At 54.2% G+C, this 44400-nt stretch carries 35 protein-coding genes; 19 read left to right on the forward strand and 16 right to left on the reverse strand.

Annotated features, from left to right (window positions below):
* The first annotated feature begins 196 nt into the window (after positions 1–196).
* The 7 genes from HUU59_12340 (at position 197) to HUU59_12370 (ending at position 8581) form a co-directional block, all read left to right on the forward strand.
* On the forward strand, positions 197–637 hold the full coding sequence (locus HUU59_12340; protein NUO20225.1) for a hypothetical protein: 441 nt from the start codon (positions 197–199) through the stop codon (positions 635–637).
* A gap of 56 nt (positions 638–693) precedes the next feature.
* Complete coding sequence (locus HUU59_12345) at positions 694–1224, forward strand: lysophospholipid acyltransferase family protein (protein ID NUO20226.1); 531 nt, start codon at positions 694–696, stop codon at positions 1222–1224.
* A gap of 147 nt (positions 1225–1371) precedes the next feature.
* Positions 1372–2982 (forward strand): sodium-dependent transporter, encoded by a 1611-nt coding sequence (locus tag HUU59_12350; protein NUO20227.1) that lies wholly within the window; start codon positions 1372–1374, stop codon positions 2980–2982.
* Between the two features lie 114 nt (positions 2983–3096).
* Entirely contained in the window at positions 3097–4572 is a 1476-nt protein-coding gene (locus HUU59_12355) for an amino acid permease (protein NUO20228.1), read from the forward strand.
* An 83-nt stretch (positions 4573–4655) separates the two neighbouring features.
* A complete protein-coding gene (locus HUU59_12360) occupies positions 4656–7046 on the forward strand; it encodes a glycosyltransferase (protein ID NUO20229.1) in 2391 nt (796 codons plus the stop codon).
* 122 nt (positions 7047–7168) lie between these two features.
* Entirely contained in the window at positions 7169–7816 is a 648-nt protein-coding gene (locus HUU59_12365) for a class I SAM-dependent methyltransferase (GenBank protein ID NUO20230.1), read from the forward strand.
* Between the two features lie 282 nt (positions 7817–8098).
* The gene (locus tag HUU59_12370) at positions 8099–8581 is read left to right on the forward strand and encodes a response regulator (GenBank protein ID NUO20231.1); all 483 of its coding nucleotides are present in this window, start codon (positions 8099–8101) and stop codon (positions 8579–8581) included.
* 95 nt (positions 8582–8676) lie between these two features.
* Here HUU59_12370 and sthA read toward each other — a convergent pair whose 3' ends face one another.
* The gene (gene sthA / locus HUU59_12375) at positions 8677–10122 is read right to left on the reverse strand and encodes a Si-specific NAD(P)(+) transhydrogenase (GenBank protein NUO20232.1); all 1446 of its coding nucleotides are present in this window, start codon (positions 10120–10122) and stop codon (positions 8677–8679) included.
* Positions 10123–10354: 232 nt separating this feature from the next.
* On the opposite strand from sthA, the gene HUU59_12380 reads away from it, so the two are divergent.
* Together HUU59_12380 and HUU59_12385 are read left to right on the forward strand one after the other, a co-directional pair.
* Positions 10355–10777 carry a prepilin-type N-terminal cleavage/methylation domain-containing protein gene (locus HUU59_12380; protein NUO20233.1) on the forward strand — a complete coding sequence of 141 codons (423 nt, stop codon included), beginning with the start codon at positions 10355–10357 and terminating at the stop codon, positions 10775–10777.
* Between the two features lie 345 nt (positions 10778–11122).
* Complete coding sequence (locus HUU59_12385) at positions 11123–12214, forward strand: T9SS type A sorting domain-containing protein (GenBank protein NUO20234.1); 1092 nt, start codon at positions 11123–11125, stop codon at positions 12212–12214.
* A gap of 49 nt (positions 12215–12263) precedes the next feature.
* Here HUU59_12385 and HUU59_12390 read toward each other — a convergent pair whose 3' ends face one another.
* Together HUU59_12390 and HUU59_12395 are read right to left on the reverse strand one after the other, a co-directional pair.
* Positions 12264–15473 carry a UvrD-helicase domain-containing protein gene (locus tag HUU59_12390; GenBank protein ID NUO20235.1) on the reverse strand — a complete coding sequence of 1070 codons (3210 nt, stop codon included), beginning with the start codon at positions 15471–15473 and terminating at the stop codon, positions 12264–12266.
* Positions 15436–18558 carry an exodeoxyribonuclease V subunit gamma gene (locus HUU59_12395; protein NUO20236.1) on the reverse strand — a complete coding sequence of 1041 codons (3123 nt, stop codon included), beginning with the start codon at positions 18556–18558 and terminating at the stop codon, positions 15436–15438. The genes HUU59_12390 and HUU59_12395 overlap by 38 nt, the downstream gene beginning before the upstream one ends.
* A 117-nt stretch (positions 18559–18675) precedes the next feature.
* Here HUU59_12395 and motA point away from each other — a divergent pair, with 117 nt between their 5' ends.
* The 5 genes from motA to HUU59_12420 are packed head-to-tail and all read left to right on the forward strand — an operon-like array spanning position 18676 to position 23104.
* Positions 18676–19545 carry a flagellar motor stator protein MotA gene (gene motA / locus HUU59_12400; protein ID NUO20237.1) on the forward strand — a complete coding sequence of 290 codons (870 nt, stop codon included), beginning with the start codon at positions 18676–18678 and terminating at the stop codon, positions 19543–19545.
* 3 nt (positions 19546–19548) lie between these two features.
* Positions 19549–20457 (forward strand): OmpA family protein, encoded by a 909-nt coding sequence (locus HUU59_12405; GenBank protein ID NUO20238.1) that lies wholly within the window; start codon positions 19549–19551, stop codon positions 20455–20457.
* Positions 20457–21599 carry a hypothetical protein gene (locus tag HUU59_12410; GenBank protein NUO20239.1) on the forward strand — a complete coding sequence of 381 codons (1143 nt, stop codon included), beginning with the start codon at positions 20457–20459 and terminating at the stop codon, positions 21597–21599. Before HUU59_12405 ends, HUU59_12410 begins: the two co-directional genes overlap by 1 nt.
* A 10-nt stretch (positions 21600–21609) precedes the next feature.
* Complete coding sequence (locus HUU59_12415; protein NUO20240.1) at positions 21610–21900, forward strand: hypothetical protein; 291 nt, start codon at positions 21610–21612, stop codon at positions 21898–21900.
* A 55-nt stretch (positions 21901–21955) separates the two neighbouring features.
* On the forward strand, positions 21956–23104 hold the full coding sequence (locus tag HUU59_12420; GenBank protein ID NUO20241.1) for a hypothetical protein: 1149 nt from the start codon (positions 21956–21958) through the stop codon (positions 23102–23104).
* 74 nt (positions 23105–23178) lie between these two features.
* Here the strand turns inward: HUU59_12420 and HUU59_12425 are convergent, their stop codons facing one another.
* From HUU59_12425 to HUU59_12485, 13 genes are all read right to left on the reverse strand, one after another.
* The gene (locus tag HUU59_12425; protein NUO20242.1) at positions 23179–24171 is read right to left on the reverse strand and encodes a T9SS type A sorting domain-containing protein; all 993 of its coding nucleotides are present in this window, start codon (positions 24169–24171) and stop codon (positions 23179–23181) included.
* A 59-nt stretch (positions 24172–24230) separates the two neighbouring features.
* Positions 24231–25562 (reverse strand): T9SS type A sorting domain-containing protein, encoded by a 1332-nt coding sequence (locus HUU59_12430; GenBank protein ID NUO20243.1) that lies wholly within the window; start codon positions 25560–25562, stop codon positions 24231–24233.
* A 312-nt stretch (positions 25563–25874) separates the two neighbouring features.
* Positions 25875–26645: a TatD family hydrolase gene (locus HUU59_12435; protein NUO20244.1), complete on the reverse strand. Its 771-nt coding sequence runs from the start codon at positions 26643–26645 to the stop codon at positions 25875–25877.
* Positions 26645–28420 carry a VCBS repeat-containing protein gene (locus HUU59_12440; GenBank protein ID NUO20245.1) on the reverse strand — a complete coding sequence of 592 codons (1776 nt, stop codon included), beginning with the start codon at positions 28418–28420 and terminating at the stop codon, positions 26645–26647. Before HUU59_12440 ends, HUU59_12435 begins: the two co-directional genes overlap by 1 nt.
* Before the next feature lie 119 nt (positions 28421–28539).
* The gene (locus HUU59_12445; GenBank protein ID NUO20246.1) at positions 28540–29781 is read right to left on the reverse strand and encodes a cation:proton antiporter; all 1242 of its coding nucleotides are present in this window, start codon (positions 29779–29781) and stop codon (positions 28540–28542) included.
* A 3-nt stretch (positions 29782–29784) separates the two neighbouring features.
* Entirely contained in the window at positions 29785–31299 is a 1515-nt protein-coding gene (locus HUU59_12450) for a SpoIID/LytB domain-containing protein (protein ID NUO20247.1), read from the reverse strand.
* A gap of 48 nt (positions 31300–31347) precedes the next feature.
* Complete coding sequence (locus HUU59_12455) at positions 31348–32115, reverse strand: RNA methyltransferase (GenBank protein ID NUO20248.1); 768 nt, start codon at positions 32113–32115, stop codon at positions 31348–31350.
* 124 nt (positions 32116–32239) lie between these two features.
* Complete coding sequence (locus HUU59_12460) at positions 32240–33124, reverse strand: peptidoglycan-binding protein (GenBank protein NUO20249.1); 885 nt, start codon at positions 33122–33124, stop codon at positions 32240–32242.
* A 225-nt stretch (positions 33125–33349) separates the two neighbouring features.
* Entirely contained in the window at positions 33350–35086 is a 1737-nt protein-coding gene (locus HUU59_12465) for a Na+:solute symporter (protein ID NUO20250.1), read from the reverse strand.
* A gap of 122 nt (positions 35087–35208) precedes the next feature.
* Positions 35209–35904, reverse strand: a complete 696-nt coding sequence (locus HUU59_12470) for a sulfite exporter TauE/SafE family protein (protein ID NUO20251.1) — start codon at positions 35902–35904, stop codon at positions 35209–35211.
* The gene (locus HUU59_12475; GenBank protein ID NUO20252.1) at positions 35905–36330 is read right to left on the reverse strand and encodes a hypothetical protein; all 426 of its coding nucleotides are present in this window, start codon (positions 36328–36330) and stop codon (positions 35905–35907) included.
* On the reverse strand, positions 36323–36580 hold the full coding sequence (locus tag HUU59_12480; protein ID NUO20253.1) for a TM0996/MTH895 family glutaredoxin-like protein: 258 nt from the start codon (positions 36578–36580) through the stop codon (positions 36323–36325). Before HUU59_12480 ends, HUU59_12475 begins: the two co-directional genes overlap by 8 nt.
* Before the next feature lie 11 nt (positions 36581–36591).
* Entirely contained in the window at positions 36592–37860 is a 1269-nt protein-coding gene (locus tag HUU59_12485; GenBank protein ID NUO20254.1) for a permease, read from the reverse strand.
* Positions 37861–38133: 273 nt separating this feature from the next.
* Here HUU59_12485 and HUU59_12490 point away from each other — a divergent pair, with 273 nt between their 5' ends.
* The 5 genes from HUU59_12490 to HUU59_12510 all read left to right on the forward strand — a co-directional run.
* Positions 38134–39222, forward strand: coding sequence for an alanine--glyoxylate aminotransferase family protein (locus tag HUU59_12490; protein NUO20255.1), 1089 nt, complete (start codon positions 38134–38136; stop codon positions 39220–39222).
* A gap of 65 nt (positions 39223–39287) precedes the next feature.
* A complete protein-coding gene (locus tag HUU59_12495; protein ID NUO20256.1) occupies positions 39288–39818 on the forward strand; it encodes a hypothetical protein in 531 nt (176 codons plus the stop codon).
* A gap of 477 nt (positions 39819–40295) precedes the next feature.
* On the forward strand, positions 40296–41291 hold the full coding sequence (locus tag HUU59_12500; GenBank protein ID NUO20257.1) for a T9SS type A sorting domain-containing protein: 996 nt from the start codon (positions 40296–40298) through the stop codon (positions 41289–41291).
* 114 nt (positions 41292–41405) lie between these two features.
* Positions 41406–42809, forward strand: a complete 1404-nt coding sequence (locus tag HUU59_12505; GenBank protein ID NUO20258.1) for a T9SS type A sorting domain-containing protein — start codon at positions 41406–41408, stop codon at positions 42807–42809.
* 17 nt (positions 42810–42826) lie between these two features.
* Positions 42827–44400, forward strand: a 1574-nt coding sequence (locus tag HUU59_12510) for a TonB-dependent receptor plug domain-containing protein (protein NUO20259.1), incomplete at its 3' end; no start/stop codon positions are given.

The raw sequence follows: 44400 nt of genomic DNA on the forward strand, positions 1-44400 counted from the left end.
TGACCTAGGTTAAATCCCTGCTCGGCGAACGCCACCTCTTATCGTCAGGCCGGAGGCCTGACCTAGGTTAAATCCCTGCTCGGCGAACGCCACCTCTTAGTCCCCCGTGAACGGGGAGAGATATAGAATGTACCTTGAGCGCTTGAGGGAGTGCTCTGTTGGAGTTTGTGGGTGAATTACCAACGGGAGAAATCAGATGCGTTTACTTGGGCTTGCTGCCATCCTTGGAATTCTGATATGTTCGTCAGCGCTGTTCGCGTTCGACCGTCCGGACGATGTTCCGGGCTCTGCGGCGGCACCGAAGCGGCTGACGATTCAATTGTGCACTCCGACTGCTGAAGGCGGAGCCGGCTGTACTGCGGCCGGCCGAGTCGGCAAGAGCACGACGTTTGGAATGAGGCACGGTGTGAATGCCTCCATCGCGACGATTCGCTACGGCATCAGCGAGCTGTCGGAAGCACCGAAGATGATCCGTGAAGCGATCGCGCAGACGGGAGCGCAGATACGCGGAGCGGGTTCAGATTCCGCCTGTGCGACGGACTCGATGCTGGCTGTATTGTATTCTTTGACGACCGCAATCCTACGAACCGCCTCCTCTTTTATCTCGGCTCTCGCTTCGGCCATCTGGCCGTTCTAATCCTTGGCGCCACGTGGCGGCTGCGTGTGACGGGCTTTGAGCAGCCTTTGTCGTATATGCGCGCACGCAAACCGCTGGTGATGGTGACGTGGCACGGCAGACTGCTTGGCTCGACGTATCACTGCCGGAAGCGGAATGTGGTGGCAATGATTTCGCAGCACCGTGACGGCGAGTTGGTGTCGCGGGTGGTTGAAAAGATCGGATATGAGACGGTGCGCGGCAGTTCGACACGGGGCGGGTCGGCGGCGGCACTGGCGATGATAGACCGAGTTCGCAACGGACAGACGGCCGCGATGATCGGTGACGGGCCACGCGGCCCGATATACAAGCTTAAACCCGGCGCCGCATATATTGCCTTGGCGAGCGGCGCCGATGTGATTCCTGTTGTGTTTGCCGCCAATCGTTCTTGGGTGTTTCGCTCGTGGGACCGGTTTACAGTTCCGAAACCGTTCGCGCGAGTTTTTTTATATTACGGCCTACCGATAGCTCATCCGGGCGAGGGCGCGGACTTGCGCGAGTTCACGCGCAAGATTGAGGACGCGCTGGAAGCACTCCGAGAGCTGGCGGACGCTGCCGCCGCGGCCTAGCGTTCACTTCAGATAATCATCCTGCAGCATTTCTCCTGACTCACCATAGTTTCGGCGCTGTCCCTCGGCAGAGAGCCGGAGCGGATTTTCACTCACGATACCGAAAGACCGGACTCAGCACATTGACGGATTGAAAGGAGCATGTGAATGGCGTCACAGCCTGCGAAAAAAAGTTCGCACCCACAGCACGCGCCGCGCATTCGTGACAATTGGGGTTCACGCATCGGCTGTATCATGGCCGTTGCGGGCAGCGCTGTCGGATTAGGGAATTTCCTGCGCTTTCCGGTGCAGGCGGCGGAGAACGGCGGCGGCGCGTTCATGGTGCCGTACATTCTGGCGATGCTGCTGCTGGGCATTCCGCTGGCGTGGGTGGAATGGACGATGGGCAGATACGGCGGGCAGCACGAGCACGGCGGCGGGCCGGGAGTGTTTCACCGTTTGACCGGCGGAAAGCCGTGGGCGAAGTATCTTGGTATCATTACTATTTTCATACCGCTGTGCATCACGTTTTATTATGTTTATATCGAGACGTGGACACTGTCGTTCGCGTTCTTTTCCCTCACCGGTCAGTATCAGGATGCGGTTGCCGCGCACGAAATGGACAAGTTTCTGGCGGGCTTCACCGGTCAGGAGTCGAACAGGTATTTTAACGGGCCGTGGACGGCGCTGTCGATATTCGCGGTGGTGTTCGCTCTGAACTACTGGGTGCTCTACAAGGGGATTTCGGGCGGAATTGAGAAGCTGTCGAAGATCGGGATGCCGATTTTGTTCGTGTGCGGTATAATTCTGGCGGTGCGGGTGCTGACTTTGGGTTCGCCGGTGGCGGAGCATCCGGACTGGAACGTGAACAACGCATTGGGGTTCATGTGGAATCCGGACTGGAGCCGGCTTGACGAGGCGAAGGTTTGGATTGCGGCGGCGGGACAGATATTCTTCACGCTGTCGGTGGGCATGGGGTGCATCATGACCTATGCGAGCTATTTGAAATCGAAGGATGACGTGGCACTGTCAGGCTTGACGGCAACTTCAGCGAACGAATTCGCGGAGGTTGTGCTGGGCGGCAGCATTGCGGTCGTGGCGGCGGCAATTTTCTTTGGAGTGGCCGGAGCTCAGGAGATTGCCAAGCAGGGGTCATTCAATCTGGGGTTCGTGACGATGCCTTATATTTTCGCGCAAATGGGCGGCGAGGGGTTCATCGGATTCATTTGGTTTATTCTGCTGTTTATCGCCGGTGTGACATCGTCGGTATCGCTGATACAGCCGTTGATTACCTTCCTGCGGGATGAGATGAACATGACGCGGGGTAAGGCTATTTTCTGGACAGGGTTCATCAACCTTGTCATCACGGGATTCATCATCGCGACGATTCAGCACGGGACGCTGGACGAGATGGATTTCTGGGCGGGTTCGGTGCTGCCGGTGGTGTCGGGACTTATCATGGTGCTGATATTCAATATCTATCTTGGCATTGACAAGGGCTGGGAGCAGATGCACCACGGCGCGTTGATCAAGATTCCGACGATATACAAGTATATCATCCGTTACGTAACGCCTGCCTACCTGATTCTTCTTTTGCTGTTCTGGGGGATTCAAGAGTGGTGGCCGATAGCGACCATGCAAGGCGTGGAAGCGGACAAGGCGTCCTGGATAAGTATCACGCGACTGGTGATGAGCGCATTCTTCGCGTTGCTGGTGTATTGGGTGTGGCAGGCTGACAAACGGGGCAAGTTCCCCAAACTGCACAAGGAGGCAAAATGACAGCGGCCGGATGGGTGTTGATGCTGCTTTCGTGGGCAACGATTATCAGTCTGTTTGTGTTTTGCCTGACGAAGGTGTTCACGTCCGAGCGCAAGACGGACTGACGCGCACTTCATGAGCGAGGCAAAGGTTTCGGTGCGCGGACAGCTCCGGCTGCTTGACGCGACGATGCTGGTTGTGGGCTCGATGATCGGGTCGGGCATTTTCATTGTTTCGGCAGACATCGCGCGCAATGTGGGTTCTTCCGGCTGGCTGCTTTTGGTGTGGCTCGTGAGCGGAGTAATGACACTGATTCCGGCGGTGAGTTACGGCGAGCTATCGGGAATGTATCCGCAGGCGGGCGGGCAGTATGTTTATCTGAGGAACGCGTATAACCCTCTCATCGGGTTTTTATACGGATGGACGTTCTTCATGGTCATTCAGTGCGGCACGATTGCGGCGGTGGCTGTGGCGTTTGCGAAATTCACGGCGGTGCTGATTCCGTGGTTTTCGGAGCAGCATGTGCTCTTTGAAGTATCGGGTTTGACATTCTCAGCGGCGCAGCTTCTGGCACTATTCAATATCACGGTGCTGACGTATTTGAACATGCAGGGGCTGCGGGAAGGGAAGTTTGTGCAGAATCTGTTCACGTTCAGCAAGATTGCGGTGCTGGTATTGCTGATTGTGCTTGGATTCTCGCTGGGGCTGAATCCGGACGTGGTGAAGCTGAATTTCGCCAACGCGTGGGAGGCGATGCGGGCAACCGTGGGGGAGAACGGTCAAGTGATTCGAGAATCGCTGTCGGGCGCGGATTTACTCAGCGCGTGCGGATTGGGATGTGTGGGAGCAATATTCGCCCTTGATGCATGGAACAGCTCGACGTTTACGGCGGCGGAGACGCACAATCCGCGCAAGACCATCGCGCAGAGTCTGGCGTTGGGAACAGCGCTGGTGACCGGACTTTATGTGCTGACGAACGTGGCCTATTTGTTCATGCTGCCGGTCATTGGCGACCCGAATGGTGCGGATGTGATTGCACGGGGATTTCAGTTTGCGGCGAGTGACCGGATTGCCACGGCGAGTGTGGAGACTTTGCTTGGGGGAGCGGCGGCGATTGTGGTTGCCATTTGTGTGATGATTTCCACGTTCGGCTGCAACAACGGCATCGTTCTGACGGGAGCACGAGTTTACTACGCGATGTCGCAGCACGGATTGTTCTTTAAGGACGCACAGAAAATCAACAAGCACGGCGTGCCGGGAGTGGCGCTGGTGATGCAAGGATTGTGGAGCGGCGTGCTTTGTTTGTCGGGGAAGTATGGAGACTTGCTCGATTATGTTGTGTTCGCGACGGTGCTGTTTTATGTGCTGACGGTGTGGGGCATCATTCGCCTGCGGACGCTGCGGCCTGACGAAGAGCGGCCGTTCCGCGCACCGGGGTATCCGTATTTACAGATTGCGTATTTGATATTCGCGGTGCTGTTTTCCGTCAATCTGCTTATCTACAAGCCGCAATACACCTGGCCGGGATTGTTTATCGTTCTGCTGGGGATTCCGGTGTATTATCTTTGGCGTAAGAATCCTGAACGCCATTCCCCGACCCTTTCCTCCTAGCCGGAGAAAGGTGATGCGTGTTCATGCCACGAGCTGACTTACATATACATACCAAATTTTCGAACCGTCCGACGAATTTCTTTTTGAAGAAACTCAAGGTGTCGGAGTCGACAACGGAGCCGTTGGCGGCATATCATGTTGCCAAGCGGCGCGGGATGGACTATGTCGCGATAACGGACAGCGATTCGCTGGAGGGATACGCGCAGCTTGCGCACTTTGCCGACGTTATACCGGCTTGTGAGACGGCGACATTTTTCCCCGAAGACGGGTGTCCGGTGCGGCTGCTCATCTACGGACTTAACGACGCACAGCTTGGACGGCTGTTGTCGCTGCGCGGGAATCTCTACAGCGTGCGTGACTACCTGCTGGCGGAGAATCTTTTTCATGTGGTGGCGCAGCCGCTGGAACCGCACGACGGAAAATTGTCGCCGGACCATGTTGAACGACTGCTTCTGCTATTTGACCATTTTGAAGCCCGCAGCGGCGGACGGCAGCAGAGGTCGAATGAGTTTACGACTGCGTATTTGGACGCGTTGACGCCGGAATATCTGGATCTGCTGCAGCGGAAGTGGAAGATTACGCCGATTGCGGAGCGGCCGTGGCAGAAGGGGCATATCGGCAGTTCGAACGATTACTGCGGTCAGTATATCGGATTGACGTGGACGGAAGTTCCGCAGGCAAACTCGGCTGATGAGTTTCTTGATCAGCTGCGATTGCGGCGGGGTGTTGCGGGAGGGAATCACGGCTCAACGATTGCTTCGGCGCACTCGATGTACAGAGTGGCGGCGCAGCTTTACGCGAGTAAAGTACTCCGGCGTGAAGGCGAACTGCAGGGGATACTGGAATTGATATTGACGCGCCTGCTGTCCCCGGAAAAGCCGACCAAAAGGCAGGTGGCAGGGTCGCTGTGGCAGGGATTCAAGGGGCTGTTCAAGATTCGCAAGAAGCCGTCGGCGATTGAACGAAAGCTGATTGCGGAAATTATCCGGGCCTATCGTGAGCTTCCGAAAGAGGAGCGACTCGGAGGAATTGAGCGCGATGATCTGCAGACGTTCGACGCGCGCCTGTATAGCATGGCAGACCGGGTGCTCAGCAAGGTGAGCTATCAGCTTCTGAGTGACGCGATGAAGGATTTCGAGCGCGGGCAAATCGGGAGCGGATTGCCGCTGGTGGCCGCACTGCTGCCGATTCAGAGCGTGATGGCTCCGTATCTTTATTCGTTCGACAAACTGAATCGCGACCGCAAGCTCATCAGCGAGTTGAGTGCGCGGGTCGAGGGGACGCTGGAGCTGCCGAGGAAATCCGCGCGCAAGAAGGTGGCGTGGTTTTCAGACACGGTGACGGACGTGAACGGCGTTTCGATGACGCTGCACCGGATGTCGGACGTGGCGGAAAAGCTGGGTGAGGACCTGCAGATAATCTGTTCGGTCGCGGAATCACGCGCACCAACTGGAAGCAAGTTTTTGAATTTTCCTCCGGTGGGAGAGGTGGCCATTCCGGATTACGAGCTGCAAAAGCTGTCCGTGCCGCCGATTCTGCGCATCATTCAATATCTTGAGGCGCAGAACTTCGACGAGTATATCATTTCGACGCCGGGGCCGGTGGGATTGATTGCGATGTTCGCAGCGAAGCTGTTCAAGGTGCCGGTGCGGGCAATTTATCACAGTGACTTTCCACAGCATGTGAGACAGATTACAGGCGACGAGGGGCTTGAGCAGACGACGTGGAAGTTCATGCGTTGGTTTTACGGACTGGCGGACGCGGTGTATTCGCCGAGCGACCATTACCGCAAGCAACTTGTCGAACATGGATTCAATCCGCGGCGGCTGTTTATCTATACACGCGGAACGGATTTGGATTTTTACAATCCGCGTCATCGTGACGAGGAATTCTACAAGCCTTACGGCATAGCGGGGCGAGTCATCTTTGTCTATACCGGCCGCGTGTCGCGGGAGAAAAACCTTGACGTGGTGATAGACGCGTTTGCGGAAGATGAGTTGCTGAAGGAGAAGGCCGCGCTGGCGATTGTGGGGGACGGGCCATATCGCGAGGAGTTGATTGCGCGACAGCTGCCGCCGATGATTGTGTTTCCGGGTTTTGTGAAAGGGAAGCAGCTGGCAAAGGCTTACTCTTCCGGCGACGTATTCGTGTTTCCCTCCACGACGGATACGTACGGCAACTCAGTGCTTGAAGCGCAAGCATCGGGACTGCCGAGCCTGGTGTCCAATGAGGGCGGTCCGAAGGAAATCATCCTGCCGGACGAGAGCGGGTTTGTGCTGCCGGGCTATGACGTTCAGGCGTGGCGCGGGGCGATGCGGTCGCTGGTTGAGTCGGAAGACTTGCGGCACCGGATGGCGGCGGCGGCAAGAGCGCGGGCGGCGACGCGAGACTGGTCCACGGCATTCAAAGAGTTTTGGGATGAAGATCCGTATCCAAAGGCGGATGAAGAGGTGCGCGCCGTCGTGATTTCCTGACCAGCGTGAACGCTGGACTCATTGCGCGTGCGCGACGATTGTATTGTTGTTTAGTTTGAGAGTTTACCCCCCCTTGATCCTCCCGAAGGACCGGGGGAAAGCAGAATAGAGGAGAGTGTCCGTTGCCGGTAATTGAACACGCCCGCAAGGCGAGGCCAGAGGGTTATACATCAGACAACCACCGCAAGTGGGAGTTCAACAATAGTCTGTATCAGAAGCATCTTGAGCTCTATCTCGACCATATGTTCAAGCTGCTCGCATTTACAGGGGCAAAGAACGTTTTAGACGCGGGCTGCGGCGAAGGAATCGTATACAGAGCGATGCAGGAACGCGGGTACACCGGCAGGTGGACGGGATTTGATTTCAGTGACGAGGCCATCAGGTTCGCAAAGATAGCATCGCCGGAAGCGGATTGGCACGTGGGCAGCGCCTATGAAATACCGTTCAAGGACGAGCAGTTCGACGTTGTGTTTTGTTCGCAAGTCCTGGAGCATCTTCCGAATCCGGAGAAGCCGCTGGCGGAGCTCGACCGTGTCGCGGAGCACTGGCTGCTGATTTCGGTGCCGTATGAGCCGATTTTCAGAACGCTGACGTGGTTTTCAATCAAGCTGGGTTTGGGACAGGATCCCGGTCACTGCAATCATTGGAAGCCCGCAGAATTCCGATCCTTTCTGCGCAAAGCGGGAAAACTGCACGCGTGGGAACGGACGACAATCTACCAGATTGGATTGGTGGACGTACGACCGAAGCATCATTCGACTCCGGTGTAACGGCTGAGATTCGTGCGAAATGCGAAGAAAGCGCAATTTGCATTCTGCACGGACGAGATGCTATAGGTTGAATTCGCACAGCGAGTTGTTGGTAACGCGCGACTGTTGCTGAGTTGATTGAGCACAGTTGATCCGCAGGAGTGACACGGGTCAACAAACTAACTATTATTAGTCATAACGAGATCGCCGTTCCGTTGACCCGGAGCGGCGATTCTTTTTTGTTCAGGTCCGGCCTTTGCCAATAGGGAAATCGTGATACGACGATGTGAAAGCGAATTTACGATGAACAGCAATGGGTGGAACGTGTCTGAACAGCGGGTACCGATAGACATACTGCTGATCGAAGATCGGGATGAAGCCATCGAGATGGTGGAAGGCGCGATTGCCGAGACAAGGCTCCGCAATCGCATGGTGGTCGCGAGATCACAATTGGAGGCCTTGCACTACTTGCGGCACACGGTGGCTTTCGGGCCACTGGACGCAGACCATGGCATCACGAAACCGGGTTTGATCCTGCTCGACATTAATATGGACAGCCAGCAAGGGTTCGATGTGCTGCATGAGATTCGCACGGATCCGAAGCTGATGACGATTCCGGTGGTGGTTCTTACGGACAACTTGGCCGAGTCGGACTTAGCGTACACGATTTCGCACGGAGTCACGGGATATTTTCTGAAGCCGATGGACCCGGGGCAACTGAGAAAGGTCGTACGCGACGTGGAAGACCACTGGAACCTGCTGTGGAACGCTCCCTGCGCAAATTGATGATTACCTGACTGGATGCGAAGAGACTCTGTCATACGATGAACAAGAACGCCCGCCGGAATCCGGCGGGCGTTGATGCTTTAACTCGTCACGGTTCAGGCGGGCTGCGGCCTGGGCGGAGATTTTTTTACAGATTGCAGAGCGGCGAGACGATTGTGCGCGTCAAGCGCGGCAGTCTTGTAGCACTCGGCGAGAGTCGGATAGTTGAAAACGGCATTGATGAGATAGTCAATGGTGCCATTGTGCGCGATCACGGCCTGTCCGATGTGAATCAGTTCAGTTGCGCCGGTTCCGATGGCGTGCACGCCCAGCAGTCTGCGTGTCCGCTGGTCAACAATGAGTTTCACGACACCGGTTTCATCGCCGAGAATTTGCCCGCGGGCAATTTCCTTGTAACGCGCGACGCCGATTTCGTAGGGAATGGACTCTTGTGTCAGCAATTCCTCAGTGGCGCCGACCGTGGAGATTTCGGGAATCGTATAGATGCCGTAAGGATAGATGTCGGGGACTTGCTTTTCATCTTCATAACCGAACGCATCCAACGCGGCAAGCCGTCCTTGCTCCATGGAGGTGCTGGCAAGCGCCGGAAAGCCGATAACGTCTCCCACTGCGAAGATGTGCGGCACGTTTGTCCGGTAGCGCGAGTTCACGGCGATTTTGCCGCGCTTGTCCACTTCGAGTCCCGCTTTTGCCGCATCAATCAAATCGGCATTCGCCTGTCTGCCGGCAGAATAGAGAGCGACGTCGGTGACGACGATTTTGCCGGACGCGAGTTTTGTCACGGCGTGAGGTGTGTCGCCGCTCTTGTCCACGGTGACCTGTTCAACTTTTTCGCCAAGGCGAAAGACGACATTGAGTTGACGAAGCTGATAGACGAGCGCGTCAACGATTTCAGTGTCCACAAAGCTCAGCAGCTCTTTGGCCTGGTCTATCACAGTGACACGGACGCCAAGAGCGGCGAAGATGCTGGCATATTCGAGACCGATAACGCCGCCGCCGATGCAGGTCATTGTGCGAGGAATTGTTTTGATATCAAGAATGGAGTCAGCGTTCAAGATGGTCACGCCGTCATGTTCGACACCGGGCGGCATGTAGGGCCGCGTGCCGACAGCGATAACCGCGAAATCCGTTTTGAGTTCGTGTTCGTCGTCACCATGCTCGACGATTATGGTGTGCGGGTCGCTGAACCTACCGGTTCCGACAAAGATGTCGACGTTGTTACGAGTCAATTGTGACCGCACGACTTCCCATTCGCGAGTCATTACTATCTGAGTGCGGATTCGGAGATCTTCGGCAGTGATGTTCTCCTTGTTGCGATAGGTCGCACCATAAAAGGCGCGCTGCTGCAGGCCGGAGAGATGCAGAGCGGCTTCGCGCATCGTTTTTGACGGAATGGTGCCGGTGGCCACGCAGACTCCGCCGAGTTCCCGCATGCGTTCCACGATGGCGACTCTTTTCCCTTTTTTCGCCGCAGAAATCGCAGCCCGGGTACCGCCGGGCCCGCTGCCAATAACGACCAAATCGTACTTTTCTTGGGGCATATGCAGTTGTGCTAAACGAGTTTGAACTATTCCAGACCCGACAATATATGAAGTGAATTGCCAGCTTGCAACTATTACTCCATGCGATGTTGCAATTCGCCGTCATTTGCTTGAAGTTTTGTCGCTGGCAATGTTATCCAACATCATGCAAAACAGCACATTCCAAACATCCGGCCTGTTGGCCTTGAGCTTGCAACCGAGAGACACGAACCTTTTTCCAAGCAGAGTTGACATGAATCAGCGTGGCGTTACTACCCTTGAACTCTTGATGGTCGTAGTCATCATCGGCATTTTGACGATGGTGACGATGACCGAGTTTTTCAAAGTGCATAACAGAGCTTATGTCGGTGCGGCGCTTTCTGATTTGCAAGTCATTCGCAAGGCGATGGCAATGCACGACGCGGAGTGGGGGTATTTTCCGCCGAATGACGCGAACTCAATGCCGGACTTGATTTCTCAACTGCTCGATCCGATGGGGCAGCCCTATCTGACTCCGCCGTCGGGCGACAACTGGAACACGTTCAGCTATGACGCTCCGGATCCTTCGGACCTGCAAGCCGACTATGACTTGACAGTGATTTGCAACGATCACTTCAACACACAGATAACCGTACACTGGGATTCACGAATTGACTTCCTGCGATTAGGTCCGTGAGCCTAAGCAGGGTCAATTATTTTCAGACGACGGCCGACTTTTTCAGAGTCGGCCGTTTTGCATTTTGCGAACTGGAAAGAATGAGAGGAGTTGTCGATAAGTGTGTCGTGTTTTTTTTCGGGCAAGTGTGAAAATCTGTTCGCTCCTCTGCTTTTCCCTTTGAGGGTCTGGAATTTTCCAAATTTTTTTCAGTCAATATTTTACGGACAGGATGAAATCGCAATCGTCATATTATTTGATGCGGCGAGTTGAAATTACACGTGGTCTTGCGCCGTCGTAGTTTCGCAACGTATATTTAGGGTGTTTAAGATAGAGTGCTTATTTGGCAAACTGAGGAGAAGCCTGATGACAAAGATGAAGATTCTGCTTTTTGCCGCAGCAATGATTGTGGTCAGCAGTATTGGCGTAAAGCCTGCGCATGCGTGGTGTGATCCGGGTGAGGTGTTCTGCGGATTTGTGGTTGACACGACCGTGCGCTTCGGTCATGACGATGTGGAGCGCTACAAGGTTTCCAGCACGGGCCCGTACTGCACGCCGGGCGGTTCCGATGACCGTTGGCGCGGGAAGGCGCATGTTTATCGCATCGCGCCGCAAAACGCCGCCGTTCCCGATCCGCTGTGGATTTCTTTGGACTGGAATGACGACCCAACGACTTCGCGCGACGACTTGATTCTGGTCGTACTTGAAGACTGTGACGCGAACAAGTGCCTCGGCGCTGATCCCCACTTCCTGGAGTTTTCCACTCAGAACGGGAATCGTCTGCCGAACAACGACTCGAACGGTTATTGGATTATCGTTGACAGCCGCCGTGACACAACGGTTGCCTACACGCTTAACATTTACTGCGGAGACTTTCCGTTCAGCGTCGAACTTTCGTCGTTTTCAGCAGTTCGCACGCAGGAAGGCGTCGCGGTCAACTGGAGCACCGCCTCTGAGACCGACAACGATCGCTTTGAAGTTTCGCGCCGCGAACTTGGCAGCGATGAATGGATGACGGTCGGAGTGGTCGCCGGCAACGGAACGAGCTCCGCTCAGCATGATTACAGCATCGTTGACCGCTCGGTGAGCAACGCGGGTTACTATTATCAGCTTGCGGGCTTTGACGCGAACGGCAACTCGCAGGTGTTCGGTTCTGTCATCGTCGAGTCCGTAACGGAAGTTGTACCGGCGGTGAATTCGTACGAGCTTACAGGCAACTACCCGAATCCGTTCAACCCGACGACGAACATTCAGTTCTCGGTTGGCGAGACCGCCGAGATTACGCTGAATGTTTACGACGTGCAGGGCCGCATCGTGGCCGAACTTGTGAACGGCGTCGTTGAAGCGGGTGCGCATGAGATCGCTTTCGACGCGACCGGATTAACGTCCGGAGTGTATTTTGCGCAGATGCGCGGCACGTTCGGCAGCGACGTGATGAAGATGGTCCTGATGAAGTAATCAGGTTTTGTATTGAGACGAAAGGCCGGTGTTTCCACACCGGCCTTTTCTATTTCAGGTCAACAAGCACGTCCGGCCTCAGGAAGTAGAGATGTTTGCGAGCGGGCGAACGGCCAAACAGTTTCTCGAACAGCGCAGCGTATGTGTCAATTTGTTCGCGATGATACTCTGTTCTCACGCCGACGGCTTCAGCGGGAATGTCATCCGACTTGTAGTCAAGCAGCACCCACTCGCCCGAAGCGGTTTCAAAGATCAGGTCAACGAATTTCGAGACGGGAGTGCCATCGGCTACGGCGACAATCGGCAGCTCCGTAATAACCGTTTTGGCCTGCGGCAGGTCAACGGTGAAGAGACTGGAAGCGGTGACATTTTCAATAATTCTGTCGGCTTCATCAAGTTCAGATGGATTCAGTTTGGATCCGCGCTGAACGAGTGTCCGTGCATGGTCGAGTTTGCGTCCCTTTGCAATCTGTTCCAGGACGGCATGCACGTAGATACCGATTTTGCGCGCGCGTACCTGCCGCCAATCAACGGCAGTATCCTCTTCTTCCGTCCGGACAAAGGCCGGCCTAAGAGAGTTGACACGGCTTTCCAGCGAGGCTTGCCACTCTGCGTACTCCGCAATTCCCCGGTCTGAGACATCGGCATTCCATTTGAGACGCGAGGCAAGTGGTCGATAGTCCCTTAGGAGCACTGCGTTTGACGATGTCCGTACGGCCAGCGTGTTGTCAACGCACGGCAGATTGTCCTTGTCCAACGGATAGCGCGCCAACAGCGGTTCGGGGATTTTGGGCTTGGATGACTTGTGGCTCGTCCGCTGCCAAGCGAGAGGCAGAATCAGTTTCCTGCGAGCGCGTGTCATTCCGACATAAAGAAGGCGATTCAGCTCCGCAGTGTGCGCAAGCACTTCCTGACCGGAGATTGTCTCCCAATTCAACGTGCAGTACCCGCCGTTATTCGCAGAAATTCCGATTTCATGACCGGTATCATTGATGTTTTTCAGGACAGTCCAATCGCCGTCATTTTGTTTCGATTCGTCGTAGCGGAAGATATAGACATGGTCAAACTCCAGACCTTTGGCCTTGTGCAGCGACATAATCTGAACTGCGCGCCGTTCATCGTCGTGGGCATCCAGTTCCGTATTCTGCACGAGTTTCGTCATGGAGGAGATCCGCTCGACGATTGAGGACAGCGACGGCGTGCCGATTTGCTCAAAGCGCCGTACGTATTCGACCAGCGTCTGGATGTTCTGCACGCGCTGTGTGCCTTCCGACTTCAGGCCGAAGATCAATTCCGTGTGGGTGACCGCAAGCAGCTCTTCGATCAGTGCGCTTGGACTCATGTGCTTGCTTTTCCTGTGCCATGAGAGCAAGCTGTCCAGCGCGGCGCCCACCGGACCGGTGCGCGGGAGGTTATCCGTGTAAACGAAACTGCCGCCGGACAGTTTATGTTCGAAGAGTTGATCATCCGACAATGCAAACCAGACCGAGCGCAGTGCGCCGATTACCGCGACAGTATGCTGGGGGTTGGAAATGGCAAGAAGCATGGTCAGCACGGATTCAATTTCGACGCGTCCGACGTAGGCCTCATTGATGAAGCTGATGAAGGGAATGTCCCGCGCGCCAAGCGCCTCCTGCAACCGAGATATGTGCGTGCCCGAACGCATGAGAATCGCCACTTGCGAAAAGCAGAAGCCGGGAGTATTTTGAGCTAACGTATTGATGTGTTCGGCGATGGCGGCGGCTTCCCATTTGGCAGCAAGCGCCGCGTTTTGCGACAGCCGGTCGTACGTGGCCGGCGGCACAAGCAGTTCCACTGCACGGTCATCGTCGCTCGCCTCATCGGAGGGAACAAGATCCACGTAGTCTGACTCGTACTCATTCCGCGCACTCATCAGCGGCCGCGTGATTTCGTTGACTTCGGAGAGAATGCCTTTGAAGCTTCGGAAGTTTTTCGTTATGGTAAGCTTGTTGCCTTCCTTTTCGATTTCGGAGGCGACTTTGTTGTAAATGCGCACGTCAGCGCCGCGAAACCGGTAGATAGATTGCTTCGGGTCGCCGACCACGAACAGTTTGCCGGGTTCGAGCTCAATGTCCTGCCATCGCGTCACATGAGTTAGTTTTGATTCGCAGATGTAGAAAAGAATTTCGGCCTGAACTGGATCGGTGTCCTGAAACTCGTCAATGTGGACATGGTCAAATCTGCTCTTGAAGAAGTCCCGCGCAATTTTGGAATCCCGGAGCATGTTCCGGCAGAGCAGCAATTGGTCGTCAAAACCAATCATGCCCCGGCTGCGCAGGGATTCGCGGAATTGCAGCACAGCCGGGGCAAGCCAGCGTTTGCAATCGCTGCAGACGACAGACATGGCTGTGTTTCGCAGGTTCCGCACACTCTGTGTAAAATCGGCGTAACGGCTGCGTGCTTCATCCAGCGTTCCGACAGCCCAATTTGATTTGCTTCCTTTTTGTTTTGACGCAGCGTCACCTGCGCTGAGCCACAATACACCTTGATCAGACCAGATTTCCGCAGGCCGGGTGTTGTACCAGTTCAGCGCGCTTTCAATCTGTCTCAGAAGCTTGTCGTCCGGATTGCTGCAATGCTGAATCATGGGGGCGAGGTTTGCGACGGCATGTTCGAGCGGTGCGACTGCCTGCACGACTTCCTCGACCGAGTCGGCGCCCGTGGAAAGCTCATCGGGGTCCAGCATTGACAACACGAGACGGTCGAACAGACTACTCAGACTTTTTGTATCGTTGCCGAGCAAATTCAGACCAAGCAGATCGGCAAAAGCAAAGGACGCGGGCACATCAAGATCGAGAGCTCGTGTCAGCCAGCTCTCGCGAAAATCCTTCATGGCAACTTGCTGTTGCAGTTCATCCAGTGAAGTAAATTCGGGAGGCAGTTTAGCTTCAACGGGCAGCATCCGCAGGAATTCCGCGGCCATGCCGTGAATGGTGTTGATGGTCATGCGGTCGAGGTTTTCAAGGGCTTGACGCGCATGCTGTGATTCAGATTTGCGGAGTTGATTGCGGAGCCGCTGTTTCATCTCGCCCGCCGCTTTAACGGTAAATGTCACGGCGGCAATACGCTCGGGATGAATTCCAGCTTCAATCATGCTGCAGATGCGATTGACGAGGAGCGTCGTTTTTCCGGTACCTGCACCTGCTTCGACCAGAATGGTTTTGCGGAAGTTTTGCTGCGCTTCAAGACGCGCTGCGCTGTCATTCATTGTCGTCGGCTCCGGTTTCTTCCGTATCATCCTTTGCTGTGCGGTTTGTACGAAGGTTGGGAACGGCAGATGAATTAAACGCTTTTCCTGAGTGTCTTTGCGCTCCGCAGGCCAGTTTGACGGAGCAGTATTTACAGGCTGTAGAATCGTCTTCCGCCGGGTCCGGCGCGAAGATGCCGGTGCGTAAATCGGACAACAACGACGCGGCTACGGACAACGCTTCCGCGCGGGACTCGGCATCCGAGGCAACGTCTCGCAATGCGCCGGCGATGTAGTAGTATTGCGCGCTGACATTGGCAGCGGGGGCAGCAGACTCGGCCGCGAGCCGGTAGATTTCCCGCTGCAGCCTGCGCTCCATCTTGCGGGAGTTCTTTTTGGGCGGAGACCCGCTCTTGTAATCAATGATGTTTATTTCCCGGCCAGCGGCATCGCTGTCCCACCGGTCAATGCGGCCCTTGAAGAGTATTTGCTCTTCGTCGGGGAATGTGTAAGGCACGGCCGCGGGCATTGGAGGTTTGCCGAATCCGAAGCTCAACTCCACGTGCCGGGTAAGCCAAACCGTGTCACTGTTGAACAGATCGGCGTAGTATGATTGCAGCAAGAGCAGAATTTGCTGTCTGAGTTTTGCAGCGGCAAAGCGCGACCCAATTGGAAACTTGCGCGCGTAGGACGTAATCTCTTCCAGAGCTATGCTGCGGAGTTCGTCCCATGTGTAGTGTTCGCCGGTCACGGGAAGATTAAGCTTCCGGCCATGATAGCGTTGGAGAATATTGTGCAGAAGAGTTCCCTTTTCGCGTTCGGTAAGCGGAGACAGTTTGTTAACCGATTCGGGCGCGTAAGCCTCCCAGAGCCTTGTCACGAGGAAGCGAAAGGGGCATTTCCAATAGTCTTCGAGCGTGGAAGCCGAAATCGCGATATCGCGCGAGAATGTCGTGTTGAGATGTGCGAGCGCAGTGCTGTTGGAAATGAGTCCGTCGGAATTTGTGTAGGCACGCGCGCTGAAGCGGGAGACTTCTGAATTGACGATTCGCTGAAATTCCGAATCCTGCGCGAGATGGGACAGTGCATGTGTGTTGCCGTCCTGCAGCGCATCGAAGAGTTTGCGGCGATTGTATTCACTGCGGCTCACAGGTGTTGCGCTGCGGCTGACACGCAATGGATTGGACAGAGTTTGACGATTGGGCAAGGTTTTAAGCAAAGAGTCCAGCTCTTCGGCCGTCAGCGGAACACTGTTCTGGATTTCGCACAGTTCCGCGATATAGGGAGATTTCAGCAAGGGGCGTCCGTCGGCATCGGATTGCGAATAGCAGATTGTCACGCTTTCCGTGGCCGAGCGGAGCTGCATTTCAAGCAGAAAGCGCTCGCGCACCAGAGAGTCTTTCGCTAACGGCAGTGACGCGGAGAGTGTGGTGTTCAGTTGATACCGGTCGGCATCAAGCAACAGCGGATCCTGCTTCTGCAGATGTGGAACGGTTCCTTCGTTGAAGCCGGGCAGGAAGACATGGGGGAATGTTGCGCCGAGCGCGACTTCGCGCGGGGCAACGATTGGGGTTCCGGCGTTAAATTTGCCGGTGCGGGTTCCCGGTGTTTCGAGAGCGGATAGAAGGAACTCGCGCAGTCCATGTGCAGTGCAGGGCACGCGTGCGGCGTCGAGCAGTGAAGCCTGTTCGAGCTGATGTGTCAAACCGGCAAACTCTTCATCAAGCTCGATGCTCTCCTTGTAATATTCCCAGACAGCAGCTACACCCGATTCCCACGATGCCGCGCTTGCCGCCCGCTGAATCATCGCGTCAAGCTCTCGCATGAATGCAAGACAAGCGTTGGCGTTTTCAATTCGCCGCCGCACGTCAACGACGCTATCCTCCTCCTCATCCTGTCCGGCAAACTTGCTTGCGTGGTATTCGAGCTGTTCAGTTTTCCGGGAGATGCGGTACTCCCAGTCCTTTAGCCCGGCGATGACATAGGATTCCTCGGCAAGACGAATCCACTCGCCTGTCAGGGAGGCAATGGACGAAATGAACGGTGCGGATGCGAGATAGTCTGCGACCCGTTCGCGTGACAATTCACCATCCAGCAGTTCGACCAGAGCAGAGAGTCCTCGTCCGGCAGCGGTCTGACCAACGGTCTTTGCCTCGTAAATGTAGGGATGCAGTCCGATCATTTGACATCTGGTCTCAAGAACAGCGGCGAGCGCACCGCTTCCGGCGAGCAGAACGGCAGCACTGCCGGACTTGATCGACTCATTGTCAATAATGTCGCGGATTATTTCGGTGGCAGCCGCGGACTCGCGCGGGGTGCTAACAAAACGAATGTCCGTGTACTGTACGGCGGCGTTCTCCTCCCGGGACTCCGTAAATCCGCTGCTCATGTACCATTGATAAGTGTCCTTATTGTATTCATAGGCGCGGCGGTCGGCAACCCATGGAAGAAACGCGGTCACGTCCAGGTTTGACATGACTTTGCCAAGAATTGAACGGGTCAACGGCGGGAGTTCGAAGACACAGTAGAGGTTGAGTGGAGCACGAAGATTTATGTTTGTCCTGGCTGCACGATATGCGAGCTGCTGAAGCATGGCACTGTCGTGCAGTTTAAGTTTCTCCAGCGCCTGATTCACGGCAGAGTAAAGGAGTGCGAGATCGTGCAGCTTGTATTCACGCTCACGGTCGGCAAACAGCACGCGATTCAGGTCGGCCGGGGCGATTTCGTGCAGAATGAGATCACGGCGAGTTTTCAGCAAGGCCCGGCGGAAGCCGGCCGAATTCGCAACCGGTTTGAGATACTTCAGCTTTCCGTACTCTGCGCTCAGGACATTTTCCAGCAGCGGGTCAACCGCAGCCTCGCTGAGAGTACTCCAGCCTTCCTCAAGAACTACCGGTTCTGCCAGCGCGTGCATCAGGTCCGTCACAGTTTTGAACCGGATGTTTGCGGCAATTTGAAGCTTCCCAGCCAAGAACCGCTGCAGATGCAGCCGCGCGAGCTGATTAGGTACAATGACCCACACTTCGGCAAGCGGGTCACTTTTTTTGAGATCGCGCAATGACTTGGCAAGAGTCTCTTCGAGAAAACGAAGATGACCCGTAAAAAGCTGATGTGGCTTCATGATTGAACTGCTCATTATCGATTCTTCACAATGCCTTTCGGGGCATTTACGCTGGGGCACACCGATTGCGATGGATGGGTGCGATGAATCGTGTAAAACCTCGAACTAACTGAAGCTAATCTCAAAGACGCTATGGCAATAGTTGGTGTTTTGGTCGTTATCGGCGGCGTTATCGGCGGTTTCCTGATGGCAGGCGGCGCAATCGGAGTTCTGATTCAGCCGTCTGAAGTCGTGGTGATTTTCGGCGCAACGATTGGCGGACTGTTAATTTCGGTTCCAGTCGCAACGCTGAAGGCTCTTGTGACGGACATGATGGGAATCATGACCGGGAAATCGGGGCCGTCGAAAGATACCTACATTCAAACGCTGTTGTTACTCAACGAGCTGTTTCAAATGGCCCGCAAAGACGGAATCATCGCGCTTGAATCGCATGTTAACGACCCGCACACCAGCAAGGTCTTCGAGAAGTATCCTCAGATACTTCACGACCACGGCGCTTTGGCTTACATTTGCGACACCATCAAGCTCTTTCTCGCCGGGTCAGTACCACCGCACGAGATCGAAATGCTGATGGATCAGGAAATCGACTCGCATCATGAAGAAGCGGGCATCACGGCCGGCGTGATCGCCAAAATAGCCGACGCACTTCCGGGACTCGGAATTGTCGCCGCAGTTCTTGGTATTATCATTACGATGGGTCACATTGACGGCGATCCGGCAGTAGTCGGTCATCACGTCGCCGCAGCACTCGTGGGAACGTTCATGGGTGTTCTCTTCGCGTACGGATTCTTTTCACCGATGGCAGCGAACCTTGAAGCGCGCAACCGCAACAACGCGAGGCTGCTGCACGTTATCAAGGCAGGAATCTCAGCCTTTGCCAAGGGCATGGCGCCCTCTGTCTCGATAGAGTTTGCCCGCCGCGCGATCTTCCATTCCGACAGACCGTCGTTTGAGGAGACGGAGAAGCTTTTGAAGGAAGCCAAGAACAAGAGTCACGGTTAAGCCATGGCAGAGCTGCACAACGACCCGCCGATTATACGAATCGTCAAGAAGGGGCACGCACATGGCCACCACGGCGGCGCATGGAAAGTGGCGTTCGCCGACTTCGTAACGGCGATGATGGCGCTGTTCATCGTGCTGTGGATTCTTGGACAGTCCGAAGACGTCAAGCGCGGAATCGGCGGTTACTTCCGCGATCCAACCGGCAAGGCTTTGCTGGGAGCGGGACCCGCGGAAGCGACCAGCAATGCGCAGGGTTTGTCGATCATTAAACTTCCTTCAGTCGCGCAAATGCACACGCTTCCCGACGCCGAACTGGAAAACGAAGCTGAGAAACTGAAACAGCTTATCGAAGAGAGCGACGTTTTTCAAGGGCTGAAGGATCAAATCACGATTGAAGTTTCGCACGAAGGGCTGCGGGTCGAAATCAACGAAGGCGAGAACGAGGTTCTCTTCGCATCGGGCAGCGCGGAACTTTCACCGAAGCTGATTGCGGCACTCAAGGCGTTGGCGGCGGAGTACAGCAAAGTGAACAATAAACTGATTCTTGAAGGACACACCGACGCCGCGCAGTTTTCGAACAGCAGCAACATAACGAATTGGGAGCTTTCCACACAGCGCGCCAATGAAGCGCGGAGGGTGATGGAGCAGGCCGGTTTGTCGGGGGATCAAGTCTTAATGGTGCGCGGATACGCCGACCGCAGGCCGCGTTTTGATGATCCGCTGGACCCGCGCAACCGCAGAATCTCCATGCTGCTTGTATCCGATCAAGGTATGGATATCGCACTGGGAAAACTCAGCAGTCTTGAGACCGGCGGCAACTCAGATGCCGGCCAGTCAGGAACGTCACAGAACGACAAGCCTAAGAAAAGCAAGAACAGAGTTTCCCTATTTGCCACCGGGGGGCGAAACTGATGGGTTCGAATTTCAGATCACGCGTCTTGTATCTTTTGAATACGGATGAGCGAAACGCACCAGAAGCTGTGCTGCAGGCCGCGGAGACTCGTTGCATCCGCCGCGGCTGTCAGCCTGATCTATCCATAAAGCAGTTTGATCCGGCGGTAATTGTCATCGGTGCGCCGATGGATCACGACGCTCATATCGCACTCGATCGAGTCTCGACATTGATGCTTCCTGTGCTCGGATTCGGCACGGGGCCGTGCGAACGATTGATGTGTGACGTGTCGGTCACAATTGCCATGACGGACTTGCGCTCGATGATTTCACTGCTCGCCAGTCCGGCGACGCTTTGCGCGCTTCCGCCGGGACAGGGAGTAAACGGCATCGGCACATGGCTGAAGCACTCGGCGGATGATTTCGCGCAGATGATGGAGCATCTGCTTGCGCTGCGTATGCCTGATTACCGTGACCGCGCCGAGCGCGTGGTACAGGCATGTTTGTGGATCGGCTCACATCTCGGTATGGGCGGAGAAGAGCTGAATACACTTCAGCTCGCGGCGAGAATGCGAGAAATCGGCAAGCTGGGTTTGCCCGACAAGATATTGTTCACTCCGCGTGAACAGCGCACACCCGATGAGCAGGCGATGTACGACCGTTATCCGATGCTCGGTGCGCGGGTGTTGAGACAGTTTCCGGTTTTTTCGGCGGCGGCGAAGATTGTTGAATATTGTCTCGAAAATTTCGACGGTTCCGGTGCGATGAATCTGGCCGCGCATCAGATTCCGCTCGGTTCGCGCATTCTTCGAGTTGCCAGCGCGTTTCAGATGATTACGGATACGGGCACCAAAGGCCGGGACGAAGTGGTTCATGTGCTCGGCCGGGGCAGAGGTTCCCTGTACGACCCGATGATTGTGGGACTCGTCGAGAACTATGCCACACTCGCCACGGCGCAACTGAACAAGGGTGCCGCAACGCGGCGCGTCCGCCTGTCGGACCTGCATGAAGGGATGGTGCTGGCCGAAGACATCTGGAGCCGCACCGGAGTGAAGATTGTCGGTTCGGGAACGCGGCTTAATGAGCACATCATCCGGATACTGATGACGCTTCCCCTTAATATGGCAATAGAATCCGTGGAAGTCCAGAGGGACTTTCAATAAGGAGTGAATTTTGGAAGTATGGTATTTACTGGTTCTTGTGCCGCTGATTCAGCTGGTCAGGGCGCTGGTGGATGCCTGGAAACTGCTCCTCGAAGCTGCGGACGATGACGAGCGTCAGGAGATTATCGCAAATGCGGGAGCGAAAGCACTCATCAATACGATTCTGGCGGTTGCTATCGCGGTCGCGCCTTGGCCGTATAACTTATTGGGACTTGTTCCCATTGCAATCCCGCCGCTCATGAGCGGCATAGCTTCATTATTCGGTGTTACATTGTTTTGGAAATTTCACGGTAAATTTTGATTTTTCGGACACACCACCACAATGGATACGTGAACTTTGACCTGGGGAAACTGTGATGGTTAATCAGAAATTCAAGGTTTTATTCCTTACCACCCGCGCTCGCGAGCTGTTCCCGCAGAGCCTTGTGACGATTGCCAATGTGACCGCATTGGACGTGACAGACGTTGCGGCTGCTCCCATACTCCATAACATTGCCCCTGACTGGATAATCTGCTGCAGCGTGCCCGTGGAGCATAGAATCGCGCCGATTCTTGCCATGCTGAAGGCCAAGGGGCTGCCAATTCTCGGTCTCGGTCCGACACACACGGATATGGTTGACGTTGTGCTCTCCAAGTTCACGCCGATACATTCGATGCGCAGCGCCTGTCATCTGCTAATCATGCTCTCGCAAACGAAGGCAGAGACAAAGGTAAAAGAGGAATTCCCTCCGTTGGATCTTAAGGACCTGATCGAGATTCTTGAGCGTGCGGTCAATCTCCGGGTTCCCGGCAGCCACGAGCGCGCCATTCGAATCGAAGCGCTGGCCGAACAGGTTGGACGGCATCTGCGTCTTTCCAAGCAGGAACTTGATGACTTGATGATTGCTGCAAGACTCCGTGAAATCGGTAAAATCGGCGTTCCGGACGAGTTGCTTTACACGGATCTGAGCGAAATGCCGCCGGAGCGGATTCGTATTTATGAGAATTACGCGGCGCTTGGGGCAGTGATTCTGCGCACGCTTCCGTCGCTGGAAGGTGTCGCCCTGTGTGTCGGATATCAGCTTGAGAATGTCGACGGAACCGGCCCATCCGGCGCGATGATGAACAAGATTCCGATTGGCGCGAGAATTCTGCGTGCTTGCATCGCGTTTGAGCGGCTGGATGCCGCTGAAGGCACCGAGCGCGCCGCTGACAATCTGACTCAGCTTTGGAGTAAGGCAAACACTCACTTCGATCCCAACGTTCTGGCGGCGCTCGATGCGACGGTCTCACAACGGGAATTCAAACCGGATGCAGACAGTTCTCTGATTCCTGTGGACGCATTAAGAGCCGGGATGCAGCTCGGACAGAGCCTGTATGACAGCAACGGATTCCGAATGCTTGCTTACGGGGCGGAAATCTCAGCTGCCAAAATCGACGCGATTGTCAGTTATCTTAAGCTCACGGGTCAGCGGGAGATTGCGGTCATCACCGAGTCCGTCGGCAAGCCGCACTCCATCGAATAGCGTTCTCCAAGCATTTATACGAAAAGCCCCTCTGCCTTCGCAGAGGGGCTTTCTATTTCCAAGAGAGGTGGAAATTACTTCATCAGAATCATCTTACGGGTCGCGCTGAAGGCACCGGCCTCCAGACGGTAGATATACATACCGCTGGTGAGGCTCGACGCATCAAAGTTCACCGTGTGACGTCCGGCGGCTTGCGGGCCGCTAACGAGCGTGGCGACTTCCTGGCCAACCAGGTTGAAGATACGCAGGCTGACGTTCGAAGCTTCAGCCAATTCGAAGCTGATGTTGGTCTCCGGGTTGAACGGGTTGGGGAAGTTCTGATCGAGTGCGAACTTCGCAACCACACCATTCGGAGCATCCGGCGTAGCGCTGGTCGCAGCCAACACTTCGCTCGAACCATTCACATCAACCGATTCCAGCGTATAGGTGTAGGTGACGCCGTTGGTCACGCCGTTATCCACCCACGAGTAGCTGTGGCCAGCCGTGCTGTTCGTCGCGGCAATCTCGGTCGCCTTCACGCCATCACGGAGGATGTTGAAGTGATCCAGATCGGTCTCGCTGACGGTGCTGAAGTTGACGGTCACTTGACGGTCACCTGCGACGGCATCAAACGACGCGACTTCGGCGGCCAACTGATCGTCAAAGCTCAAGCAGAAGCAGCCCGAGCAAAGGCTGAAGATTTCGATTTCCCAGTAGCCGTCATGATTCCAGCGATAGGCGATTTCCATACAATCGCTGAATCCGGACCAATCCGTGGGGCTGGGGAAGAAGATTCCGCCGCCCAAAGTGAAAATGGACGGGGGAGTAATGGGCTGACATGCAACATCACAGTCGCTAGACGACGGGTTGCAACCCGCGACGGCGGTGATGACAGGGATACCGGCCTGATCAAGATCCGCTCCGACGAGGAAGAAGTTGATCAGTCCGAATTGGCAAACCTGAATACAAGCGGACTCACCGAGGTGAAGCTCCGCAGGATAGCTGGGCGTGCACTGCGCCTGCACCGAATTCGGAGCGGCGATAAACAGCGCTGCGGCCAGCATCATAATAGCAAATACCTTTTTCATGCGGTCAATCTCCGTGGTTTTTGTGGTCATCCTACGTGGTGCTTGGAAGTGCTGTAATCTTACTTCAGATAGAGCATCTTCTGCGACGCGGTGAATTCACCGGCCGTCAGCGTGTACATATACACGCCCGTAGCAAGGCCTTCAGCCGACCAGTTCACCGTGTGGACGCCAGCAGCCATCGTGCCGTTAACCACAGTGGCAACCTCACGACCCAGCATGTCATAGACCTTCAGGCTGACGTTGCCGGCAACCGGGAGGCTGAAATTGAAGCTGGTCTGAGCGTTGAACGGATTCGGGTAATTCTGGGCCAGTTCGTAGTTAAGTGCCACAGCGCCGCTCTGCGGAGTCGCTTCGGCAACAACGGATTGACCGTCGATGTTGTAAACGCTGACGTTGCCGTTCACGTCTTCAACATGGAGTTTGTAGTAATAGGTCTTGCCATTGGTGACATCGTTGTCAACAAAGGTGTAGTTGTTACCCGTGGCGTTATTGGTGGCTTCGATCGCGGCCAGACCATAATAGCCGAAGTCGCGATTTTCGCTGCGGGTAATACGGAACTCACGCAAATCAGATTCGCTCATCGTGCTCCAGTTCAACGTCACCTCGCCGTCACCGGCAACAGCGTCAAAGCCATTGATTTCGACGGGCAGGATGAAGTCCGAACGCCAGATGCAGACGCAACCGGGGTCAACGCCGCAATAGGACATCGTCAAGAAGAGCAAGCAGTTCGGGAACACGCGAATGTTCCAGTTGAAGAGTGACCAGTCCACGCCGGCGCAATCCGGATTGTCGCAATGCGAACCTTCAGCCGGGTTGCAACGGTTGGTCACCGTGATTTCAAGGGTACCCGGCGTATGGCCCGGATCTTCGCATTCAATCGGAATCACGAACGTGCCGTGGCAGATCGTGGCGCAGAACGCGGAATTGATGGGAATCGACGCCGGCAGAACCGGGGTGCAGCCGTCCGTCACGTATTCAAGAGTCTGTCCGTCCAGAGTTTGAACGTTGTTCCAGTCAAAAATGTCAACCGTGTATTCAAGCTGGCTCCAGTCCAAGCTCCAAACCTGAACTTGTGCGCCGACCTGAACCGACTGACCAATCTCGAGGTCACCTACAAACATGTCCAACTCGCACCAGTGGAAGTCCGTGTTCTCGGCCACGATTCCATCCACATACTGACCTGTCGATTCATCCCAGCGCTGCGGCAGACCGCAGGCGGCCGGAAGATGAATGAACGACACGATTGCGTTAAACGGGGTCGCATCGCCGAAGATCAAGTGCATTTTCTGATTCTGTTCATCGAATGCCAACGTGGCATCATCCAAAGCGAGGGCGTTCCCACAAAACAGGGCAGCCAACGCAAGGACCAAAACAAGTCGCATTTTCTTCATCCCACACCTCTCTAAATGGTCAAATGGCCGCGCCTAAGAGACATGCCTGCCTCTCGGCGCTCTTTCGCTTTTCGTAACTGTGATAAATATAGTTTCTGGGAGCAAACCTGTCAAGCTTTCTGATGAGAAATATAAAATTTTGAGGCACTTGACTAACATCAAGCGGGGATATTAGTTCTTTGTTTAATACTATGTGCATATTGAGTTTATCGATATGTCTGCAGCCCGTTTCAGAGTGACATTGTCGCCTAGCTGTCCACCCTGTGGGTCTCTTGGATTGAGGTCTCCCGAGGGTGCCTCCTGCAAGCTAGTTTATTGGCCTATTCTGTGTCGAAAGAACAGGTTTTCTGCACAAATAGTGGTTATCCTGTCAATTTCTGTGATGCTTATGCTATGTATTTCCGATAACTTAGCTGCTATCTCACGTGTGAAAAAAGGTTCACATCTTTTGCCCCGGTGAGGCACCGGTGCCATAAATGGAGCATCCGTTTCGAGCAAAATTCGGTCAAGCGGAAGCCGGGCGGCAAGTGCCGGAAGGGTCGAGTTCTTGTAGGTGATGTTCCCCGTAAATGAGATGTGAAATCCGGCATCAAGAACACGTTTGGCGTATTCATAGTCTTCCGAGAAGCAGTGGAACACCCCTTTGCGATTGCCCGCAGACTCGATTATCTCAATCGTGCGCAGACCCGCCGCGCGGTGATGTATCACCACGGGCAGGTCCACACGGCGGGCGAGTTCGAGAAGTCTTTCAAAGAGTTTCTCCTGCTCTTTGATATTCGTTTCTCCGCGATAGATGTCCAGGCCGATCTCACCCACTGCCACCACCGCGGGGTCACCGACTGCGGCTTCAATCCAATCGAGATCGTCCTCAGTTATCCTGGATGTCTCGCTCGGATGCACTCCTAATGCGCAGAAAACCTGACCGGGAAAACGGTTCACCAATTCGAGGCATTGTTCACCGGTCTCCTTGTCAACGGCGATTGTAATCGCCCGGTCCACGCCGCCCGCTTTCGCGCGCGCCATAACTTCGTCAAGGTCGTCTGCAAAATGTTCGTAATAGAGATGGCAGTGGGTGTCAATCATTACTTCAGGTATTGGAGTTTGGTCGTGTCGCGCAGTTTGCCCTGCAAATCCACCAGTGACACGAAATACGTGCCGCTTGAAAGTTGCTGCGGATTGAAGCGGATACTTCCCGAGCTTTGCAGGAGTTCCGCAAACTGTCTGACCAACCGGCCTGTGATGTCGAAAACTTCTATGCGAGCTGACTGATTATGAGGAAGTCTGTAGTGAATGGTCGTCTCGCCGTTAAACGGATTGGGAAAGGCAGTCACGGAATAATCGCGAGGAAGGTGGGGAAATTCTTCCGCCCGCGCGGTTTCCCCTTCGGACACGTTCAGCGTAATATTGGAACCAACATTGACAAAATAGTCTCTTGCTCCCGAGGGCCAGCGAATCTCGACCGAATCGGCAGTCACCGCGTCTCCCAAGCCGAAATGCACCGACAGGCTGTTGTGTCCGCAGAAGCTGTTCTGCGTGTTCACTTCGCGAATCTGCCACATGGAGACGCCGCCAATTACGGCTTTCATCCTGACCACGGCTCCGACTCCCGACCGATTGCTTTCCGTGCCGGTCAGTTTCAACTTCAGCCAGTGATTTCCGTTTGTCGTCTCGTTGCGGTAGAAACCTTGTGCGGCTCCAACACCCGAGAAGAATAAGTCAAGGTCGCCGTCGTCGTCATAGTCGCTCGCGGCAGGGCAGCGAAAAACACCCGCCACAGTGAACGGTGTCATCAGGCTCTCGAATTCGCCGTTTCCAAGATTACGGTAATACTTGTTTGTGCCTGTCTCGTTTGAGATAACGCAGTCGAGCCAGCCGTCGTTATCAAAGTCGCCCCAGCAATTTCCCAGTGACGTTTGCCGATCGGTGACAATCGCCCCTTCGATAATCTGCACATAGGCGCCATTATCGTTGCGATAGAAGTCGTTGCGTCTGCCGCCGTTGAATCCCGCTGTGTAGTTCGTGATGTAGCAATCGAGGTCGCCGTCATTGTCGAAATCAATCCAGTTAATGTTCTGGCCATCGCGCGCTGTCCCGGTCAAATTGTTGCCCGTCCAATGAGCTAACTCCGCCGTCCCGGTTTGTGCAAGCGTGTTGCGGTAGAAATAATCCACTCCGGGAGCGGATACCGGGCCGCTGCCGATATTGAAATCCAGATCTCCATCGAGATCAAAGTCCGCGAAGCTACCTATCGTGTATGCTGCCAGTCCGGTCACGACATCGCTGTCCGTTATCCGGGTAAAGGAGTAGTTCGGAGGCCCGTCGTTGCGAAACATGATGTTGGGTATGCTTGGATTCCCCAGAAAGCCCGCCGGATGCGTGACAATCATATCCACATTGCCGTCACTGTCATAATCCCCCCACGCGCAGGACCAGCCGCGGTAGTCGTGTCCGCTGAAACCGATGTCGCCTTCATCAATCGGAGTGAACAGGTCGTTGCCTTCATTGCGATAGAGAATCGAATTGGGCGAGCCGGACAAGTAGAGGTCGGGGTCTCCGTCGTTGTCGTAGTCCGCCCAACTTCCGCCTGAGCCAAGGCCGGTATTGGCGATGATTCCGATGCCGACATTGACGAATGCTCCGTTGCCGTCATTGCGGTACAGCAAGTTGCGGTTTACCCACAGGTCGTCGTCTCCGTCAAGATCATAGTCCACCCAAGCGCAGCCGCGATATCCGGATGTTCCGGGAGTGACGGCCGCTTCATTCTGCGGGTCGGTGATTCGAACAAACGTTTGCGACTGCGCGACCGTGCCGACCAAGCACATCATTCCTACCAGAGTTTTGCGAATCGTTGCAAGCATGTTAGCCTCCTGCGGGTTGTTGGTTTGCTTGCGAACCGGATACTCAGACCCACTCTTTATACCCCGATTGCGCCGATTCGTTGATTATTCGATGACGTATGTTTACTCCGAAGCAGTTGTTATGTTTGGGGTCGGATGTGCGATCGAAACGGCCAGTCCAGCAGTTTCCCAAAAGCTGTCTTTTCAACGAGAAGCACGAGCAGCGCGTTCATCAAAATGCTTGCCAACACAAACGAGTACACAACATTCTGAATCATCTCGCCGCCTTCCACTCCCGCTTGAAGGGGGATAGAGGCAAGCGTCGCAGCAGCCAGTCCGCGGGGAGCCATCGTGCTCACCAACGTCGCGTCCCGGGGGGGCATGCTCTTCGGCGATATCAGCCACACCACGGGATAGCGGACTACAAAAATCACTCCGGCGATGAGCGCGCCGATCGCAGTGTGCTCTAGATTGTCAAACCGGATAGACAGACCAATATACACAAAGAAGAATGTCTTAATTAGAAAAACTGCATCGGCGAAGAAGTTCTTTTCCTTGTCCACTAAACAAATCGGGTCGGAAGGAAGTTTTTTTGTTAGCCACCCAAGTTTAAAAAGTTCAATGTTTCCCAGCGTAACACCAAAAGCAAGCGCCGCGATCGCCCCCGACATGGCCGCAAGTTCTGCCAAACCGTACACAACGAACACAAATGCCGGTGTCATAAAAATTGAGTTGTGAATCTCGCGTGCCCAGCTGAGAAGATAAGACCAGGCAATGCCTGCGACAGTTCCGACGACGACCGACGGCAAAAACGCCAGCAGGATGCCTCCGATGACGGGTAGCGCATTCACCGTTCCGGACTCATAGGCATTTAGAATTCCCAGCATGACCACGATGCATAACACGTCCGTCAGAGCCGACTCCAAAACCAGCATTGATTTCGTTTCCTTCTGGATATGCAGGTCGCGGGCCAAGGGAATGACGACTGCCGAAGCTGTGCCCGCAACGATTGAGCCAAACATGAGAGACTCTATGACCCCTAAGTGCATCCACTCGACCGCACAGATTGTTGCCGTTGCCATGCTCGCCAAGAATGCCGCTACCGTCAGATTTGTCGCTCCGCGCAATGATCGCCGCAAATCATGCAAGTGTATGCCGATTCCGCCCTCAAAGAGCATCACAATCAATGCGACAGTCGTGAACACGGGACCGACACGACCGAAGTCTTCACTCGACACAATCTTCAGACCCGGTCCGATGATTAAGCCGATAACCGTCAACAGCAGGACGTCCGGAACCCGTGTTCGTCGAAAGATACCCGTGAACAGGTGAGACATAAACACCAGTGCGCCGACGAACGCGATAACGAGTGCGACGTTCATTCGCTAAATGGTTTCCAGTTTCGTGTTTGGATAGTAGTGCGCGAGAATTTTCTTCATGCTCCATCCGTCTTTTGCCATCGCCACAGCGCCGAGTTGGCACAAGCCGACGCCGTGTCCCCAGCCGCCGCCGAGTAGAATGATATGAGTTTGTGTATGCGTGACGATGAAGTACGAGGAGGGGAGATGCGAGTCAGACAGCGCGCGGCGGATTTCCAGCTCACCATACAGCACAGTCTTGCCCTTGTCACCCGTGAGGTGCAGCTCGGTGATTCGTCCGGACGGACTGCGGTGCTTGACATGGAGCACCTGTATCGCGCCGATATCCACACCCGTCTTGCGCGTGAAGAGTTCGCCAAGCTTCTGTTTGTTGTAATCGCGAGTCCAGCGAAACAGTTTGTCTTCGTCCCACGGATGCGGATAAGAATAGTCTGCGGGATTGCAGTAAGCATGAGGCGGATGTTTCAGAAACTGCTCCGCTTCCCGCTCTTTACTTAAGTCCGGCACCTTGAAATCACCGCACGGCCGGACCGCGAAATAGCCCGGCTCCTCTTCTCCCCATACCTCTGCAAACAGGTCACTTGCTCCGCCACAGGATTTGGCGTAGCGCGCATCGGCGACTCTGTTTCTGTGGAGCAGGATGACTCCGCTTGTGGCGCGAATGGGTTCGATGACCGCATCGGCTTCGCGGGCTATGCCTTGATAGCATTGACAGTGGTCGTCGTGGCACAAATCAAAGCCGTCAGAGTAGTGGTGGCGATTTGCAGTTGCCAAAACTGTTGAGCGGGCCGCGACGGCTTGCGCTTGCGAAAACGCGGCGGGTAGATCGTGTCTCATCTCCGAGCCGACTGCGGTTTCCACATATTGCTCAAGCGGCAGATGATTTGCCGCGCTTAATCCTCCGTCTGGAGTTGCAAACAGCTCAAGGTCACCACGATAGGTCAGCGATTCACGGCGTTCCCAATGAAAGCCGCGGCCGATGGGGACGTTTTGCAATGTGAAGGTTGAATGGTCATCCAATGGAGTCAGTTTCACACGCACGACCGTTGCGGAGAAGTCCGCCTGCGAGAACTCAAATCGTGTCTTCATCTCTGGCCGCGTCAGGCGCACGAGCGTCAGTCCGATGGGCTGCGTGTCACGCAGAGCGTTCATCACCTGTGCAGCTTCGTCTCGTGACTCAAGTTTGATAACGGGCCACCAAACTCGGTTGTCGAGCGTGCCGAGTTTCGTCTCCCACTTCTTTCCGGCTTCGAGAACTTCTCCGCGCGCAAGCAGCTCAGCGGCAGCTACTTTGTTCAGCAGTCTCTGTGCGCTTTCCTCTGTGAGGCATTCACCGAGTCGAACCGCCCATTCGAGCTGAGGCTGAGAGGTGTTGTTTGCCCGTGCGAAAAGGTCGCCGCTGATATTCTGCCGGTCAAGCCAGCGATTGCAATCGGTAAAGCATTGCGCGCTGAAGCGGCCGTTTAGCGTGCCGCGAATTTCGGGCTCGTTCCAGAGCAGGCCGATGGAGATGTTTATCAATATTGGAAATGGAAAATGGAAAATAGAAAAGTATGAATTCCCTCCGCTTCAGCGGGGGGACGGAACGGGGCTTAACGCATAACAAAACACCGCCGCCGCAGTGACGAGATTCAGGCTCTCGGCTTGGCCTTGTGGGGTTAGCGTGAGTTTGCGGGTGCAGCTTTCTTCTAACTCAGAAGTCAGGCCGCGGGTTTCATGGCCGAGGACGAGCAGTTTGGGAGATTTCAACTGCAATTTAGCAGATACCTCTTCTCCGCCGTGCGCAACCAACGCAATGGAATCGCCCTTCCATTTCTTGATCACGACGGATACATCTTCCACTTCGCGGACGGGCTGATGAAAAATGGAGCCCATGGAGCCGCGCACGACTTTTTCATTCCAAACGTCGGCGGAGCCCGAACCGAGAATCAATTCCGACACGCCAAAAAAGTCCGCCACGCGAATCAGCGCGCCGCAGTTGCCGGGGTCGCTGACCTGTTCACACAATAACGTGATGCCGCTTTTGCGCGCGGGAAGTTTGAATTGTTTGCCAATCGCCACGATGCCTTGCGTGGCTTCGACCTGCGAGATGCGCTGAAACACGTCCGAGTTGATTTTGTAGCTCAGAAGCTTGGGATGTTCGCGTGTCAGAAGCTCCCAGCGATCCGATTCGGTGCTCAACACCAACAGGCAATCCACCGCTTTCGCTTTCAACGCTTCGCGCACGCAGACTTCGCCTTCAATCAAAAACAGACCCGACTCGCGCCGGAACTTCTTCTGCGAGAGCCTGGCCCAATCGGCAACTTGTTTGCGTGTGGGGGTGAGGAGGTCGGTCATGGGCGTCCAATTGCTAGGGAGTGTACGCGGAAGCTTCCGCCGGATGATTCCGTGTTGTAGCTACGTTACGCTTGCCCAGTCACAGCAGATAAGAACGTGATAGAACAGCAACGTGTATTCGAGATTAGTCGTTGTATCCCGCCCACATGCAAATTGCCGTGAATACGGATATACCGATTCCCACTAGGGGTCCAGCTATCCACTGTTGAAGCATCACGAGATCTGCAAATGTAAAAAGCAGTATTAGTGGTGGCCAGACGAGAATTTTGCCTATCGGGCTTTCATTACCAAAGACATCGGACAAGAACTCTCCTCTCTCATTATAGCCTTGGATTCCCATGACCATCAACCCTCCCACGTAGACTAGTGAATTCTGAGGGGCAGGCAAGAAATTTTGAGCAATGCTTGCGAGTAAGAATAGTACTGGAAGTATCGCATGCGCACCGCCTTCGTGTAACAAGGATCCCGCAGCAAAGCCACCCACCAATGCGGCCGAAAGGCCTATTACAAGTGCCATTAAGATCAGACTTAGGATAATCATCTCGATGAACCAGACTCCACCTGTCAACACAACACCGACAAGCATAGCGCCTGCTCCTAAATACAACATTCGTTCCTGATCTTCAGAAAGCCCTAATGGTTGAATTGCTATTGCCAACGCCCTAAAAATTACGAGTGCGAGATATAGCAAGGCTGCTAGCAAGGAGATTGCGAACCAGTCCGGCATTTCGGACCAAACAGTTCGAAATTTCGGCAACATTGTCCATGTCCGATTTAGCGCGCGTTGCGTGTCCTCGTCTATTCGTCCCGAGGGATTCAGTCCATGATCCGTCTGAAATTTGATAACCGCTTGACGAGTTTTCTGACCAAGAATTCCATCCAGCGGACCGGGATCGTAGCCTAACGACTTCAGTTGCTTTTGAACTGATAGAATATCACTTTCGGAAAGGCTCTGAGAATACGAGTCTTGACCAACTAGACACAAGACAACGAGAATCGTAGCAAGCATCGACCGTAATGACTTCATAGTCCGTTCTCTGAAATGTCTCCCTCCGGATGATTGCATCGCAAGTGGATTGTAAACAAGGCTTGCTACTCACCGAAAGGTGTTTGCACTTGTCTGGCTGGAGGAGAATCTCTAATAATCCTGTCAGGTTGCGATAAGCATAACACGGATCAACAGAGCATTCCCAGCAGTGTTTTGAGATTAACTCTCTTCTAAGTCGGGATATTCCTATTTCGTCCTCAAAAACCCGTCTTTCCAAAGACCGATGCCGCCCACGACCATCACCGCAAGCCAAACGAGCGCGAGCGTTTTGTTGAGCAGCAAGAGATAGCCAAGCCCCAAAGTCATGCCAAACACAAGCGCCATGCCCCATGCGAAACCGCGCAACGCACGCGCGCTGGACTCGGGTTTGGGGATGATCAAGCCGTTGGCGCGCGCATAGTCTTTGACGGGACCCCACGCACCGTATGGTTTCGTGCGGCGGAAGAACTCGGCGAGTTTATCCAACGGCGCGGGTTTGGTGAGCAGCGTGACGGCCATCCACACAACCGCCGAGCCGAATGTAATCACGAGCAATCTTGCACCGAAATGCAATCCGGACGCACTAAACAGATAGACGGTTATTACGCTGGACGCTATCATGGCGGAAATTTCGCTCCATGCATTCACGCGCCACCAGAACCATCTCAAAATATACACTGGGCCTGTTCCTGCACCGAACGCGATGACAAATTTGAACGCGTCGGTCACGCTTTGCGTATAGTAGGCCGCCAGCGCCGCCGCAACCAGCACGACTGTCGTCGCGACCATGCTCATGCGGATGTAGTGGCGGTCGTCGCGCTTGGGAGCAAAGAGCGGCTTATAGAAATCGGTCACGAGATAGCTCGCGCCCCAATTCAACTGCGTCGAAATCGTGCTCATAAAAGCCGCAATCAACGACGCCACCAACAGACCCTTCAAACCAGACGGCAGCAGTTCCATCATCAGGCGCGGATAGGCTTGCTCAGGATCTTCAATCACAGGATAGATTATCATCGAAGCCAGCGCGACCAATACCCACGGCCACGTGCGGAAGGCCAGATTGGTCAAACTGTACCACAACGTCGCTAGCAGCGCGTGCTGTTCATTTTTGCACGCGTTCTGCTTTTGAATGACCTTGCCGCCGCCGTCGCTATTCACATTTGCCCACCACGTGACAAAGCTGTAGGTCGCAAAGCCTAAAAACGCCGGTGTCCAAAATTCGGCCGAAAACATCGAACCCGCGCCCGGAGACGGTGTCAAATGCAAAATCTGCGGGTTTTCGGCCACCTTCATCACTCCGTCCTTCAACGCTTGCAGGCCGCCGACTTCGTTAACCGCGTACATCGCAAAAATGATCGCGCCGCCCTGCATGATGACATACTGCACCATATCCGTCAGAGCAACTCCCCATTGCCCGGAAAGCAGGGTGTAGAAATAAGCCAATCCCGTGAACAAAATGATCGCGGTCGGTTTGTCCCAGCCGACAGCTTCGTTCATGATTTTGAACATGGCCAAAATCACCCAGCCCATGGCAATCACGTTGATGGGCAGGGCCAGCCACAGTGCACGAAATGTTCTGAGGCCGCGCGTCACCGGCGTGTCGCCGTAGCGAAGAATGGTAAGCTCAACATCTGTCAACACCTTCGCGCGCCGCCATAGCTGAGCCAGAAAGAACGTTGCGAACAGCGAGCCGATGCCAAAGCACCACCATTGCCAGTTCTCATAAACCCCCGCCGTGCGCACCAGTTTGGTCACGTAGAGCGGCGTGTCGCACGAGAAAGAGGTCGCCACCATCGTCGTGCCCGCAATCCACCACGGCAGCGCCCGACCGGCCAAGAAGTATTCTTCGGTCGAGGAGTGAGCGCGCTTCGTCATCACCAAACCGACAATGAGGCTCAGGACGTTGTAAGCAACGATAATTGTCCAGTCAAAGCTTGAAAGCATATGGATGTCTTTTTGAGACGGTACACTGTAAGATACATATTTTCAGCATAAAGGCAATGAGTTGCAAGCAAAAAAATGCCCGAACTTTGCAGTCCGGGCAATGCGAAGGTGATTTTTTTAGGTCAGGTCAGCCAGCCAAGAGTATATTTCAGTGACATGTATATGCCCACACAAATGAACACAATCGCCGTGCCCAGACGTGCCCACTTCTCAAAGGAAGACAGTCGGTTAAACAGTCTGCCGGTGGCCTGCGCGCTAAACACAATCACTCCCGCAAAGATCAACACGGGCAGAGCTGTTCCAACACCGTAGACAGAGGGGAAAATGGTTATTGACTCGTGCTGGACGGCCAGTGGAACAAGGCTGCCGAAAAACAGCGCCGCCGAAACCGGACAAAATGAGATCGCGAAGATTGCTCCCAGCAACAAAGCGCCCACACCGCCCCAAAGTTCCGCGCGTTTCGCCAGCCGTTCAATCCAGCCGCTTCCGCTCGCAATCGGCAGCTTTATCCAACCGGCCAGAATCACTCCTATCACTATCAGGAATGGCCCCAACCACTGATGCATGTAGCGTTGGAGGCCAAAGGAGAGCTTTGACAACGACAGCACGCTCCACACCACCAGTGCGCCGACAATCACATAGGCCAGCATTCTCCCCACGGTATAGAGCACTCCCACCCAAAGCGCGCTGCGCGGTGAATCCGCACGCCTGGCCACAAATGAAACAGCCGCAATATTGGTCGCAAGCGGACACGGACTGATGGACGTCAGGATGCCCAGCCATAACGCCGTTCCCAAACCAAGGATGAAGTCGTTCATTTAGCTGCCGACGAATGCCGTGACCTCAGTCTGGACATACTTTTTGAATGCCGCTTCGTCGTTCAGCAATTCCCAGATTTTGTCGCAATTCTTCCACTTCGTCTGCCTGCCGTTTTCATACCGCACGAGCACAAGCGCCTTGGTGAATAGTTTGAAGTCGTCCACGAAGTGCGCGTTCTCTTCTTCGTCGAGATTTTTCACCATCCAAGCAAGTTCGCCGGTCGCAAGTTTGTCCGCAAATCCGTGCTGGATGGCTTCGTGTGAATACTTTTCGAGCGTCATGCAGTTTGAGCAACGATAGGTGCTGCAAAAATAATAGGCCACGTTGGTGACTTGCGGTGACGTTGAATCAGCGACCGCCGGGTCTTCGGCAAATAACGGCACCGCTATCGCGAATAGCATCGTAACTGCGAGAAGTCTAAGCACTTTGCTTCCCTCCCGCTGCTTGCATTAGAAGATTCTGCAATTCTGATTCTGCCGGTATTCTGCCTGAAACAAGCACCTGTCCGTCCACCACCAGCGCAGGGGTCATCATCACACCTGCGGCCAGAATTGCATTCAAGTCCGTTATCTTTTCAAATGTGTAATCAAGCTCTTGTTTCTTCGCAACCTGTTCCGTCAATTCGGCCAACTTGTTGCATTTCGGGCAGCCTGTGCCCATCACTTGTACTTTCAATGCCTGGTCTCCTATACTGTCATTCCATAAATCCACCCGCTTAGAGTGGCCATAATGATAACTAATAAAACAAATGCTACTGTCTTGCGTGTACCCAAGATCGTCTGAATTACGAGCATGCTGGGCAGAGACAGTGCGGGACCTGCCAGCAGCAGCGCCAGTCCCGGCCCCTTCCCCATGCCACTGCCAATCAATCCTTGCAATATCGGCACTTCTGTCAACGTTGCAAAATACATAAACGCACCCGCGACCGATGCAAAGAAGTTTGCGAAAAGCGAGTTGCCGCCGACGAGATTGCTTATCCAGACTGAAGGAATAAGTCCTTCATGCTCAGGTCTGCCCAACAGGAATCCGGCGGCAAGAATGCCAAGCAGAAGCAACGGCATAATCTGCTTCGCAAATCCCCAAGTCGCATCCAACCACTCCCGGCCAGCGCCGTCCGAGAACCCGAGGATAACCGACAATACTGCAACTGCCAGCAGGAACGTCGCCTGCGGATACTGCGGCAGCAGATGGGCACTCGCAAAAACAAGGACTGTTCCCGAGGCTGTCTGCCACAGCTTTATGCCCATCATTCGCGTCATCTGCAAACCCATAAGCACCGTAAGCACCCCCGTTAGCCACCACTTCCATGGGTAAAGACTTGTCGTTTCTCCGAGTGTCGCGGCAATCAATATCGATATCAGGGTCGCAAACCATAATACGGTCAGTCCGGTCGATTGCGCTGCCGGCGTGTCCCGCGAAACGGCCTTGTTACGCTCCGTCTCTTCTTGATGAAACAGTTTCGCCATCAATAAACCGATGAATACCGAAAACGAAACAGCGCCAATTGTACGTGCGATGCCCATTTCCATTCCGAGCACTCTTGCGGTCAGAACAATTGCCAGCACGTTGATTGCCGGACCTGCATACAGAAATGCAGTTGCCGGGCCAAGCCCTGCACCCATCTTGTATATTCCCCCGAACAAGGGCAATACCGTACATGAACAGACAGCCAACACGCTTCCGGATACAGATGCAACTCCGTAAGCTACGATTTTGTTCGCACCCGCACCCAAATGTTTCAATACGGCTCCCGAACTGACAAAAGTCCCAATGGCACCTGCGATGAAGAGTGCAGGTATCAGGCACAAGATGACATGCTCGCGAGCATACCACTTTGTCAAGGCGAATGCTTCCCCTACTGCACCGTCAAAACGCGGATTCTCCAGAGGAAGAAAATAGGCTGCCGCAAATAGCCCCGCAGTCCAGGTAAGCGGCTTCAGCTCACTCTTTAGCATCAGTAAAAATATAAATATAGCGTATTTTCGTAATAATACGAAATAGCGCAAGAAGAGTCAATTGATTCGGCTTTAGAATCATCATTCCGTAAGCTTGTCACACAAGCATGCTTTTCCGCCGAATGGCTTACCATTCTGCACAATGCTTCATTCTGTATCATTGCCTCTCAGAGTGGATTTCATTACATTTTCATTGTTGTAGTGAGAAAGACCATTTCTCTCGTTAACTTAATATTTTCAATAAACTACGTTTACAAACGGAGATTTATACCCATGCACGACCGCCTCTTTATTCCCGGCCCCGTCGAAGTCCGACCCGAACTCCTGAAAGCCGTCGCCAGTCCGCAAGTCGGGCACCGCACTCAGGCTTACATGGACGTTCACTCGGCCACCATTCCTTTACTCAAGAAAATACTCTATACCGAACAGGAAGTTTTGCTCTTCACCTGCTCGGCCACCGGAGTCATGGAAGGCTCCCTGCGCAATCTCTGCCAGAAGAAAGCTCTACTTACGGTCAACGGCGCGTTTTCCAAACGCTGGTATCAGATTGCCGGTTTCAACGGCATCCCCGCCGACAAACTCGAAGTCCCGATGGGCAAAGCTGTTATGCCCGAAGATCTGGACAAGGCTCTGGCTACCGGACAGTATGACGTTTTCTGCGCGGTTTTCAATGAAACTTCGACCGGCGTGCGCGCACCGCTGGAGAAGTATTCCGAAGTCCTGAAGAAGTATCCCGATGTGATGTTCTGTGTGGACGCCGTCTCGGCCATGGCGGGAGACAAAATCGAAACCGATAAACTCGGCCTCGATGTGTGTCTCGCAGGCACGCAGAAGTGTTGGGGATTGCCGACCGGCATGTGCGTCACGATGATTTCGAATAAAGCCATGGCAAAAGCCGCGACCGCCAAGGCTCCGGGCTACTATGTCAATTTCGTGGATGCGAAAAAGTATAATGACAAGCATCAGACACCGCACACGCCCGCGATTCCGATTCTCTTCGGTTTGCACGCGCAGTGCAACCATATAGTGAACGTAGAAGGTCTCGACAATCGCTGGAAACGTCATCTCGACATGCAGAAGCTCACGCATCAGTGGGTGAAGGAAGCCGGTTTTGAACTCTTCCCCGAGAAGGGTTACGAGTCGGTCACGCTCTCGTGCATCAAGAAGCCCGATGGGTTTGATTTCAAAACTCTGAACGGTCAACTCTCGAAGAAGCATCATTGCGTTATCTCCAACGGTTATGGAGATATCAAGGAGCAGACGTTCCGCATCGCGCACATGGCTGATACCACGGTGGACGAAATGAAGCAGCTCTTCAAGTGGATTGACGCGATTCTCGCCGAAACCCACGTTTCCGCATAAATCAACAAACCGTCGCGGCGGCCTAAAGGCCGCCGCGACTCTCATTTTTCGCAAGGGGAGGTTTGGTGAAAGGTTCGAAGTTCATTTTGCTGTGCGCCGCATTAGCCATCATCGGCTATTTCCTGTACGGCATGCTGTGGCAGGTTGCCCCGCCTGAGCCTGAGGTTCGAGACGGAAGTGGTTTGCTGCCCGGCGAAGTTAACGACCCGAATTGGCCTGTGCCGATTATCGCCTGGGCCCGTGACAGCACCTGCTCGGACTCCACAAAGTGTCCGCCAACCGGAGAGGGCTGCGCGTTCAAGAACTTCACCGTCAAGAAGGATACAACCTACTATCTCACGGTCATGTATTTCAACGGTGATACACTGACTCCGACTTGCCGGACATGCGGAACCGTGTACGGTGACCGCAATGTCATTGCCAATTTGGTAACGGCTTGCCCGACCGGCGGGCCGTGGGTAACTACGATGAACCTCAAGCCGGGCATCACGTACACCGTCGAAGCCTGTTTGCAGACCTGTCCCAATGTCCCCGGCTGTAAATGCGGTGAAAATCCGCTGTCTGACGCCGTTGTGTCTATGCGACGGCTGTTTTAGCTCGGTCCAAGTTCGCTTTTCCTGCGGTGGGTCCCGCAAATACGTCTGCGCCGAGCGTGGGCATCCTTGCCCCGCCGGAATCAGAAAAAGGTGAGTCTTATGTGGTATTTTATTTTGTTTCTTATCGCAACGAGCGCTATCGCTCAGCCAGTCTGGGGGCCGTATGTGGTCCACAATGCAGACTCAACTATCCAAGACGTTGAACTTTGTGTGCGTGGAGATACGGCGGATATAGTTTTAGTCACTGACGAAAGCGTTTCCGTCCACATTTCGCACAACATGGATTCTCAACAGAATTCTGAACCCGTTTCTCTTGTGTTAAACGAGACGCTCCGCTTCAGATATCTTGCAGATATGACCGCAGTGTCGTCTCAACAATGGGTCTGTTTGTTGCACCAAAATTCCAGAGCACACTGGGGTTACGGAACTTTTCACTTTTCAACAGAGATTCTTTATGGCAATTCTGTTGAGTTTTCTTTGCTGAATGTTGAAACCAGTAGCTACATTGATGCTCCGGTCTTCCATTCCGGAAGTTGGACTGAAAGCCATTCTTTGTCTTGGAACAACAACAGAATTGGAATAGCCTATGTAGTTGCAGATATCGGCCCATTTGACGTGGGTTATGGCTGGGTCTATCATGAATTCGATGACTCACTGAATTCATTGTTCAATGAGTTCAATCTACTTGGTTCCACTTACAACGATCCGTACAATCGAGCAATCGGAATTCCACTGCCCGGTGACAGTTTGCTATACTTTTCTGAGTTTGGATTTGCTGGCGGTGACAATTTCTTCCTCGGCCTGATTTCAGATCTTTGGGAAAATTCACACTACTCGTTTGTTCGCTGTGGAGACTCAGAGTTGCTACGCGCGATGTATGTTACGCCGCACGGTCGAATCATCGCGACATTTATAGACAACAGCCTGAAACAACTTATTCCCGGCAATGAACACGAAGTTGAGTGTAGTACGTTTGCATCTCTTCCCACGGATTGGTCGCCGAGTTGGGCCTTCCATCCCTCTTTCGGCTTCGCGGCTTTGCAAGTTACTCCCGGCGCGCTGCTGCTTGCTCGCATCGACACTGCGGGCCAAGAAGTCCAACCCGTCGGCGTGCTCTACGAAACGGATGGGCCGCCGTTTATCGTGGACGCAGATGTAACCATCACGGATGATGGTAAAGTCGTTGCCGTCTGGAGCGAGTACACCGATTGGAATGAAGGTCCGCACTCGCTCAAGATCGCATGGACGGAGTGGACAACCTTCCTCGACACTGAAGATCAATCTTCACCCGTCATCCCAACCGACCTTTCCTTATCCTCCTACCCGAACCCGTTTAACAGCACCGTAACCATCAAATATGACTTACCTGTAAGCGCGGATGTCCGATTGGATGTGTTCGACATACAAGGCCGCCTTGCGGCGACATTGTTTAATAACTTCGGGCGTGTATTTTGCGCGGCTCACGTCTTCTGACGTTCAGGTGACACACAAGCTTCTGTACATGAAATAGTCTCCGGTCAGGAACCAAGCAATAGCATTCCTTGAGAATGCTATTGTTCAGTTTCACCATCACCCTTGGAGGGGACTATGCATCGCTTCATCTTCGCACTGCTGCTGGTCACACACACTTCGATCGCGCAAGAGGTCAGAGGACCGTATGATCTGCTCGTTCCTGCTACCACGTATTCTGAAGTCCGTATAGCCTCGGCAAGTCCGGATACCGTGGAGTTTGTTTCATTGAGTTCGGTGAATGGTCTCGCATTTTGGGCGTTTTCTCAATCCGGCGACTCGCTGCTGAACACTCCCGTATATGTCGTCCCGTCGCCCGAAGGCTGGTACTCGTCGTACCACGGTCCAATTCCGTTGTCAGACGGTTGGGCACTGCTAACTTATCAGGTGTTGGGCCATACGGATTTCGACTATGGGTACAACAGGCTGATCCTCGTCAGGTCGCATGACGGCATTATTTCAACGTCCGTTTTGGATTCAGGACGTACGCATCCCTTTTGGCGAGACAGTCTCTACAGAGAATCGACGAATTTCCACATTGCGCCGCGCCATGACGGCGGGTTCTTCGTTGGGAGGTCGATAAGTTACGCGGCTCAAGACTCCACGGGCCAGTGGAGCCTGCGTTATTTAAGAGAGCTTCGGGAATACACTTATCCGGATTCCGCTCCCGTTTTTCGTGAATACCCTTGTCATGGCTCTATACTCTCGCTTGGAGCGGACACCATCTTGTTTGCGAATTTCTACTTGCCCGATGAGAACTCAATCGAAGCCTGCCTGGCAACCAGAAACGAGCACTGGATACTCCCAGTGTGGCATGATTGCGTAATTCGGAGTTACGGCATGTTGTACAACGCATATCATGGGCTGCGCCTGCTGACAGGGTATTCACCGATTCTCCAGCTTAAGCAGCTCACCTTTGACGGAAACTGCAACCTCATTTCCGAAGTCAACGCGGTCGCCGAACGTGTCATTTCACACAGCAGTTTTGGGTACGCCTTGGTCACATCCGGCGAACCGGCTTTGTTTGGCCAAATAGACGCCGATGGAGCATTGATCCGAGAACCTGCACCCTTCAACAGTTCGATTCACCGCTTTAAAGACCTGTATTTGGATGACAGCGGTGACACATATGTTCTGTGGGAATACTGGAGCGGGTGGGGATACATCTACCGCTTCATGGCCATCCCTTGGTATGCCGTGCTTGACTCGCCTGAAGACAACTTGCCGACCGTCCCGGGTGATCTGTCCCTATCGAGCTTCCCCAACCCGTTTAACAGCGCCGTAACCATGACCGCAGGTGAGATGAGTCTGAAAGTGTTCGATATACAGGGCCGGATTGTGACGACGCTCTGCGATGAGTTTGCCCGCGCCGGAACGCACGAACTGAATTGGTCGCCCGAATCACAAGCAAGCGGCGTCTATTTGTTTAATCTACGATCGCCTGCGGGTCACACCACACAAAAAGCCCTGTACCTCAAATGAACTGGGGAGTTCACTGAATGCTTCGTCTCCTTCTCACACTCGTCTGCCTTGCTCATCTGACCTTTGCGCAGACCAAACCCGTTACTGTCGTCGAATCCGGAAGCAAGATTCCTATCGCCGGTGTGTGGGTACATGATGAAGCGCAGCTGATCGTTGAGCAAACCGACGAGTCGGGCGCATTTGACATCGGTCGATTCTCCAGTCAGCAGCAATTGATCTTCTTCCATCCTGAAGAGGTCATTGTCGAAGGTCACCGCTTTGGAAACGACCGCGCGCAAATCGCGCAGGCAACATCGGAAGTGAGTGAAAAGCAGATTGAATTTCAGCAGCCCCGCACGACCGCAGAGGTGCTCGAAAGCGGCGGCGTGTTCGTACAGCGCAGTCAGTATGGCGGAGGCTCGCCGATGATTCGCGGATTTACCGCAAATCAGGTTCTGCTCGTTCTCGACGGAGTTCGCATGAACAATGCCATTTATCGCGCCGGTAATCTGCAGAACTCCATTCAGGTGGACGCGAACTCCCTCGGAACCGCGGACATCTTGTTCGGCCCTAATTCGGTGCAATACGGCAGTGATGCCATGGGCGGCGTCATGGTCTTCAACACCTTGAATCCCCTTCCTTCTCTCTTGAAGACCGCCCGCGTGGATGCGAAGGCTTTCACCCGCTATGCCACTGCCAACAAAGAGCAATCCGTTGGCGCGACGATGAGTGTCGGGTTGAAGAAGTGGGCATTTCTCGGCAATTTCACATACAGCGACTTCGATGACCTTCGCGCTGGTGGCGTCTTGTCCGATGCCTATCCCGACTATGGTCGCCGTCGCGAGTATGTTGAGCGGCAAAACGGTGAAGATGTCATTGTTCGGAATGACAACTCAAGCATTCAGCGCTTCACCGGATACACACAAGCAAATATGCTCGGGAAGATTCGTTACTGGCACACTCCGCAGCTCAACGCCACGTATGCGCTCATCTACACCACCAGCTCCAATATTCCGCGCTATGACCGTCTCGAACAGTATCGGAACGGCGCGCTTCGTTACGCGGAGTGGTATTACGGTCCCCAGGAATTGCTGATGAATCGCTTGACTTTGAATTCCTCCTCCGGCGGAAGTCTCTATGATGAAGCTGAATTCACCGTTGCGCATCAGGATTATCAGGAGAGCAGGCATGACCGCACACGTGAAAATGACAGCCGTAACGACCGCACCGAGGACGTCTCAATTATCTCGCTGAATGCGGACATGAGCCGCACAGCAGGTGCGGGCAAACTCTTCTACGGAGTGGAAGCCGTCTTCAATGACGTCACTTCCACAGCTCACAGAACAAACATTGTCACAGGTGAAACTTCGCCGCTGTCCACGCGCTATCCCGACGGCGGCAGCAACACCTCCACACTTGCTGCCTACGGCGGTTGGCGGGCGCCCGTTCATCCCAATGTGGTCATGACTGCCGGACTTCGTTATACGCAAAACACGCTGAAGTCGAAGTTTGTGGACAAAAGCTTCTATAACTTCCCGTTTGACGAAATCGAATACAACAGCGGTGCGCCCACCGCAAGCCTTGGCGCGGTATGTTCTGTATCGTCGTGGCA

The organism is bacterium (genome assembly GCA_013360195.1).
Lineage (GTDB): Bacteria > Electryoneota > RPQS01 > RPQS01 > RPQS01 > JABWCQ01.

Bases quoted from the DNA above. Each gene is read 5' to 3' on its own strand.
- HUU59_12390 (NUO20235.1), bottom strand. From the start codon at position 15,473: ATGATACGGAAGAAACCGGAGCCGACGACAATGAATGACAGCGCAGCG.
- HUU59_12410 (NUO20239.1), top strand. From the start codon at position 20,457: ATGGGTTCGAATTTCAGATCACGCGTCTTGTATCTTTTGAATACGGAT.
- HUU59_12345 (NUO20226.1), top strand. From the start codon at position 694: ATGCGCGCACGCAAACCGCTGGTGATGGTGACGTGGCACGGCAGACTG.
- HUU59_12420 (NUO20241.1), top strand. From the start codon at position 21,956: ATGGTTAATCAGAAATTCAAGGTTTTATTCCTTACCACCCGCGCTCGC.
- HUU59_12455 (NUO20248.1), bottom strand. From the start codon at position 32,115: ATGACCGACCTCCTCACCCCCACACGCAAACAAGTTGCCGATTGGGCC.
- HUU59_12395 (NUO20236.1), bottom strand. From the start codon at position 18,558: ATGAGCAGTTCAATCATGAAGCCACATCAGCTTTTTACGGGTCATCTT.
- HUU59_12470 (NUO20251.1), bottom strand. From the start codon at position 35,904: ATGAACGACTTCATCCTTGGTTTGGGAACGGCGTTATGGCTGGGCATC.
- HUU59_12405 (NUO20238.1), top strand. From the start codon at position 19,549: ATGGCAGAGCTGCACAACGACCCGCCGATTATACGAATCGTCAAGAAG.
- HUU59_12385 (NUO20234.1), top strand. From the start codon at position 11,123: ATGACAAAGATGAAGATTCTGCTTTTTGCCGCAGCAATGATTGTGGTC.
- HUU59_12445 (NUO20246.1), bottom strand. From the start codon at position 29,781: ATGAACGTCGCACTCGTTATCGCGTTCGTCGGCGCACTGGTGTTTATG.
- motA (NUO20237.1), top strand. From the start codon at position 18,676: ATGGCAATAGTTGGTGTTTTGGTCGTTATCGGCGGCGTTATCGGCGGT.
- HUU59_12340 (NUO20225.1), top strand. From the start codon at position 197: ATGCGTTTACTTGGGCTTGCTGCCATCCTTGGAATTCTGATATGTTCG.
- HUU59_12490 (NUO20255.1), top strand. From the start codon at position 38,134: ATGCACGACCGCCTCTTTATTCCCGGCCCCGTCGAAGTCCGACCCGAA.
- sthA (NUO20232.1), bottom strand. From the start codon at position 10,122: ATGCCCCAAGAAAAGTACGATTTGGTCGTTATTGGCAGCGGGCCCGGC.
- HUU59_12465 (NUO20250.1), bottom strand. From the start codon at position 35,086: ATGCTTTCAAGCTTTGACTGGACAATTATCGTTGCTTACAACGTCCTG.
- HUU59_12350 (NUO20227.1), top strand. From the start codon at position 1,372: ATGGCGTCACAGCCTGCGAAAAAAAGTTCGCACCCACAGCACGCGCCG.
- HUU59_12440 (NUO20245.1), bottom strand. From the start codon at position 28,420: ATGCTTGCAACGATTCGCAAAACTCTGGTAGGAATGATGTGCTTGGTC.
- HUU59_12485 (NUO20254.1), bottom strand. From the start codon at position 37,860: ATGCTAAAGAGTGAGCTGAAGCCGCTTACCTGGACTGCGGGGCTATTT.
- HUU59_12460 (NUO20249.1), bottom strand. From the start codon at position 33,124: ATGCTTGCTACGATTCTCGTTGTCTTGTGTCTAGTTGGTCAAGACTCG.
- HUU59_12355 (NUO20228.1), top strand. From the start codon at position 3,097: ATGAGCGAGGCAAAGGTTTCGGTGCGCGGACAGCTCCGGCTGCTTGAC.
- HUU59_12435 (NUO20244.1), bottom strand. From the start codon at position 26,645: ATGATTGACACCCACTGCCATCTCTATTACGAACATTTTGCAGACGAC.
- HUU59_12505 (NUO20258.1), top strand. From the start codon at position 41,406: ATGCATCGCTTCATCTTCGCACTGCTGCTGGTCACACACACTTCGATC.
- HUU59_12380 (NUO20233.1), top strand. From the start codon at position 10,355: ATGAATCAGCGTGGCGTTACTACCCTTGAACTCTTGATGGTCGTAGTC.
- HUU59_12430 (NUO20243.1), bottom strand. From the start codon at position 25,562: ATGAAGAAAATGCGACTTGTTTTGGTCCTTGCGTTGGCTGCCCTGTTT.
- HUU59_12370 (NUO20231.1), top strand. From the start codon at position 8,099: ATGAACAGCAATGGGTGGAACGTGTCTGAACAGCGGGTACCGATAGAC.
- HUU59_12425 (NUO20242.1), bottom strand. From the start codon at position 24,171: ATGAAAAAGGTATTTGCTATTATGATGCTGGCCGCAGCGCTGTTTATC.